The organism is Solimonas sp. SE-A11 (genome assembly GCF_030345715.1).
GTDB lineage: Bacteria > Pseudomonadota > Gammaproteobacteria > Nevskiales > Nevskiaceae > Solimonas_A.
In genome coordinates, this window is the sequence record NZ_JAUASX010000005.1 from 1 (window position 1) to 55,739 (window position 55,739).

Here is a 55,739-nt window from a genome sequence, read left to right on the forward strand (position 1 = left end):
CCGGCTTCCCGGTGTACGGCGCCATCAGGCGTGCCGCCTGACCGGGAATCGAGAATCGGGAATGGAGAATCGTAGAAGAAGGGGCGGGGAGTCTTTTGACGATTCCCGATTCCCGATTCCCGATTCCCGGGCTTAAGCCATGCAATGCCCCTTCTGCAAGGCGCCCGATACCCGCGTGATCGACTCGCGGCTGGCGGAGGACGGCACCCAGGTGCGCCGTCGCCGCCAGTGCGAGACCTGCGACGGTCGCTTCACGACCTTCGAGAAAGCGCAGTTGCAGATGCCCAGCATCGTCAAGCGCAGCGGTGATCCCGAACCTTACGTCGAGGACAAGCTGCGTCGCGGCATCGAAAGCGCCTGCTACAAGCGGCCCGTGACGGCCGAGCAGATGGACCATGCCGTGGAGACCGTGGAGCGCAAGCTGAGGGCTTCCACCGAGCGCGAAGTGCCTTCGCGCCTGCTCGGCGACTGGGTCATGGAAGAGCTGCGCGATCTGGATCACGTAGCCTATGTGCGCTTCGCGTCGATCTATCGCCGCTTCGAGGACGTCAACGCCTTCCGCGAAGAGATCGAGAAGCTGCAGAAGATGCCGACCGCCGAGCAGAGGCGCTCGCAGATGTCGCTGATCGAGGCGGAAGCCTCCGCCTCCGCCGCTGCCCGCCCGAAGAAGTGACCACGCTGGAACAGGCCGCGCAGTGGATGGCGCGCGCTCTGCGTCTCGCGGAGCGCGGCCGTTACGGCACCCATCCCAATCCCCGCGTCGGCTGCGTCATCGTCAAGGACGGTGCCGTGGTGGGCGAGGGCTGGCACCAGCGTGCGGGTGAGCCCCATGCCGAGGTCCATGCCCTGCGCGAGGCCGGCGAGGGTGCCCGTGGCGCCGAGGTTTTCGTCACCCTGGAACCCTGCAGCCACCATGGCCGCACGCCGCCCTGCGCCGATGCCCTCGTCCGGGCAGGGGTAGTGAAGGTCTGGGCGGCGATGCAGGATCCCAATCCGCTGGTCTCGGGCCAGGGCCTGGAGCGCCTGCATGCCGCCGGCATCGCCACCGAAAGCGGTTTGCTGGAGAAGGACGCGCAGCGGCTCAACCGCGGCTTCGTCTCGCGCATGACCCGTGGCCGGCCCTTCGTGGTGCTGAAGCTGGGGATGAGCCTCGACGGCCGCACCGCCATGGCCTCCGGCGAGTCGCAGTGGATCACCGGCTCTGAGGCGCGCGCGGACGTGCACCGCCTGCGTGCCGAGACCGGCGCCGTGATGGTCGGGCCGGGTACGGTGCTGGCGGACGATCCCCAGCTGACGGTGCGTGGTTTCGACACGCCTCGGCAGCCGGATCGAATTGTTCTTGATACGCGTGCCCAAGCCCCGGCCGGAGCCAGAGTCTGGGCCGAAGGCGCTCGGCGCCTGTGGCTGACCGCGGGCGCGGGCGCGGCCCCGGCCGGCGTCGAGCTCCTGGCCTGTGCCACGGACGCCAGCGGAGGCCTGGACCTGGCCGCCGCCCTGCAATTGCTGGGGCAGAAGCAGGTCAACGAGGTTCTGCTGGAATGCGGTCCGCGCCTGGCCGGCTCCTTCCTGCAAGCCGGGCTGGTCGACGAGGTGGTGGCCTACGTGGCGCCGAGCTTCCTGGGCCACGAGGCGCGGCCTTTCGCGACGCTGCCGGGCCTGGAAAAGCTTTCGCAGCGCCTGCAATGGCGTTTCGCCGGCGTGCGGCAGGTGGGCGCGGACCTGCGCCTGACGCTGCAGCCTGTTTAGGAGACTGGAAAATGTTCACCGGCATCATCGAGCATCTGGGCCGCATCAGCAGCGTCGAGACCGTGGGCGGTGACCGCCGCATGCGCTTCGAGGCGCCGGGCTACCTGAAGGGCAGTGGCCTGGGTGACAGCATCGCGGTCAACGGCGTCTGCCTGACCGCCACCGACTTCAGCGATGACCATTTCCACGCCGACCTGTCCGGCGAGACCTGCAACCTGACCACGGCCGGTGCTTGGAAGGCCGGCCAGACCGTGAACCTGGAGCGCGCGCTGACCCCGGCCAAGCCCCTGGGCGGGCACCTGGTCTCCGGACATGTAGACGGCATCGGCAAGCTGATCTCGCGCCATGAGGAGGCCCGCTCCTGGCGCATGCTGTTCGAGGCCCCGGCCGATCTGGCCCGCTACATCGCCCGCAAGGGCTCGATCTGCATCGACGGCATCAGCCTGACCGTGAACGAGGTCGAGGGCAGCCGGTTTGGGGTTAACATCATCCCCCACACGCTGGCCCATACCACCCTGGGCGGACTGGCGGCGGGCGACGCGGTCAATCTCGAAGTGGACCAGATCGCGCGCTACCTGGAGCGGCTGCTGGCCGCAAGGAACGAAGCATGAGCAACAAAGTAGCCAACATCGAGTCCGCGCGTCCGCGCGGGCTGGACTCCACGGAAGACATCATCGCCGACCTCAAGGCCGGCAAGATGGTGATCCTGATGGACGACGAGGACCGCGAGAACGAAGGCGACATCATCATGGCCGCCGAATGCGTGCGGCCGGAGGACATCAACTTCATGGCGCGCTACGGCCGCGGCCTGATCTGCCTGACGCTGTCGCAGGAGCGCTGCCGCCAGCTGCGCCTGCCGCAGATGGTCTCGCGCAACGAGGAAAGCCACAAGACGGCCTTCACCGTGTCGATCGAAGCAGCCAAGGGTGTCACCACCGGTATCTCCGCGCATGATCGCGCCGTCACCGTGCAGGCCGCGGTGAAGAAGGATGCGCGTCCCGAGGACCTGGTGCAGCCGGGCCACATCTTCCCGCTGATGGCGCAGCCCGGCGGTGTGCTGACCCGCGCGGGCCACACCGAGGCGGGCTGCGATCTGGCGCGCCTGGCGGGCTTCGAGCCGGCCGCGGTGATCGTCGAGATCCTCAACGAGGACGGCACCATGGCGCGCCGTCCGGACCTGGAAGTGTTCGCGCGGCAGCATGGCCTGAAGATCGGCACCATCGCCGACCTGATCCGTTACCGCCTGCACAACGAGCACACCATCGAGCGCGTCGCCGAGACTCACGTGACGACCGAGTTCGGTGACTTCCGCCTGGTGACCTACCAGGATTCGATCGACAACACCGTGCACCTGGCGATGGTCCGCGGCGACATCGACAACAGCAAGCCGACGCTGGTGCGCGTGCACATCCGCAACACCCTGCAGGATGTGCTGGGCGTGCAGCATGAGGACTTTGCCTGGCCGCTGCGCCTGGCGCTCAAGCGCGTGGCCGACGAGGGCAGCGGCGTGGTGGTGCTGCTGCGCAAGCCCGAGGCGCCGCGTGAGCTGGTGCAGCAGATCATCTCGCTGAACAAGGATGCATCCGAGGAGCATCACGACTCGCGTCCGATGCTGCGTACCTACGGTATCGGCGCGCAGATCCTGTTCGACCTGGGCGTACGCAAGATGCGCGTGCTGTCCTCGCATTACCGCATGCAGGCCATCTCCGGCTTCGGCCTCGAGGTGGTGGATTACGTGGTTCCCGAGAAGAAGTAGGAATGAAGAAGCTGAAGACCGGTTACGCGGCGCCGAAGAAGCCGGGCAAGAAGGAATTCGCCGGTGTGCGCATCGCGCTGCTGGAGACGCGCTGGAACACCGACATCGTCGCCGCCCTGGACAAGGGCGCGCGCGAGTGCTGCAGCGACTGGGGCGTGCAGGCTGCCAACGTCAAGGTCTACTACGCGCCGGGCGCCTATGAAATCCCGCTGGCGACGCAGGCCATCCTCGACAGCGGCGAAGCCGATGCGGTGGTCACCCTGGGTGCCGTGATCCGCGGCGATACGCCGCACTTCGACTTCGTCGCCGGTGAATGCGCCCGCGGCCTGATGGATGTGCAGCTCAAGACCGGCGGCCCGGTCGGCTTTGGCGTGCTCACGGTGAACACCGTCGAGCAGGCCTGGGAGCGCGCGGGCCCGGGTAAGACCAACAAGGGCTACGAGGCCGCTGCTGCGGCGCTCGAGATGCTGCGACTGGTCAGGAGCCTCGCGTGAACGAAGGTCAACCGCAATCCCGCCGCGGCCTCGCGCGCCGCCTCACCGTGCAGGCGCTGTACCAGTGGCTGCTCAACGAGACCTTCCCCGAGGTGCTGCTCCGGCAGTTCCGCGAGCAGGAAGAGGGCCTGGGTCGTGCCGACCCGGCCTATTTCGAGCTGCTGCTCAAGGGCGTGGTGGACAACGCGCCGGCGCTGACACTGGCGATCACGCCGCACCTGGATCGCCCGCTGAACCAGCTCGATCCGGTGGAGCACGCGATCCTGCTGGTCGGCGCCTACGAACTGCGCTTCTGCCCGGACGTGCCCTGGAAGGTCGCCGTCAACGAAGCCGTCAACCTCGCCAAGACCTTCGGTGCCGAGGAAGGCTTCAAGTTCGTCAACGGCGTGCTCGACAAGCTCGCGCGCGATTCCCGCAGCGCCGAGATGAGATGATCCGTGAGGAGATGGATGCCCGGTGGGCATCCATCCCGGTCACGGTTCCGCAGGCCTGAGGCGCGTTGTCCTTCCACGCCCGACAGTATCGCGCAAGCAGTGGGGGTATCTGGAGCCATGGACGAGTTCTCTCTGATCCGCCATCACTTCGCCCGGCTGACCCCCGCGTCCGATGACGTGATCCTGGGTATCGGCGATGACGGGGCGCTCCTGCAGCCCTCGTCCGGGATGCAGTTGGCCGTCACCTCCGACACTCTGGTCGCCGGGCGCCATTTCCCCGAATCTACCGCCCCGGCCGACATCGGCTGGAAGGCCCTGGCGGTCAATCTCTCCGACCTTGCCGCCATGGGCGCGGCGCCTCGCTGGTTCACCCTGGCGCTGACCCTGCCGACGGCCGACGCGGCCTGGCTGGAGGGTTTTGCCGCGGGTCTCCGCGATTTGGCCCTGTCCAGCGGCATCGCCCTGGTGGGCGGTGACACCGCGCGGGGGCCGCTCAGCATCACGATCACCGCCATGGGAGAGGTGCCGCCCGGCCAGGCCCTGCGCCGCGACGGCGCGCGCCCCGGCGACCGCATCTGCGTCACTGGTACGCTGGGCGACGCCGCGCTGGCCCTGCGCCTGCTGGAGCAGCCGGGACTGCCCTCAGTGCTGCGCCAGCGCCTGGACCGGCCGACGCCGCGCATTGCAGCGGGCTTGGCGCTCCGCGGCCTTGCCACGGCGGCCCTGGATATTTCCGACGGCCTGGCTGGCGATCTGGGGCATATCCTGGCCGCCAGCGGTGTCGGTGCCGAGATCGACCTCGAGGCACTGCCTGCCTCGGCGCATTTCAATGGACTGGCCCCTGCGGAGGGGCGCACGGAGCTGATGCTGCGCGGCGGGGATGACTACGAACTCTGCGTCTGCCTGCCGCCGGAGGCAGTCGAGGAGGCGCAGCAGCGGCTCGATGTGCCGCTGACCGAGATCGGGCGGATCACGGCGTTGCCGGGGTTGCGCAGCGTCGATACCGCGGGAAGCCTGCAGGCGCAAGAGGCCTGCGGCTACCGTCACTTCTGAGGGGCGTCCACCGGCGCTTGCGACTCGGCGGACGTGCCTTGTTGCGGCAGCCTCGTGGCCAGGCGGGCCTTGAAGCGCTCGATCAGCGCCGGACTTTGCCGGGCATGGAGTTGCGTGCAATCCAGGTAGCGCTTGAACAGGCCCTGCTGTGTCTGGTCTTCCCGGGATTCTGCTTCGATCCGCGCCCGCGCCGCATCGCGATACGGCTTGAACTGCTCCACGTTGCCGGTGCCCAGCAATTGCGAGCCGAGCAGAGACATGAGCAACGCCGATTCGCCGCTGGTGTCGGTTCCCCCGCCGGCCCGGTTCACCGCATTGATCAATTGCCCGCAGTAGACGTACTTCTCGCCGAGTTCGCGATCGGCTTCCGTGGGCGTGTGCTGGGCGAAGCAGGCGAGTGGCAGGACCAGGGCCGCGGACAGGCACAGGGCCTGGCGGATCTTCTTCTGGCGCGACATGGGATGTTTTGCTGGCCGGCGAGGCGGTGAGTCGATCAGTTCAGTACGTCGCGCGCTTGCACGAACTTCTGCATCCAATACTTCTGCGCCACCGGGGCGACGATGATCTGGCGCCCACTGGCGGGGGCATGCACGGCCTGGCCGTCGCCGAGGTAGACCGCCACGTGGTCGATCCTGCTGCCGGTGAAGCTGTAGAACAGCAGGTCGCCGGGCTCGGCGTCGTCCAGGTCGATCTTGTGGCCGATGTCGCTCTGCTCACGCGAACTGCGCGGCAGCTTCACGCCGGACTGGGCGAAGACGTATTGCACCAGGCCGCTGCAGTCGAAGCCATCGGGATTGTTGCCGCCATAGCGGTAGGGGCGGCCGATCTGGCCGAGTGCGTCGACCACGATGGTTTGGCGCAGACGCTCGACCTCTTCGCTGGAGCGGCCGCTGCCGCCGCCGAAGGACAGGCAGCCGGAGAGCAGCAGGCCCAGGCCCAGGACGAGGAGGGCGCGCATCAGGCGGGCGGCTGCGTCTTGACCATCGAGGGGCGGCGCGCAAATTCGCTGAACCAGCGGTCCAGTGCCTCGAATTCCTTGCGCCATTCCAGGTAGGGCATGCGGAAGTCCAGGTAAGCCAGGCCGACGCCGGCGGTGATCTCCACCACGCTGGGCTTCTCGTCCTTGAGCAGGGTATGGGCCTCGAGATTGAGCAGCTCCAGGCTGCGGCGGATCGCGGCCATCTGGCGATCGAGGAAGCTGTGGTAGACGATGCTCTCCGGGCGCCGCTTCTCCTGCATCGTGGCCACGGCGGCGTCGATCACACCCTGGGCGATGCGCTGGCGGCGGCGGGCGGTCCAGCGCTTGGTGCCGCGCGGCAGCGGTGCCAGGCCGTGGTACTTGGCGTCGAGGTACTCGATGATCAGGTCGGAGTCGGGCAGGGCTTCACCCTTGTCGGTGATCAGGGTCGGGATGCGCGACAGCGGGTTGGCCGCCAGCAGTTCCGGCGGCGGGCTATAAGGATCGGTCTCGATCTCCTCGACCTGTTCCGACAGGCGCAGTTCTTCGATCACGACGCGCACCTTGCGCGAGTAGGGCGAAGTCCTGGAGCAGTACAGCTTCATCATCGTTCTTGTCCCGTGCTGCGAGCCCGACCTGGAAACGAAGCGGCCGCAGGGATTGTAGCCCTGCGGCCGTCACCGCGCGTTCGACCTGTGGATCGGTCAGGCGTTCAGCTTGTCCAGGTAGCGTTCCGCGTCCAGGGCGGCCTGGCAGCCGGTGCCGGCCGAGGTCACGGCTTGGCGGTAGACGTGGTCCATCACGTCACCGGCGGCGAACACGCCCGGCACGCTGGTGGCCGTGGCGTTGCCCTGGCTGCCGGACTGCACCTTGATGTAGCCGTCGTGCATCTCCAGCTGGCCCTCGAAGATCGAGGTGTTCGGCTGGTGGCCGATGGCGATGAAAACGCCCTTGGCGGCGATGTCCTGCGTGCTGCCGTCCTTGACGTTGCGGATACGCGCGCCGGTTACGCCGCTGGCGTCGCCCAGCACTTCGTCCAGCGTGGAGTCCCAGACGATGGTGACCTTGCCTTCGTCGCGGCGCTTGAACAGCTTGTCGTGCAGGATCTTCTCGCCCTTGAACTTGTCGCGGCGGTGGACGATGGTCACGTGGTTGGCGATGTTGGCCAGGTACAGGGCCTCCTCGACAGCCGTGTTGCCGCCGCCGATCACGATCACGTCCTGGCCCTTGTAGAAGAAGCCGTCGCAGGTGGCGCAGGCCGAGACGCCTTTACCGCGGAACGCGGTCTCGCTGTCCAGGCCCAGGTACTTGGCACTGGCGCCGGTGGCGATGATCAGTGCGTCGCAACTGTATTCGCCCTGGTCGCCGGTCAGCTTGAAGGGCTTGCTACTGAAGTCCACGGCATGGATATGGTCGTAGACCATCTTGGTCTCGAAGCGCTCGGCATGCTGCTGCAGGCGCGCCATCAGGTCCGGACCCATCAGGCCATGGACGTCGCCGGGCCAGTTATCGACCTCGGTGGTGGTCATCAGCTGCCCGCCCACTTCCAGGCCCGTGATCATGGTCGGCTTCAGGTTGGCGCGCGCGGCATAGACCGCGGCGGTGTAGCCGGCGGGTCCGGAGCCGAGGATGATCAGGGGCAGGTGCTGGACGGTCATATCGTTTCCAAGGACGAACGGGGAGGGGAGACCCGGGGGAGGGGAGACCCTTCTGTGAACCCGCGATGCTAAGCATCGTGGGGCGACAGGTCAAAGCAATCGTCGTGATCGGGGCGATAGTCGGTCTGCATTGCCGGATTTCGCCCCATTTTTCATGACGCTTTTGTTAAATATGGGGAAACCAGTGAATATCAAGGGGTTTCTTAACCTTCCTGTAACATGTTGCCAATAGATTACGGGTGACGTGTAATCGAGCTAGGCAATGCAAGGCAAACTCATTCTTGTGGTAGAAGACGAGGCCGCCATCCGCGAAATGATCCGTTTCGCGCTGAGCCGGGCCGAATTCCGCGTGGCGGAGGCCGGTAGCGCCCAGGAGGCGCGCCTGCGGATCGCCGATGAACGCCCCGACCTGATCCTGATGGACTGGATGATGCCGGGCGTCACGGGCGTCGAACTCACTCGCGAGCTCAAGGCCCAGCCGACCTCCAAGGACATCCCGGTGATCATGGTCACCGCCCGTGCCGAGGAAGAGGACAAGATTCGCGGCCTCAACGTCGGCTGCGACGACTACGTCTCCAAGCCTTTCTCCTTCCCGGAACTGATTGCCCGTATCCAGGCGGTATTGCGCCGCTCGACGCCGGGCGGCGAAGAGGAGCGCCTGGCGGTCAACGGCCTGGAAGTGGACGCCGCCAGCCAGCGCGTCACCGCCAAGGGCCAGCCGGTGCGCCTGGGGCCCACCGAATACCGCCTGCTGCACTTCTTTGTCAGCCACCCCGAGCGTGTCTACACCCGCGAGCAGGTGCTGGACCGTGTGTGGGGCCAGAACGTCTATGTCGAAGAGCGCACCGTGGACGTGCACATCCGGCGCCTGCGCAAGGCCCTGGAACCCTTCGGCTTCGCCGACATGATCCAGACGGTGCGTGGTACCGGCTACCGCTTCTCCGAGAAGTTCTAGGGCCATGACCTCCGGACCGGAGGGTTCGCCCACCCCGGCCGCTGCGCCGCCTGTTGCCCCGCCGCCACCGCGACTGATGGGCCGCATCTGGCAGGTCGGCCGCTTCGAGCTGCTCAAGCTGGCGCTGCTGGCCCTGGTCGGCGCCGGCGTCGGACGCATCTTCGGCCGGCCGCTGGCCGGGACCTGCGTGGTCCTGTTCCTGCTGCTGCTATCCAACCTGCGTCACCTGGCGATCCTGCGGGTCTGGCTTGCTACTCCCAAGAGCGTGCAACTGCCGGATATCGGCGGCCTCTGGGGCGAGAACTACAACGCGCTGCTGGAGATGCAGCGCAAGAACCGCAAGAATAAGAAGAAGCTGACGCTGATGCTGGCGGAGTACCAGGCTTCAACGGCCGCGCTGCCGGATGCGGCCGTGGTCCTGGGCGAACGCGGCCAGATCGCCTGGTTCAACCAGGCGGCCAATACGCTGCTGGGCTTGCGGGCGCCGCAGGACACCGGACTGCGCATCACCTACCTGATCCGTCACCCGGCCTTCACCGAGTACTTCGTCAGCGGCGATTTCGACCGCGAGGTCGAGGCGCCGTCACCGGTGAATCGCGCCAAGCAGCTGTCGCTGAGGATCATTCCCTATGGCAGCAACCAGCTCCTGCTGATCGCCCGTGACGTGTCCGAACTGCGGCGCCTGGAGACGGCGCGCCGTGACTTCGTGGCCAATGCCTCGCACGAGCTGCGCACGCCGCTGACGGTGCTGCGCGGCTACCTGGAGATGATGGAACCCGAGGCTCAGCACAGCAACGCCCTCGGCCCCTGGCGCGGGCCGCTGCTCGAGATGCGCAACCAGGCCGCCCGCATGGAGTCGCTGGTCACCGACATGCTCAAGCTGGCACGCCTGGAGGCGGATTCGCTCAGCATGAAGGACACCCGCCTGGACGTGCCGCGCCTGATCCAGCGCCTGGTCGAGGACACCAAGACCCTGTCCCGTGGTGAACACCGTTTCGAGCTGCACATCGATCCGCGCGTGATGCTGATCGGTGGCGAAGCCGAGCTGGTCAGCATCGTCACCAACCTGCTGTCGAACGCGGTGCGCTATACCCCCGCCGGCGGCGTAATCGCGGTCCGCTGGGAGCCGGTGCCCGAGGGTGCACGCTTCAGCGTGGCGGACAGCGGCGTCGGCATTGCCCCGGAGGACATCCCGCGGCTGACCGAGCGTTTCTACCGCGTCGATGTCGCACGGTCCCGCGCCAGCGGTGGCACCGGCCTGGGCCTGTCCATCGTCAAGCATGCCCTGGAGCACTACGACAGCCGCCTGGAGATCCGCAGTGAGCTGGGCGTGGGCTCCACCTTCAGTTGCCGCTTCCCCCCGCACCGCGTCCACGTCGAGACAGCCGAGGCTGTCAGCCAGGGCTAGACGCTTGCACTGCTGCTGCATGGTGGGGCATGGCACGCATGCGTGCCGGCAGAACGCGGATGCCCCGGCGCCACGCTCCTTGTCTGTCCCCCGAAGCGCGGCTGAGTGCTGACCTGATCCAACGTAAATCCTGATGCCGGCCCTGCAGGCAGGGGGCGCTCTCGCCTCGACCCTTGTTGGCCCCCCCGGAAGAATCTTGTTCCTGCGCCTCAAGGCCGACCGGGAGCGGGCGCCACGGTCATTCCCTTGGCTGCGGGCATCGATCGACGGACAGTGGATGGGTGAGGGAAGAGGCTTCGCGGGTGGCCGCTGACGGGATGATTCGTGGCAGTAAGGATCGAGCGGATTCTGTCAGGCAAAAAGAAAAGGCGGCTGCGGGAAGAACCCGCAGCCGCCCTTCTCGAAGGATCGCGTCTTAGCCGAAACGACCGGTGATGTACTCCTCCGTCTTGGTCTGCTTCGGCTTGGTGAACAGCATGTCCGTGGCGCCGAACTCGATCAGCTCGCCCAGATACATGAAGGCCGTGAAGTCGGCGACGCGCGCCGCCTGCTGCATGTTGTGGGTGACGATCGCGATGCTGTAGTCCGCCTTCAGCTGATAGATCAGCTCTTCGATCTTGGCGGTGGAGATCGGGTCGAGCGCCGAAGTCGGCTCGTCGAGCAGGATCACCTTGGGGCGCACGGCGATGGTGCGGGCGATGCACAGGCGCTGCTGCTGGCCGCCGGACAGGCCCAGGCCGCTGGAGTTGATCTTGTTCTTGACCTCGTCCCACAGCGCGGTGCGCTTCAGCGCGTCTTCCACGCGGCCGTCCATTTCGGACTTGGGCACCTTCTCGTAGAGCCGGATGCCGAAGGCGATGTTGTCGTAGATCGACATCGGAAACGGCGTCGGCTTCTGGAACACCATGCCGATGCGGTAGCGCAGCAGGTTGAGATCGATTGTCGGGCTGAGGATGTTCTCGCCGTCGAGCAGGACCTCGCCCGTGGCGCGCTGGCCCGGGTAGAGGTCATACATGCGGTTGAGAATGCGCAGCAGGGTCGACTTGCCGCAGCCCGAGGGGCCGATGAAGGCCGTGGTCTGCTTCTCGTAGAGCGGCAGGCTGATGTTCTTCAGTGCAATCGACTGGCCGTAATAGAAGCACACGTCACGGATCGACACCTTCTCGGCATAGCCGGCATTGAGGGCGTCACGGGTTTCGTTCGGGCTGGCAACGGCGCTGCCGATTTGAATGCTGGGACGATTTTCCATTTCAGTATTCACAGGATGAGCTAGCTCTGTTGGCCGCGGGGAGAGGACAGCGAACGGGCGAGGATGTTGAGCGCAAGCACGGTGGTCGTGATGATCAGGGCACCGACCCAGGCCAGCTTCTGCCAGTCCTGGTACGGCGACATCGCGAACTGGAAGATCACCACGGGCAGGTTGGCCATCGGCTGGTTCATGTCCGTGCTCCAGAACTGGTTGTTCAGGGAGGTGAACAGCAGCGGCGCGGTTTCACCGCTGATGCGCGCGACAGCCAGCAGGGCGCCGGTTACCAGGCCGCTCAGGGCGGCGCGGTAGCAGACCTTGTTGATCACGCGCCAGCGTGAGGCGCCCAGCGAGCTGGCAGCCTCGCGCAGGGTATTGGGCACCAGCAGCAGCATGTCCTCGGTGGTACGGACCACGACCGGGATCACCAGGATCGCCAGGGCGACGCTGCCGGCCCAGGCCGAGAAGTGGCCCATGGGGCGAACCATCAGTTCGTAGACAAACAGGCCGATGACGATCGACGGTGCCGACAGCAGCACGTCGTTGATGAAACGAACGATCGTGGCCGTCTTGGTGCCGCGGCCGTACTCGGCCATGAAGGTGCCGGCCAGGATGCCGATCGGTGTACCGACGAGCGCTGCTACCAGCGTCTGGATCGCCGAGCCGTAGATGGCGTTGAGCAGGCCGCCCGATTCGCCCGGAGGTGGGGTCATGGCGGTGAAGGTCTCGAACGACAGACCGCCGATACCCTTGGACACCAGGGTGCCCAGGATCCACAGCAGCGCGACGAAGCCTGAGCCGGCCGCGATATAGGACAGGACCATCGCGATGGCATTGCGACGCTTGCGCCGCGCGTACAGCTTGGTGTCTTGGACGAAGGCATCCATTAGCGGTTCTCCTTCATCTGCAGGCGCAGCAGCATCAGGCGGGCGGCGGCCAGCACGATGAAGGTAATCATGAACAGGATCAGGCCCAGCGAAATCAGGGCCGAGGTATACATCTCGCCATCGGCCTCGGTGAACTCATTGGCGATGGTGGCCGAGATCGTGGTGCCCGGCGCGATCAGTGAGGTTGCGATGCGGTGGGCGTTGCCGATGACGAAGGTGACCGCCATGGTCTCGCCCAGGGCGCGGCCCAGGCCGAGCATGACGCCGCCGACAATGCCGGTGCGGGTGTAGGGAATGACGACCTTCCAGACCACCTCCCAGGTGGTCGCGCCCAGGCCGTAGGCGGACTCCTTGAGCATCGGCGGCACGGTCTCGAACACGTCGCGCGTCACGGACGTGATGTAGGGCAGAACCATGATGCTGAGGATCAGGGCGGCGGTCAGCACGCCGATACCATAGGGCGGGCCAGTGAAGAGGCTCTCCAGCCAGGGGATGCCTTCAGCGGCGCTGATCAGGGCCGGCTGAACATACTGCTGCAGCAGCGGTGCCAGCACGAAAAGGCCCCAGAGGCCGTAGATGATGCTGGGGATGCCGGCGAGCAGTTCGATGCCGGTACCCAGGGTGCGCTTGAGCGAGCGCGGGCAGAGCTCGGTCATGAAGATGGCAATGCCGATGCTGATCGGCACGCCGATGAACATGGCAATGACGGAGGTGACGATGGTGCCGTAGATCGGTGCGGCGGCGCCGAAGATTTCGGTGACCGGATTCCATTTTTCCGTCGTGAAGAAGCCGAAGCCGAACTTCTCGAAGGCCGGGATGGAGCCGTGGATCAGCACGCCGATGACACCGCCCAGCAGCAGCAGGACCAGCAGGGCGGCACTACGGGTCAGCCCATGCATCAGGCTGTCGATGAGGCTGTTTTTCCTCAGTACGGATGGTGCAACGGTGCCGCTTTGGGCCGCAAGTTCCACGGACTACCCCTGTTGGGCCGATTGGACGGAAGCATTTGGCATGAGCCGGATCGCCAGGACGTCGTTGCGGGGGCACCCCTTGCGGTGAGGCCGCAAGACCGGTTGCCAGTATACCGCTGCTTCGTTTCTGCGATTTGACACGGTGCGCATCTTTCAAGCCATTGAGAAAAATGACTTTATCTTGTTCAAGACGAAACGGAGGGGCCGATTACGACCCCTCCGTTTCACAACTACGGAAGGCAACAGGAACCGATTACGGCCAGAGCGGCTTGCCGGACTCGTCCTGGATGGTGGCCCAGGTCTGGTTGACCATCTTGATGACGCTTTCCGGCATCGGCACGTAGTCCAGCTCGTCAGCAGCCGGCCCGCCCTTCTTGTAGGCCCAGTCGAAGAACTTCAGGGCCTGCTTCAGGTCGGCGGCGCCCTTGCCCGGCTTCTGGTAGACCAGGATGAAGGTGGCGGCGGTGATCGGCCAGCTGTTGGCGCCCGGCTGGTTGGCGAGGATCAGGAAGTAGTTCTGAACCTTGGCCCAGTCGGCGTCGGCAGCGGCAGCCTGGAAGGTGGTGTTGTCCGGGGAGACAACCTTGCCGTCACGGTTGACCATCTTGGTGTAGGACATCTTGTTCTGCTTGGCGTAGGCGTACTCGACGTAGCCGATCGCGCCCTTGGTCTGGGCGACCATGTTGGCGACGCCTTCGTTGCCCTTGCCGCCGATGCCCACCGGCCAGGACAGGGAGGAGTCGGCACCCACGTCCACGCGCCACTGGTTGCTCACCTGCGACAGGTAGTAGGCGAAGTTGAAGGTGGTACCCGAGCCGTCGGAGCGGTGCACCACGGCGATGGCCTGGCTCGGCAGCTTGACGCCCGGGTTCAGCTTGGCGATCTCGGCGTCGTTCCACTTGGCGATCTTGCCCATGAAGATCTTGGCCATGGTCGGGCCGTCCAGCACCAGCTGGTTCGGCCCGATGCCGTCGACGTTGACGATCGCCACCACGGCGCCCATCACCATCGGGAACTGCAGCAGGCCGGCTTCCTTGAGCTCGTCCGGCTTCAGCGGCTTGTCGGTGGCGCCAAAGGTGACGGTCTTGGCCTTGATCTGCTTGATGCCGCCGCCGGAGCCGATCGACTGGTAGTTCAGGCCGATGCCTGTTTCCTTCTTGTACGCGTCCGCCCACTTGGCGTAGATCGGGTAGGGGAAGGTCGCGCCGGCGCCCGAGATATCGGCGGCGACGGCGTTGCTCGCCATAACCACGCCGGCGACGGCCAGCGCAGCTTTGGCGAAGGACTTGCGGAACAGGGTCATCAGGAAACTCCGGTCTGTTTTTGGACTTGAGGACGCGGAGAGTACTTGGCGAATCTTACAGTTTTGTTGCGACCAGCCCGTCGGAGGGGAGAAATCCTGCGGTTGGGGCCATTTGACCCCTGTAATCTGTTAATAGGCTAGGGGGGGAGGCTGTCACTGTCACATGTTATTCACAAAGCCGGGGCATATTGGCGCCCCCGCACCGTCCCGGCTGCGGCGTTGGTGCTTTCCCTCCCCCGACCGGACCGGCGATACATCGCATTGTCGGCTGCGGGTATAGTGCCCAGGCAACGGAGAATCTTAGCGATCATGGACAAGAATCCTCATCGGCAGCACATTTCGACCCAGTTCAACGTGGAACTGGAGGACGTGCGTCAGCGCGTGCTGGCCATGGGCGGAATGGTCGAGCAGCAGATCACGGAGGCCACCCAGGCGTTGATGAACGGTGATCGCGCGTTGGCCGAGCAGGTCGTCGCCAACGATGCCAAGGTCAACCAGATGGAGGTCTTCATCGACGAGGAGTGCTCCCGCATCCTCGCCCGCCGCCAGCCGACCGCCAGCGACCTGCGCCTGGTCTATGCGGTGATCAAGACCATCACGGACCTCGAGCGTATCGGCGACGAGGCCGAGAAGATCGCCCGCATGGCGATCGACCTGACCAACCACACCCGCACCAGCGAAGGCATGCTGGAAGTGCAGCACCTGTCGCGCCAGGTGGTCCAGGTGGTGCATGACGCCCTTGATGCCTTCGCACGGATCGATACCGAGATGGCCTTGAAGGTTGCCCACGCCGACCAGGCGGTGGACCGCGAGTACGAGGCCCTGATGCGTCAGTGCATCACCTTCATGATGGAGGATCCGCGCACGATCCGCCGCGTCATGGACATGATCTGGAGCATCCGCGCGCTGGAGCGTATCGGCGACCATGCCAAGAACATCGCCGAGTACGTGATCTACCTGGTCAAGGGCAAGGACGTGCGCCACGTCTCGCTCGAGGTCATGGAAAAGGAAGCCCGCGGCGCCTGATGGCCCCGGGAGGTCCGAGGAACAACGGGCCACGCAGCGATGCGTGGCCTTTTTTGCTTGCCCGTTGGCAAGCTGCGCGGGCTTGGATTGCCTGCAGAAAGCGAATATTAATTCGGAGTAACCACGATGTTTGCAGCCAGACGCCTGATGGTCCTGACCTTGATCCTGCTCTGCAGCGCCTGCGCGCAGCGACCCATCCAGCTTTACGACGGCAACCCCGCCGGGACCGCCACGATCAGCATGCCGGAGCAACTGGAGGTGGAGCAGCTGAACGGCAAGCCGGTACGGGGTGCCAAGGGCATGTTCACGCGTGGCGACAAGAACCTCGAGGTGGCGGCCCCGGGGCGTTACGAGCTGATGGTGTTCTACCGGGAGGTCCTCAATCCCCAGGGCGAACATGAAGTAGCGAAATCCGATCCAGAGCTGTTCGTGGTCGATGCCGTGCCCGGTCACCGCTACCGTCTCGATTATGAGCGCCCGCGCAATACAGCCGAGGCGCGCCAACTGGCAGCGGACTTCAAGGGGTGGATCGAGGACCAGAATACAGGTGTACGGACGGCCTCCACCGACAGCGGGCTGGCTTTCGACCGGAGCATCGGGGCAGCACTCCAGCCGGGCAGCAAGCTGATCAGTGCGTCGGAGCAACAGCCTGGTGCGAAGCAGATCATCGCCCCCCTGGCGATTCCGCCCGCGGCTGCATCGGCGACGGCCGTTTCGATACCGGCCCCAGCCCTGGTTCCTGCCGTGGTGCCGGCGCCGGCTGCCGGGTCGGCATCAGCTCCGGCCAAGCCTGCCGCCGATATCATGGAGCGGCTGCCGCTGCTGAAGGCCTGGTGGAAGCAAGCCAGCGTCGAGGAGCGCAAGCAGGCGCTACGCTGGGTTGGCGATGATGTCGAGCAGGGCGGCTCCGAGTACCTAGCCTCGTTCCAGGGGCTCTGGCGCCAGGCCCGTAGCGCCGAGCGCCGCGATTTCGTGAGCTGGGCGGGATCGCACTGAATTGGGGCATTCCCGGAACCGGCGTTCATGTGAAGGCACCTGTACGGTGCCTTTTTCATTTAAATGACACAAATCTTAAAAAAAAGCTTCACCACCGGTCCTCATACTCCGCGCCGTTAAACAACCAGTAGCCGACAGGTTCCTGGGGCAATAGCTCTCTTTGTGGGGGGTCGGGTTCCAAGTGGACCCGGACTGATCGAAGGGCGCGCGGGTTCCCAATTATTTTCGAGACAGGAGTGCTGTTGTGAAAAAGAATCTCATCGCTGTTGCCGTGGCTGCCATGACGGTCGTCCCGACGGTTTCTTTCGCTGCCGACACCAAGGTGTACGGCCGCTTCAACATCGGCCTTGACCGGGTCAAGGATGAAATCGGCCTCGGCGACGGCGGCCTGAACAACAACGCCACCGGCGCGGCTGCCGAAGGCGCTTGGCGCATTCGCGACATGGTCAACTCCTCGCGTCTGGGCTTCAAGGGCAAGGAAGATGTGGGTCTGGGCGATCTCGCCGTGATCTACCAGCTCGAGTACGGCATCGACCCGGATGGTTCCGAGGGCGCGGCTTTCTCCCAGCGCAACATCTTCGTCGGCCTGACCGGCGGCTTCGGTACCGTGAAGTTCGGCAAGTACGACACGCTGATCAAGGATGCCGGTGCCAAGGTCGACCAGTTCAATGACCAGTCGATCGGTGATATCACCTTCCTGATGGTCGGTGAGAACCGCGAGAACAACCTGATCTCGTACTCCTCGCCGAAGATCGCCGAGATGCTGACCCTGAACGCGGCCGTCCAGCTGGGTGAGCGCCGTGCAGCCACCGACAACGCTGCCGACTTCGACAAGGGCCTTGCCGACACCTTCTTCCTGTCCGCCGATTTCGAGTCGGGTATCTTCTTTGCCACGCTGGCCTACGCCGACAACGACGTCCAGACGCTGAAGATGGACAACCTGGCGGGTGTGACCGGTACGGACCAGTGGCGCCTCGCCGCCGGCGTGAAGATGCCGATGGGTCTTGAGTTGGGCGCGCTCTACCAGGTCGCTACTGGCATCTCGTCGGTTGCTGCCCCCACCGGTGACGACCGCGAAGAGACCAGCTACCTGGTTTCGGCTGCCTTTACTGTTGATGCCTTCAAGTTCAAGGGGCAGTACGGCAAGACCGATGCCGATGTCACCGACAACAGCCGTGACATGTTCGGCCTGGGCGTGGACTACAAGCTGAGCAAGGCGTTGACGACTCAGGTCTTCTACATGAACTACTCGCAGGATGCGGTGGCGAACATGGTGCCGGCCGGCAGCAGCGGCGACACGAGTTCCTATGGTCTGGCGATGATTTACAGCTTCTAATTTGTCCTGTACCGCTACAAGAAAAGCCCGGCGCGAGCCGGGCTTTTTTCTGGTGCGGACTTTCTTTCTCAGCCCCGGCGGCTGCGCACTGCTTCCGACAGCGTTTCTAGCACCCCGGCCGAGTCGTCCCAACCGATGCAGGCGTCGGTGATGCTCCTGCCGTATTCCAGGCCTTCCACCGGATCCTTGCCCGGCGTGAACTTCTGGGCGCCGGGCTGCAGATGGCTCTCCACCATCACCGCGAAGATGCGCCGCGAGCCTCCGGCCAGCTGACCGGCGATGTCCCGCGCCACGTCGATCTGGCGCTGGTGCTGCTTGGAGCTGTTGGCGTGGCTGCAATCCACCATCAGCGAACCTGGCAGCCCAGCCGCTTCCAGGGCCTTGCCGGCAGCCTCGACGCTGGCGGCGTCATAGTTCGGCGCGCTGCCACCGCCGCGCAGGATCAGGTGGCAGTCGCGGTTGCCCTCGGTGCGCACGATGGCGACATGGCCGTTCTTGTGCACCGACAGGAAGTGGTGGCCGCGCGCGGCCGCCTGGATGGCGTCGGTGGCGATGCGGATGTTGCCGTCGGTGCCATTCTTGAAGCCGATGGGCGCCGACAGGCCCGAAGCCAGCTCGCGATGGATCTGGCTTTCGGTGGTGCGCGCGCCGATGGCGCCCCAGGAGATCAGGTCGCCGATGTACTGCGGCGAGATCACGTCCAGGAACTCACTGCCGGCCGGCAGGCCCATGCGGTTGATGTCGATCAGCAGCTGGCGCGCGATGCGCAGGCCTTCGTCGATGCGGCAGCTTTCGTCCAGGTAGGGATCATTAATCAGGCCCTTCCAGCCCACCGTGGTGCGCGGCTTCTCGAAGTACACGCGCATGACGATCTCCAGCGTGTCCGCGTACTTCTCGCGCTCGGCCTTGAGGCGCCGTGCGTACTCCAGCGCGGAGGCCGGGTCATGGATCGAGCAGGGGCCCATGATCACCAGCAGGCGATCATCGCGGCCGGCCATGATGTCCTGGATGCGGCCGCGGGTCTGCTTGACCAGGGTCTCGACCGCCGTCCCCCGGATCGGGAAGAAGCGGATCAGGTGTTCGGGCGGGGGCAGCACGTTGATGTCCTTGATGCGTTCGTCGTCGGTATTGCTGGTCTTGTCCACGCTGGACGGCCAGCCGGCGCGGCCTGTTTCGATGTTGGTGCTCATGCTGGGTGCTCTGTGGAAAATCCTTCGGGAAACAAAAAACCGCCGGGGCTTTCGCGCCGGCGGTTGTCTGGGATGCGTTGTCTGAATCTGTTACGCGCGCGCCCTTCGTCCGCCGGAAGCCGGAGACCAGTAGCCAAAATAATAGGCGCGAGAGATCGACATGGGCCGGACTATAGCACGGGCTTCCGCGGCCCTAGAAGTAGTGATGACCGATGCCCCAGGCCACCGCCGAGATGAAGGCGGAGGCGGGGATCGTCAGCACCCAGGCCCAGACGATGCTGCCGGCCACGCCCCAGCGCACGGCCGAGACCTTGCGCGAGGAGCCTACGCCGACGATGGCGCCGGTGATGGTATGCGTGGTCGACACCGGGATGCCCAGGGCTGTGGCGAAGAACAGCGTCATGGCCCCGCCGGTTTCCGCGCAGAAGCCGCCCACCGGCTTGAGCTTGGTGATCTTCTGGCCCATGGTCTTGACGATGCGCCAGCCGCCGAACATGGTGCCCAGGGCAATGGTGATATAGCAGGAGAACACCACCCAGGTCGGTACCGGGTCGGCTGCGCTGGTCATGCCGGCGGCGATTAGCAGCATCCAGATGATGCCCGCGGTCTTCTGCGCGTCGTTGCCGCCGTGGCCCAGGCTGTAGAGCGCGGCGGACATCAGCTGCAGGCGCCGGAAGCGCCGGTCCACCCGGCGCGGGTTGCTGCGGAAACACAGCCAGGACACCGCCAGCATCAGCAGCGAGCCCAGCAGGAAGCCCAGCAGCGGCGCCACCACGATGAAGGCCACGATCTTGAACAGGCCCGCCTTCATCAGTGCGCCGGTGCCCACCTTGGCCACGCCGGCGCCGACCAGGCCGCCCACCAGGGCGTGCGAGGACGAGGAGGGCAGGCCGTACCACCAGGTGATCAGGTTCCAGGCGATGGCGCCGGTCAGGGCGCCGAAGATCACGTAGTGGTCAATGATCGAAGGGTCGATGGTGCCCTTGCCGATGGTGGCGGCGACCTTCAGCGGGAAGATGAAGTAGGCGATGAAATTGAAGCTGGCGGCCCACAGTACGGCCCACTGCGGCTTGAGCACGCCGGTGGAGACGACCGTGGCGATGGAGTTGGCCGCGTCGTGGAAGCCGTTCATGAAGTCGAACAGCAAGGCCATGATGACCAGCAGGATGACGATTTCGAGGGTCACTTGTCGGCCCTCAGTTGTTTTCGAGCACAATGCCTTCGATGATGTTGGCGACGTCCTGGCAGCGATCCGTCACCGATTCCAGCAGTTGGTAGATTTCCTTCATCTTGAACAGCTGGCGGGTGTCGGCTTCCTCGCGGAACAGCTTGGCCATGGCCGAGCGCATGACGTGGTCGGCATCGCTTTCCAGGCGGTCGATGATCTTGCACTGGTCCAGCATGGCCTGGGCATTCTTCATGTCCGGCAGCAACTTGACCGTCTCGCGCACCCGCTCGGTGCTTTCCAGGCAGATGGCGGCGAGGTGGCTGGCCTCCTCGGTGACATGGTCGATGTCGTAGAGGAACAGGCACTGGGAGACGTCTTCCATCAGGTCGAGGATGTCGTCCATCCGCGTGATCAGCTGGTGGATCTCGTCGCGGTCCAGCGGCGTGATGAAGGTCTGGTGCAGCAGGTGCATGGTTTCATGCGTGATCTTGTCTGCCGCATGCTCGATGCTCTCGATGTTGCGTTTGCGGATGCTCAGCTCGCCGATGTTGGCCATCAGGGCCTTCAGTTCCACGGCGCCGAGCACCAGCTGTTCGGCATGTTCGACGAAGTACTCGAAGAAACGGCCCTCTTTGGGCATCAGGCGTCCGAACATTTGCTGCTCCTGTAGTCCATAATCCGGGTGCCGGACTGCCCAGCCCCCGCGAGAGGGCGCGAAGGATAGGGGAGTCGGCAGCAGATTGTCACATTTCTGTAACAATCCGGGCGAATTCAGCCGCCGTTCAGCGCTGTTCAGCGTGTCTTGCCGTTTAATATCAAGCTCTTGGCCCCGGGCTGACGGAGCCTTACACTGCGCCGCCTATGGCCCCCCGCAAGCTCAAAGCCTTCATTCTCTCGTCGTTGCTGCTGGTCCTGAGCGTCGGCCTGGTCGCCTTCTCTGCCTATCTGCTGAGCCTGGACAAGCGCGTGCGCGATCTTTTCGCGGGCGCACGCTGGCAGCTGCCGGCACAGGTCTATGCCGCGCCGGCGGAGCTTTATCCGGGCCTCAACCTGGAAAAGGACACGCTGCGGCACGAACTGGCCCGCCTGGGCTATCGCGAGTCGGCGGAGCTGCAGGGGCCGGGCACCTACGCCGTGACCAAGGCCGCCCTGCAGGTGCAGACCCGCGCCTTCGACTTCTGGGATGGCCCGCAGCCCAGCCTGCAGCTGGGGATCAAGTGGAGCGAGGACGGCAACGTCGGCGAGGTCTACGACCTGGAGGCCGGGGCGCCGCGCGACATCGTGCGCCTGGACCCGATGCTGATCGGCAGCATCTACCCCAAGCAGGGCGAGGATCGCGTGCTGGTCAAGCTCTCCGAGGTGCCGGAGCTGATGACCAAGGGCCTGCTGGCGGTGGAGGACCAGGGTTTCCGTCATCACTTCGGCGTCAGCCCCAAGGGCATCCTGCGCGCCAGCATCGCCAACATGCGCGCCGGCCGAGTGGTGCAGGGCGGCAGCACCCTGACCCAGCAGCTGGTCAAGAACTTCTTCTTCGGCAGTGAGCAGACCTGGCAGCGCAAGATCAACGAAGCCTTCATGTCCGTGCTGCTGGAGGTCCACTACAGCAAGGACGAGATCCTCGAGGCCTACCTCAACGAGGTGCACCTGGGGCAGGACGGCAACCGCGCCGTACACGGCTTCGGCCTGGGCGCGCAGTTCTACTTCAACAAGCCCCTGGGCGAGCTGCAGCCGCACGAGGTGGCGCTGCTGGTAGGCCTGGTCAAGGGGCCGTCGTTCTACAACCCGCGCCGCAACCCCAAGCGCGCGCTGGAGCGCCGCAACCTGGTGCTCGATGTCTTCCGCGAGGAAGGCCTGATCACCGAGCCCGAGCATGCGGCGGCCATCAAGCTGCCGCTGGGCCTGGCCGGCGGCCGCAGCGGCGTGGAGCGTTATCCCGCCTTCGTCGAGCTGGTGAAGCGCCAGCTCGAGCAGCAGTACCGCCAGGAAGACCTGGTCAGCGAGGGGTTGCGCATCTTCACCACGCTGGAGCCGCGTGCCCAGGAGTCGCTGGAGCGGCGCATCTCGGCGGCCATGCCGCAGTTGGAGAAGGCCCGCAAGATGAAGGAGGACACGCTGGAAGCCGCCGGTGTGGTCACCAGCGTCGACGGTGGCGAAGTGCTGGCGCTGGTCGGCGGGCGCGACACCCGCTATGCCGGCTTCAACCGGGCCCTGGACTCGCGCCGTTCGATCGGCTCGCTGGCCAAGCCCTTCGTCTACCTCACGGCGTTGATGCACCCGGACCGCTTCAACGTCTACAGCATCCTGCCCGATGAGCCGATCACGCTGGAGCAGGCTGGGGCCAAGCCCTGGTCACCGATGAACTATGACCGCCAGCTGCACGGCCCGCAGCCGCTGGTCAACGCCCTGGCGCAGTCCTACAACCTGCCGACGGTCTACCTGGGCCTGCAGTTCGGCCCCAAGGCGACGCGCGATACCCTGGTAGCGGCGGGTTACAGCGGCAACGCCGCCCCGGTGCCCTCCATGTTCCTGGGCGCGGTCGAGATATCGCCGCTGGAAGTGGCGCAGATGTACGGCACGCTGGCGGCCGGCGGTTACCAGGCCTCGCTGTCCTCGATCCGCCAGGTCCAGACCCTGGACCGCAAGCCGCTGTCGCAGGCGCAGATAAAGCTGAAGCAGACCTTGCCGGAGGGGCCGGTCTACCTGCTCAACTGGACCATGCAGTCGGTGCTGACGCAGGGTACGGCCCGCTCGGCCTACAGCGTGCTGCCGGGCGACCGTGCCTATGCCGGCAAGACCGGCACCACCGACGACTACCGCGACAGCTGGTTCGCCGGCTTCGGCGCCGACCGCGTCGCCGTGATCTGGGTGGGCCGCGACGACAACAAGCCCACCGGCCTGTCCGGTGCCAACGGTGCGTTGCCGATCTGGTCGCAGGTGATGAAGGACCTCAACGCCCGCGGGCTGGACCCGGTGCCGCCGCCGGACGTCGAGGAACAGCTGGTGGACCCCGCCAGCGGCCTGAAGGCCGACGAGGGCTGCCCCGGTGCGCGCAGCGTGCCCTACATCCAGGGCCGCGCGCCCGAGCAGTACGCCCCCTGCGCCCATGCGGCGGAGTCGGCGCCCATGCAGTGGCTGCGCGATATTTTTGAGTAGACCGGCGCGGTAGAATGGAGCAGGTTGCCCCGTCGAGAGTCCCATGCCGCTGCGTGTCCTGCTGTTGAGCCTCACCGCCCTGGTGCTGAGCGCCTGCGCCACGCCGCCCGGCAAGCACGAGCGCAGCTACCCGCAGCAGCCGGGCAGCCGGCCGGGTACGCCGACCGCGCCGCCGCGCCCGGGCCTGCCGTCCGAGCCTGTGCCCGGCGTGCCGTCGCCGCTGCCTCCGGCCGCACCGGAGATGGTGCCGCAGGAACCTATCGTGGTGACCCCGCCGCCGCCCAGCGCGCCGCGCTCCGCCGAGGCCGTCAGCGGCCAGGCCGTGACCTCCCTGGTGCGCCAGGCGCGCTCGCAGCGTGCCGCCGGCCAGCCGCAGCAGGCGCAGGCCTCGCTGGAGCGTGCGCTGCGCATCGAGCCGCGCAACTACTTCGTCTGGTCCGCCATGGCGCAGGCCTACCTGGACCAGAAGAATTACGACCAGGCCGAGAGCGTGGCGCAGAAATCCAACAGCCTGGCGCGCGGCAACGTCTATGCCGAACTGGAGAACTGGAAGACCATCCGCGCGGCTCGTGCCGCACGGGGTGACGCCAGCGGTGCGCAGGCCGCGCAGGACCGCGTGGCGGCGCTGCAGGCCGCGGTCGCGGGCGCGGCGCCATAGGCTCCGCGCAACCGATGGACGATTCCGCCGCCGCGCTGCTGGGCGCGGACGGACCGCTGGCGGCCAGCATCCCGCAGTTCACGCCGCGCCTGCCGCAGCAGGAGATGGCGGATGCCGTGGAGCAGGCGCTGCGGCACGATGAAGCGTTGGTGGTGGAGGCCGGTACCGGCACCGGCAAGACCTACGCCTATCTCGTGCCGGCCCTCATGTCCGGCCGCCGCGTGGCGATCTCCACCGGTACCAAGACCCTGCAGGACCAGCTGTTCCACCGCGACCTGCCGCGTGTGCGCGATGCCCTGGGCATCCCCTCGCGCGTGGCGCTGCTCAAGGGCCGCGGCAACTATCTCTGCCTGTACCGCATGAAGCGCGCGCGCCTGGTGCCGGCGCTGAAGTTCCTCTATCTGCGCCTGCGGGAGGTGGAGGACTGGGCGCGGCGCACGCAGACCGGCGAGATCTCCGAGCTGGGCAGCCTGGAAGGGGAGGAGGTGCTGGTACGCCAGATCACCTCGACCGCCGACAACTGCCTGGGCAGCCGTTGCCCGGACTTCGACCAGTGCCACGTCGCCCGGGCGCGGCGCAATGCGCAGGCGGCCGACGTGGTGGTGATCAACCACCACCTGCTGTTCGCCGACTTCGTGCTCAAGGAGGAGGGCTTCGGCCAGATCCTGGCCGGCACCGACGCCGTGATCGTGGACGAGGCGCACCAGTTGCCGGAGCTCGCCGCGCAGTTCTTTGGCCAGCGCCTGTCCACGCGCCAGCTGCAGGACCTGGCCAAGGACACGCAGACCGAGGCCGACAACCTCGGCGACATGCCGCAGCTGCGCGAGGCCGCCGAGACGCTGGCCGCCGCCACCCTGCGCTTCGAGAATGCCTTTGCCGGCCCGCAGGGCAGGGTGACGCTGCAGGAGTTCCTGTCGCGCCCGATGACGCGCGATCTCTGCGCCACGGCCGGCGATGCCCTGCAGGCACTGTTCGAGGCGGTGAAGCCCTTCGAGGAGCGCAACGCCGAGCTCGCCGCCTGCGTGACGCGCGCGGACGATGCGCTGCGCCGCTACAGCCACATCATCTCCGGCGTCGATCCGGAGCAGGTCCGCTGGGCCGAGCCGGCCATGCGCGGTGGCAGCCTGCATGCCACGCCGATCCTGGTGGCCGACGGCTTCCGCCGCATGCTGGAGACGTACCCCGGCGCCTGGGTGCTGACCTCCGCGACCCTGGCCACCAGCGACGGCTTCGGCCACTTCACCCGCGAGCTGGGCCTGGACCAGGCGCGCACGCTGCAACTGGAAAGCCCCTTCGATTTCGAGAGCCAGGCGCGCCTGTACCTGCCGCGCGGCCTGCCCGAGCCCAACCATCCCGAGTATCCGGAGGCGGTGGTCAATGCCGTGCTGCCGGTGATCGACGCCAGCCGCGGCGGCGTGTTCGTGCTCTGCACCAGCCACCGCGCGCTCAAGCGCATCGCCGCCGGCCTGCGCACGCGCCTGCAGATGCAGATCTTCGTGCAGGGGGAAGACAGCCGCTCGGCGCTGCTCGACGCCTTCACGCAGGATGGCAACGCCGTGCTGGTAGGCACCAGCAGTTTCTGGGAAGGCGTGGACGTGAAAGGCCAGGCCCTGCGCGTGGTGGTCATCGACAAGCTGCCCTTTACCGCGCCGGGCGACCCCGTGTACGAGGCCAAGCTCGACGCCATCCGCCGTGGCGGCGGCAAGCCCTTCTTCGACCTGCAGTTGCCCGAGGCCATCGTCATGCTGCGGCAGGGCGCCGGCCGCCTGATTCGCGATGCAGAGGATCGGGGGCTGCTGATGCTCTGCGACCCGCGCCTGCGCAGCAAGGGCTATGGACGGCAGGTGCTGGAGAGCCTGCCGCGCATGCCGGTGCTGACCGATCTGGGTGAGGTGCGGGACTGGATGGAGGCCATCGCGTAGGAGCAGCCGTTGCCGCGATTGCCCATCCTTCAGGCAAACGTCGCTTGCGGCTGACAGCCGCTCCTACAATATCGCCATGAAGATTCTCGCCCTGGATACCGCCACCGAAGCCTGCTCCGTCGCCCTGTCCGTGGACGGGCGTATCGAGGAGCGTTTCGAGACCGCCGGCCGCAGCCACACCGAGCGCATGATGCCGATGGTGCAGGAGCTGATGGCCGGTGCCGGCCTGGCATTCTCACAGCTCGACGGCATCGCCTGCGGCATCGGGCCCGGCAGCTTTGCCGGGGTGCGCATCGGCGTCGGTTTCGTCAAGGGGTTGTCGCTGGCGCTGGACCGGCCGGTGGTCGGCGTGTCCTCGCTGCCGGCGATGGCGCTGCGCGCGATCCGTGGCGGCGCGACGCAGGTGCTGGCGGCGATCGACGCGCGCATGAACGAGGTCTATTGGGGCGCCTACGTGGCCGCGGGCGACGGGCGGCCGCGCGCCCTGCGCGAAGAGGGCGTCTGCGCTCCCGCCGAGGTGCCCGCCGTGCCCGCCGGGGACTGGACGGCGGCGGGCACCGGCTGGGGCGCCTACCCCGAGGTGTTGCCGGCGGCCTTTGGCGTGACGCCGTCCCGCGTGGTGGCCGACGCCCTGCCGCATGCCGAGGACATCCTGCGGCTGGCCCTGCCGCAGTTCCAGGCCGGGCAGGCCATCTCCGGCGACCTGCTGCTGCCGGTCTACCTGCGCAACAAAGTGGCCCTGACCCTGGTCGAGCAGGCGGCGCTGCGGGCCGGCCGGTAGCCGCAGGCGGCCGATTCAGGCAGAATTCGCGTCCCTCGCGCCGGACCCCGGCACGAAACCTGTCTATGGTGGCCCGTGCCGGCCCTCCGCGACGGCAAGCCGTGAACCCCGCCAGGCCCGGAAGGGAGCAACGGCAGCGGTGTCGCTGGGTGCCGGAGTCAGCTGGTACGGGCCGCCACCCTCTTGAAACTCCGCCAGGCTACTGCGCTGGGCATCTTGCGCGCTGCCGGTGCTCGCGATCCTCGCGTACTGATGTACGCTCCGCGTTTGTCTAAGCGGGCCTGACATTCAGTCAGCCCCGCCCTGTGCCAAACGCCTCCGTTCCGGCGGCACGCAACCTGCCGTCGCTCGCTACGCCTGACGAAGCTTCAAGTCCTTCATCCCGGGTGAATTTCCAGACTGGCCTGACCCGGTCCAATCCGCGACAATCGCGGTTCACCCATTTCTCCTGCCACCCATGAGCTATCTCGCGCTGGCCCGTAAGTACCGTCCGCGGAAATTCGAGGACGTGATGGGGCAGGGGCATGTCGTCAAGGCGCTGTCGCATGCGCTGGATGGTGACAAGCTGCACCCGGCGATCCTGCTGACCGGTACGCGCGGCGTCGGCAAGACCACGCTGGCGCGCATCATCGCCAAGTGCCTGAACTGCGATACCGGCGTCAGCGCCGATCCCTGCAATGTCTGCTCGGCCTGTCGTGAGGTGGACGAGGGCCGCTGCGTGGACCTGCTGGAGATCGACGCGGCCTCCAACACAGGCGTCGACGATGTGCGCCAGGTGATCGAGAACGCGCAGTACGCGCCGGCGCGCGGCCGCTACAAGGTCTACCTGATCGACGAAGTCCACATGCTGTCCAAGAGCGCCTTCAACGCGCTGCTGAAGACGCTGGAGGAGCCGCCGCCGCATGTGAAGTTCATCCTGGCGACCACCGACCCGCAAAAGCTGCTGGTGACGGTGCTGTCGCGCTGCCTGCAGTTCAACCTCAAGCGCCTGCCGGTGTCGGTGATCCGCGACCAGCTGGCCAAGGTGCTGGATGATGAAGCGGTGGCCTACGAGATCGCTGCGCTGACCGAAATCGCGCGTTCCGCCGATGGCTCGATGCGTGACGGGCTGTCGCTGGTGGACCAGGCCATTGCCTTCTCCGGCGGCCAGGGCCTGAAGCGCGAGGGCGTGGAGGAGATGCTCGGCACCACCGGCCGGCAGACCCTGTTCGAGATCCTGGCGGCCCTGGCCGGCGGCGATCCCGACGCGCTGCTGGCCTGCATCCAGCGGCTGGAGGAACAGGCGCCGGACTACGGCGCGCTGCTCAACGACCTGGCCGGCCACCTGCAGCGCATCGCCGTGCTGCAGCTGCTGCCCAATGCCCGCGCCGAGGACGACGATGCGGCCCTGGTGGAGCTGAAGGACCGCCTTGGCCGTGAGGACGTGCAGCTCTACTACCAGATCGCCGTGCTGGGCCGCCGCGACATGCCCTGGGCGCCGGATCCGCGCATGGGCTTCGAGATGACCTTGCTGCGCATGCTGGCCTTCCGCCCGGGCTCGGCCCCGGCGCAGAGCGCCGGCAGCACGCCGCAGGCCCGTAGCGCGCCGGCGGCTGCGGGCGGTGGACGGGCGGCTTCTGCTGCTCCCGCTGCTCCCACCGCGGCGCCGTCCATGGCGCCTGCCGCCGTTGCCGCGGCACCGGCCCGCTCGCCGCCGCCCTCGATCCTGCTGCGGCCGGATGCGGCCTGGGACGAGCGCGTGGAGGCCCTGGGGCTGGATGGCTTCACCAAGCCGCTGGCGCGCAACTGCGTCTGGAGCGGCCGCGAGGGCAGCACGGTCAGCCTGACGCTGGACTCGCGCCTCAAGCACTTGCTGCAGGAGAGCCGCCGCACGGCCATCGAGCAGGCGCTGTCGGCACAGTTGGGCGAGCCCATCCGACTGCAGATCGAGATCGCCACCGCGCCGGTGGCGGACACCCCGGTGGAGCTGGACAAGCAGCGCGCCACCGATCGCCAGCGCAATGCCGAGGCGGCGATCGACGCTGACCCGGTGGTGCGCGCATTCAAGGACATGTTCGGCGCCACCGTGCGCCCCGGCTCCGTGCAGCCGCTCGATTCTTAAACGAACTTCAGGAGATTCCCATGAAAGGCAACATCGGCCAGATGATGCGCCAGGCGCAGCAGATGCAGGAAAACCTCAAGCGCGCCCAGGACGAGATCGCCAAGATGGAGGTGACCGGTGAGTCCGGCGCCGGCATGGTCAAGGTCACGCTGACCGGCAAGTACCAGGCTCGCAAGGTCGAGATAAACCCGGCCGCGCTGCAGGAGGACAAGGAATTCCTCGAAGACCTGATCGCCGCGGCGATCAACGATGCCTCGCAGAAGGTGGAAGAGGTCAGCCGCCAGAAGATGGCCAAGGTTACCGCCGGCATGCAGCTGCCGCCGGGCATGAACCTCGGCTTCTAATTCCCGTCAGGCGCGAAAAGCCGTAGCGAGCGGTCCGAGATTGCAGGATCGGGCGGCGCAGCCGATTTATTCGTGCCTCAACGCCCGACGATGGCCTGCCAGGCAGTGAGCTTGTCGGCCGCCGGCCGGCTGGCATGTGCCGGGCTGGTGGAGGGCAGGCGTTGGTACTCGATGTGGGCGTCGGCGCCGGCCAGTAGCGGCTGCACGTAGCGCTGGTAGCTGCTCTGGGCCTTGCTGCCGTTGAAAAACACGCGCCAGATGCGCGGATGGCGGCGGTAGAACAGTGAGAAATCGTTGGCGACGATCGAATCCTCGACGATGCTGGAGTCCAGGCTGCCGGGCCGCTCGCAGCGTGCCAGCACGTCCCATAGGGCGATGCCGCTCTGGCGCAGGGCGGCCATGCGTTGCTCGTATGGCAGGTCAGCCCCGGCGCCCACCAGTTCGCCCATCAGCCACCAGAACTGGTTGCGGGGGTGGGCGTAGTACTGCTCGGCCTGCAGCGAGGCGGCACCCGGCATCGATCCCAGGATCAGGACCGTGGAACGCTCGTCGGACATCGGCGCGAAACTCTGCACGCTGGTCATGGCGATCATTGGGTGGACGCGAGGCGCGGTCGGGTTTTCGAGGCTTTGCAGCATCATGGTTCAGGCCCCCGTCGGGACGGTTTCGACGGTTTGCTTATAGCAGCCCGTACGCACCGCTCCCCATGGCGGAGGATGAGAGCCCAAGACCAGCCGTTCCAGCGGTCGTCCGGGCCAGGGCACGGCTATCCTGCCCCGGACCGGCTCGCCGCGAAATGGGAAATTTGACGGGTGTCAGGACTGCCGCGCGACGTCAGTCCTCGTGGTGGGTGATCGGCCCGTCCCTGAACAGCCGCTGCTTCAGCTCCTCGGCGAACTTGGCGTCCTTGCGCCGCAGCCATTCGAGCACCATGGCGGCATGCTCCTTCTCCTCGTCACGGTTGTGGACCAGGATTTGCTTCAGCTCGTCGTCCCTGCAGGCGTCGATGCGCTGGTTGTACCAGTCGACCGCCTCCAGTTCCTCCATCAGGGAGACGATGGCGCGGTGATAATCGCGGGTTGCCGCGGTCAGCTCGCCGACCGGCTCGTGGTAGCCCTCATTCGACATGGCTCAAGCCCTCCTTGGCTTGGGCGCTGTCAACGCCATGGACGTCACCGCGACGTCCATGGCGTTGACAGGCCCTGGTCACAGGGGGCCAGGCCCGCGGCCGCGGCTCATCCTGCCTCGGTGAGACAGGCGAAGAAGCAGGAAATTCGCAGGCCCGGCCCGTGCAGGGCGGGTCAGTGCAGGTTCAGGCCTGGTTCCGCTTGACCAGCGGTTCGTCCAGGTCCTTGCTGCGCAGGCGCTTCTGGATGCTGCGCAGGATGCCCGGGCCGTCAAGCCCGATCTGCGTCATCAGTTCCTCGCGGGTGCCGTGCTCGATGAAGTGATCGGGCAGGCCGAGGTTCAGCACTGGCACCAGTTGGTGGTGCTGGGCCAGCAGTTCATTGACGCCGCTACCGGCGCCGCCGACCCGGCTGTTGTCTTCCAGGGTCACCAGCAGGTCGTTCTCCTGGGCCAGCTGCAGCACCAGCTCGACATCCAAGGGCTTCACGAAACGCATGTCGGCGACCACGGCGTCGAGGATGTCGGCGGCCTCCAGGGCCGGCTGCACCATCGCGCCGAAGGCCAGGATCGCCACGCGTGGGCGGCGGCGGCCGATGGCCTCGCGCACGATGCGGCCCTTGCCCAGCGTCAGCGGGCGGGCTTCCTCGTCGATCTCCACGCCCAGGCCGTTGCCGCGGGGGTAGCGCACCGCGGACGGCTGGCTCAGCGACAGGCCGGTGGCCAGCATGCGCCGGCACTCGTTCTCGTCGGAAGGCGCCATCACCACCATGTTGGGGATGCAGCGCAGGTAGGACAGGTCGAAGGCGCCGTGATGGGTGGCACCGTCGGCGCCCACCAGGCCGCCGCGATCCACCGCGAAAACCACCGGCAGGTTCTGGATCGCCACGTCGTGGATCAGCTGGTCGTAGCCGCGCTGCAGGAACGTGGAGTAGATGGCGCAGACCGGCTTGAGGCCCTCGCAGGCCAGGCCGGCGGCCAGTGTCACGGCATGCTGCTCGGCGATGCCGGCGTCGAAGTAGCGCGCCGGGAAGCGCTTGGAGAATTCCACCAGGCCGGAGCCCTCGCGCATGGCCGGAGTGATGCCCACCACCTTGGGATCGCGCTCGGCGGCCTGGCAGAGCCAGTCGCCGAAAACCTGGGTGTAGGCGGGCTTGCCGCCGGGCTTCTTGGACGGGAAGGCACCGGTCACGGGGTCGAACTGGGTGACGCCGTGGTACTTGATGGGGTCGGCCTCGGCCGGGTCGAAGCCCTTGCCCTTGACCGTGAGCACGTGCAGCAGCTGCGGGCCCTTGGCGTCCTTCAGGCGTTCGAAGGCAGCCAGCAGGGCGTCCAGGTCATGGCCGTCGATGGGGCCGTGATAGGTGAAGCCCAGGGTCTCGAACAGCGCGCCGGGATTCTCCAGGTGCGCTTCGTTGTGTTCTTCGTCCGCCGTGAGGCGCGGGGGGGTGTTGAGCCCCAGCTTCTTCACCAGGCGCGCCGAGTGGTTGCGCAAAGCGCCGACGTTCTCGGAGATCGACATGTCGTTGTCGTTGTAGACCACGATCATGTCCAGGCCGATATGGCCGGCGTGGTTCATGGCCTCGAAGGCCATGCCGCCGGTCATGCCGCCGTCGCCAATGATGGCGACCGCGCGGCGCTTCTCGCCCTTGATGCGCGCCGCAGCGGCCATGCCGGCGGCGGCGGAGATCGAGGTGGAGGAGTGGCCTACCCCGAAGGTGTCGTACTCGCTTTCATCGCGATGGCAGAACGGCATCAGGCCGTTGAGGCGGCGGATGGTCTCCAGGCGCGCGCGGCGGCCGGTGAGCATCTTGTGGGGGTAGGCCTGGTGGCCCACGTCCCAGACCAGGCGGTCGCGCGGCGTCTCGAAGGCGTAGTGCAAGGCCAGTGTCAGTTCGACCGTGCCCAGGTTGGCGGCGAAATGGCCACCGATGCGCCCAAGGGTTTCAATGAGATAGCGCCGCATCTCCACTGCCAGGTGAGGCAGCTCGGAGAGCGGCAGGCGACGCAGCTCGGCCGGCGTGTTCACGCGGCCCAGCAAGGTATACCCGGGAATTTCGACCATGTCGGAATTATGAACCCTGTGTGCGCCGCATTGGTGCAATCGCGGTGCAATTATGCGTTTTATGTTGCATTGCAGCAAATCATTGGATTTCAGGCTAGCGCCCTGGACCGGCCCTGTGATTGGCCGACCGGCCCGTGACCCTCCGGCGCGCCGTCATGCCGGGGGCTGCCGGGTCAGCACCGCCACCGGCGGTGCCCAGCGCTCGCCGGGCTTGCGCTTCTGCGTCACCAGGGTCAGGCCGGAGGGCTTGAACACGTTGACGTTGTGCGAGACCGGCGCGGTCAGGATGTACTGCGCGCGGGTGGAGGCCAGGAAGGCACCAACCTTGTCGATGTTGAAGATGTCCAGGTGGGCGAAGGGCTCGTCGATGAACACGAAGCCTCCGGCGCTGCCTTCATCCATCATCAGGCCCACCAGCAGGATCATCGACTTCATCACCTGCTGGCCGCCGGAGGCCTCGCCATCGTTGAGGCCGATCAGGCCCTTCTGGTCGAAGTCGAAACGCACTTCCAGCCCGGCCTGGGCCAGCGACAGGTCGTCGTTGCGGATGTCCGGCTGCTGCATCTCGACCACGATGCCGGCGACCCCGCCGAGCTGCTGCACGTTCTGCGCGTAGCGCCGCAGCGTGGCGCGCAGCTTGTTGATGTAGGCGCCACGGGCGTCATCGGTGAGGCGGCGGGCGCGGTCCAGGTGTACGCCGCGATCCTGGATCGTGCGCTCCAGCAGGCTGTGATCGGTGTGCAGCTTGTCGCGTACCGCCACCACCTGCGCATCGCGCTCGAAGGTGCCCTCCGAGAGCTGGCGGTGCAGGCGCTCGACCTCGCGCTCGGCTTCGCCCACCGACCCGAACCTGGCACGGGCCTCGGCACGGGCGGTGCTGCTGCGCCACTGCGGACGGCGCCGCCAGTCCTGGCGCAGGCTGGCGATGCGCCGGGCCTGCTCCTCGCGGTCCTCGTGCAGGCGCTGCGCCAGCATCGGCACCTGCTGCCGCAACTGCCGCAGGCGTGCGTCGGCGGCGCGGCTGTCGGCATGCAGCTGGGCCAGTTGCTCGGCCAGGCCCTGTTCTTCCTCGCGCAGCGAGTTGAAGCGCTCCTGCTGCGCGGTGACGGCCTGGCGCTGTTCCTCCAGGCGTCCCTCCGCCGCGGCGAACTCTGCGGCGCGGTCGGACAGGTCCTGCGTGGCGCGCGAGCCGGACAGCAAGGCCTGGATCGCGCTGAGGCGCGCCGTCAACTCGGCCTCGCGCTCGGCGATGCGGTTCAGGCGTCGCTGCTGCTGCTCCAGCTGCTCGCGCGCCTGGTCCAGCGCGCGGGCGCCGAAGTGGAAGTCGTTGACGCCGATGTCGCGGGCGCCGCGGCGCTCGCCGTGGTAACCGGCCGGGGTGATCCAGGACTGGTTGCGGGCCAGGTCGGCGCCCTCGCGGGCGTCGGCCACGCGGCGGATGTCGTTGAGCAACTGGCCCAGCCAGCCCGGGATCGGCGCCAGGAAGCGCACGCATTCGGCCAGCGAGCCGGCGCGCGGCGCCGGCGCCGGCGCGCGCTCGGGCACCACGAAGTGGCGGTAGCGCAGCTTTTCGCCCAGCGACCAGGCGCGCGCGGCGTCGCCGGCCTGCGTCAGCAGGATCACGTGGCGGTAGGGCTTGAGCACGGCCTCCACGGCGGCATGCCAGGCCTCGTCGCGGATCTGCACGATCTCGCCCAGGGTCTGGTGGCCGATGCCGGCCTCGTCCAGGGCGCGGCGGAAGCGGGTGACGTCGTCCGGCGTCGGCGCGCGGCCGGACTGCAGGGCGCTGATGCGCGATTCCAATTCCGGCAGGGCGGCACGCAGCTCGCTGCGGTCCAGCTTCAAGCGGCCATGCTCTTCGCGCAGGGTCTCCTGCTCCTGGCTCAGCGCGGCGGCGTCGAAGCCTTCGTTCTGCTGCGCGGCCCGCTCTTCCAGGCGACGGCGCTCGCCCAGCAGGGCCTCGGTGCCGGCCAGCGCGCGGTTGGCGCGCTGCAGGGCCTGGCCGGCATCGGTGAGATGCGATTGCAGGCTGGTCTTGCGCTGCTCGGCGGCGTCGGCGCGCTGCTGCAGCTCTCCCACGCGGCCTTCGCCTGCGGCCAGTTCGTGGGCCTGCTGCGCATGTTCCTGGCGCAGGCCGGCCAGCTGGTTGCGGCTGCCCTTGATGGCGGCGTAGGTCTCGGCGATGCGCACGCGCGGCAGCCATTCGGCCTGCACGGCCTCGGCCTCGCGCGTCAGGTTCATCCACTGGCGGAAGGAGTTGACCTTGGCCTCCTGCTCCTGCAGGTGCAGGCCCAACTCGGCGCGGCGCGTCTCGGTTTCGTCCAGTTCCTTCTGCGCCAGCTTCTGGTCGTCCTGCGCGCGGGCGTAGTTGTCCAGCACCTCCTGGTCGCCGAAGACGTTGAACACCAGCGACAGCAGCTGGCGCGGGCTGTACTCGCAGAGCTTGTCGGTGTCGCCCTGTTCCAGCGCCAGCACGCGGCGGATGGCGCGCGTCAGGCCGGCGTGTTCCAGGTCGGATTCGTACTGGCGCAGGCCGACCCAGCGCACGTCGGGATTCTGCTCGGCCTGCTCGATGCTGACGTCGCCCGGGGCGATGCCGTACTGGCGCTCCCAGTCGCCGCCCTTCTTGCGGATGCGGCAGAGCAGGGTGACCAGCGGGTCCTTGATCGGGAAGAAGGCCTGCTGGCCCGAGGGCCGGCGCGGGTTCTGCACCACGGCGCGCAGCCAGGCATAGGGCTGGTCGGCACGGCGCACGTAGCGCTTGTAGTCACGGCCGCTGGCGCATTCGATGGCCAGCAGCGTGCGGAAGGCGTCGAGCAGCGTGGTCTTGCCGGAGCCGTTGGGGCCCACGACGGTGACGATGGCGCTCTCCAGCGGCAGGCTGAAGCGGCGCCAGTAGTCCCAGTGCAGGACTTCGATCTTTTCGAAGCGGAACATCAGGAGGCTTCCGGTGCGGGCGGGCTGGCCTGGGCCAGCAGGTCGGTCAGCGCGCCGTCGAGGATACGGCCGGCCATGCGGTTATAGTCGAGCACCACGTCGAGCAGCGGTCCTTCGACCAGCTCGCCCTTGCGCGTCTCCTCGACGAAGCCCAGGCGCTTGAGCGTGCCCAGGTTGGCCTGCAATTTGGTGCGACCGCCGAGGCGGTCGGCGAAGTCGGAGTACAGCGCGGCGGTGGCGATGCTGACCCCCACCGACGCGGCATCGGGAATGGGCTTCTCCTGGGCGAACATCTCGCTCTGGTCGGCCGGCTGTTCCTTCTGCTTGCGCTCGATCTGGCGCTGGCGCTTGGGCAGGATCAGCAGCGCCCACAGCACCACCAGCAGGGCGATGGCGTCGCGCGGCAGGCCGAGGTTGTTGGACAGCCAACTGCTCTCGCCGCCCATCACCGGCGATTCGAACTCGCGCTTCAGGCGCAGAGCGACGTGGTCGGCATAGGGGTTGTCGTGGAACTCCAGGCCGCATTCGGCGAGCCGGGCCTGCAGCAGTTCGTGGAAAGACGCGTCGGTGATGGCCCGGCGCACCAGCGCGTCGCTGCGCGGCAGCACCTGCTTGGCCGACAGCCGCGCGATCAGGATGGCGATGTCCTTGTCCATTCAGCTTTGTTCTTTCAGGTGGGTTCTACGCGGCCGGCGCTGATGCGCCCGACGCCGGCGCGGTTGACCGTGGTCAGCTCGCCTTCGGCGATCTGCCAGCGCCGCGGCAGGCGCGCGAGATCGGCGGTGGGGCCGGTCAGCGTCGCCGATTCGGGATCGCCGAGCAGCGACAGCAGGGAGTAGCGGTAGGAGGAGTGCTCGAAGTCGCGGTGCGGCACGCACTGCTCCACGTCCATCGCCTCGGGCAGTTCGCCCAGTTCGGCGAGCCACTCCAGCAGCTGCGGGGCCTGCTCCTCGTTGGGCAGATCGGGGGCCTCGGCGTTCTCCACTGCCGGCGGCAGCGGCGTGTCCAGGCGCTCGGGGCGGACCTTGTCGATCAGTTCATACTCGGCCACGTCCAGCAGCAGGTCGCCCAGCAGGAAGGCATGGCGCGGCAGCACGCTGACGGCCTCGTCGGCGAGCAGGCCCAGTTCGGCGACGCTGCGGCTGCGCAGCCAGGCGCTGAGGTCGGCGCTGGACAGGCCGCTGGTGCCCAGGTGGACGCGCTGGCTCTCCAGCTTGTTCAGCTCGCGCTGGAACACGCTGCTCATCGACAGCAGAGTGCTCTGCACGCGGGCGATGCGGTAGGCGACGTCCTGCACGTCGGGGTCGTCGAGGTATTCCTTGACGCTGTCGATCACGCCGATGCTCTTCTCGATCCACTCCCAGACGCGCTCCAGGCGGCCTTCGGCGGCGCGGATGCGGCGCTCGGAGCGCGACAGCACGGCCTGTTCCAGCTCGCCGTGCAGCTCATTGAGGCGCGACAGCAGGTGCTGCAGTACCTCGGCGTCGACCTTGCCGATGGCGCTGCCGGCGGCGATCTGGCCGGCGATGTAGCCCAGCTCCTCGCCCTGGTCGTCGAACTTGAGCAGCGTCGACAGGGCGGTGACCACCATGCGGCCCAGGGGGCTGAGCTGGTAGACGGCGAGTTCGCTTTCCCACTGCAGCAGCGAATTCTCGCGCAGGCGCTGCAGCACGTTCTCCAGCTTGGCGGGGTCCAGGTAGGCGAAGCGCTCGCGCAGCTCGTTGGGCTGCCAGTGCGGCTGGTCGCCACGGGCGGCGACCTCGCGCAGGATCAGCAGGCGGATCACCACGGCACTCTCGGTGCCGTGGAATACGGTCATCAGCGCCGCCAGCGCATCGCGGGACTGCAGCAGCGGCTGCAGGGCCGCGACGTCCGCCGCCTCGTAGCCGGGGCGGAAGAAGTCCTGCAGTCGGGTGTCGGCGGTGTTGTCCGCTGACCCGCCGTTCAACGGTCGCGCCCCTGGATGTGATTGGCCAGCCAAATCAGCGGCTCGGCCTGGGGGCCGAAGACGCCGACGGCGGCACGGGCCGTGTCGAACAGTTCCTGCGCGCGCTCGCGGGCGGCTGGCAGGCCCATGACGGCGGGGTAGGTGGATTTGTGGGCCGCCTCGTCCTTGCCGGCGGTCTTGCCCAGGGTGGCGGCATTGCCCTCAATGTCGAGGATGTCGTCCTGGATCTGGAAGGCCAGGCCGATGCACTTGCCGTAGCGGTCCAGGGCCTCCAGGTGGATGCTGTCCAGCGGCGACTTGGCGTAGCAGGCCATCAGCAGGCAGGCGCGGATCATGGCGCCGGTCTTGTGGATGTGCAGGGCTTCCAGCTCGGGCAGGCTCAGGCGCTTGCCCTCGGATTCCAGGTCCACGGCCTGGCCGCCGACCATGCCGCGGCTGCCGGCGGCGTCGCCCAGCACCTCGATCATCTTCAGGCGCTGCAGCGGGTCCAGGCCGGAGCCGTGGTCCTGCGCCAGCAGGAAGAAGGCCTGGGCCTGCAGACCGTCGCCGACCAGGACCGCGGTGGCCTCGTCGTAAGCCTTGTGCACGGTGGGGCGGCCGCGGCGCAGGTCGTCGTCGTCCATCGCCGGCAGGTCGTCGTGGACCAGGGAGTAGGCATGGATCAGTTCCACCGCGCAGGCCGGTGCATCCAGGGCGGCGGGCGGCAGGCCCAGGACCTCGCCGGCGGCATAGACCAGCAGGGGGCGCAGGCGCTTGCCGCCGTCGCTGGCGTAGCGCATGGCAGCGTGCAGGCGGGCAGGGTATTGGGTGTCCAGCGGCAACCAGCGGTCCAGGCTGAGCTGCAGGCGCTCCTGGTAGGCCGGGACCCGGGCCGCAAAGGAATCACCGTTCACGCGTCGGCGTCCGGGTCCGGCGCCAGCAGCTTGCGCACGCGCAGCTCGGCGCTGTCCAGCGAGCCGCGGCAGGACTTGCTCAGGCTCATGCCGCGCTCGAACAGCTGCAGGGATTCCTCCAGGCGCAGGTCGCCGCGCTCCATGCGCTGGACGATCTCCTCCAGCTCCCGCATCGCGTCCTCGAACTGGCTAACGGGATCGGCGGGGGTTTCGGGCTGCGGGGCAGGGGGCTTGGCCATGTACCTAAAGTATTGAGTTATCAGGCCGGTATTGTAGCGAGGTTGAATCCCCGGCAGGCATCCGTTAGCTTCCGCCGCTTCCCAGATTCCCTTCAGACATGGCTGCCAAAGAATACTCCGCAGAAGCCATCGAGGTCCTAGAGGGCCTCGACCCCGTGCGCAAGCGCCCGGGCATGTATACCGATACCACCCGCCCGAACCACCTGGCCCAGGAAGTCATCGACAATGCCGTCGACGAAGCCTTGGCCGGACACTGCCGCAGCATCGCGGTCACGGTCTACGAGGATGGCTCGCTGGAGGTGTCCGACGACGGTCGCGGCATGCCGGTGGGTGTCCACCCGGTACATAAGGTCACCGGCGTGGAACTGATCCTGACCAAGCTGCACTCCGGCGCCAAGTTTTCCAACCAGCAGTACCAGTTCTCGGGCGGTTTGCACGGCGTGGGTGTCAGCGTGGTCAACGCGCTCTCCAACAAACTGGAAGTGCGCGTCTGCCAGGGCGGCAAGGAATACGACATCGAGTTCAAGGATGGCGTGCTCAGCAAGCCGCTCAAGGAAGTCGGTGCCGTGGCCAAGAACCGCACCGGTACCGCCGTGCGCTTCTGGGCCGACCCCAAATACTTCGACAGCCCCAAGTTCTCCCTACCGCGCCTCAAGCAGGTGCTGCGCGCCAAGGCCGTGCTGTGCCCAAACCTCAAGGTCACGCTCGACGACCAGATCAACAAGGAAAAGCTGGTCTGGCAGTACGAGAACGGCCTGACGGATTACCTCAAGGACGCCCTGCAGGGTGCCGAGGCGTTGCCGGCGGAGCCCTTCGTCGGGCAGTTCAAGGCCGCCCGCGAAGAAGTCGAATGGGCGCTGGTCTGGCTCAACCAGGAAGGCAGCCGACTGGAGCCGGTGGCCGAGAGCTACGTCAACCTGATCCCCACCGCCCAGGGCGGCACGCACGTCAACGGCCTGCGCACCGGCCTGACCGAGGCGATGCGCGAGTTCTGCGAGTTCCGCAACCTGCTGCCGCGCGGCCTCAAGCTGACGCCGGAAGACGTCTGGCAGGGCTGCGCCTATGTACTCAGCGTGAAGATGCAGGACGCGCAGTTCGCCGGCCAGACCAAGGAACGCCTGTCCTCGCGCGAGACTGCGGCCTTCGTTTCCGGCGTGGTGCATGACTCCTTCAGCCTGTGGCTGAACCAGCATCCCGAGCAGGGCGAGCAGATCGCGCAGCTGGTCATCGCCAACGCCAATGCGCGCCTGAAGCTGTCCAAGCAGGTGGTGCGCAAGAAGATCACCAGCGGTCCGGCGCTGCCCGGGAAGCTGGCCGACTGCGTGCAGAGCGACCTGGGCCGCACCGAGCTGTTCCTGGTCGAAGGCGACTCCGCCGGCGGTTCCGCCAAGCAGGCGCGCGATCGCGACTTCCAGGCCATCATGCCGCTGCGCGGCAAGATCCTGAACACCTGGGAAGTGGACGCGAACGAAGCCCTGGGCTCCGACGAAATCCACAACATCAGCGTCGCCATCGGCGTGGACCCCGGTGCCACCGACATCAGCGGCCTGCGCTACGGCAAGGTCTGCGTGCTGGCCGACGCCGACTCCGACGGCCTGCACATCGCCACGCTGCTGTGCGCGCTGTTCCTCAAGCACTACCGCCCGCTGGTGGAAGCTGGCCACATCTTCATCGCCATGCCGCCGCTGTTCCGCATCGACGCGGGCAAGCAGGTGTTCTACGCGCTGGACGAGGCCGAGAAGCAGGGCGTGCTCGACCGCCTCAGTGCCGAGGGCAACCGCTCCAAGCTGCAGGTAACCCGCTTCAAGGGCCTGGGCGAGATGAACCCGCTGCAGCTGCGCGAGACCACGATGTCGCCCGACACGCGCCGCCTGGTGCAGCTGACGCTCGACGAAACGCCTGCCGACCAGATCCTCGACATGCTGCTGGCCAAGAAGCGCGCCGGCGACCGCAAGGACTGGCTGGAGCGCGAAGGCAACCGCGCCGAAGTTTGAAACCCATCGGCCCGCAAATGAACGCAAATGAACGCGAATAAAAAGCCGAACAAGAACCCTGTATCGCTGGGGTACTTGCATTCATTCACGTTTATTTGCGGACTGCATAATCTTCAAGTCTCATGACCAACATTATCGAAACCGAACGCCTGCCGCTGCGCGTCTTCGCGGAAAAGGCCTACCTCGATTACTCGATGTACGTGGTGCTCGACCGAGCGCTGCCGAACATCGCCGACGGCCTGAAGCCGGTGCAGCGCCGCATCATCTATGCGATGAGCGAGCTGGGCCTGTCGGCCGGCCAGAAGCACAAGAAGTCCGCCCGCACCGTGGGCGACGTCATCGGCAAGTTCCACCCTCACGGCGACTCCGCCTGCTACGAGGCGATGGTGACGATGGCGCAGCCCTTCAACTACCGCTACCCGCTGGTGGACGGACAGGGCAACTGGGGCTCGCCGGATGATCCCAAGTCCTTCGCCGCGATGCGTTACACCGAATCGCGCCTGACGCCCTACGCCGCCACGCTGCTGGGCGAGCTGGGGCAGGGCACCGTGGAATGGGCGCCGAACTTCGACGGCACCCTGGACGAGCCGCGCCTGCTGCCGGCGCGCCTGCCCAACATCATGGTCAACGGCACCACGGGCATCGCGGTGGGCATGGCCACGGATATTCCGCCGCACAACCTGCGCGAACTGGTGAAGGCCTGCCTGCACCTGCTCAAGCACCCCAACGCCCACATCGAGAAGCTCTGCGAGTTCGTGCCGGGCCCGGATTTCCCGACCTCCTGCGAGATCGTGTCCGAGCCGCATGACCTGATGAAGGTCTATCAGACCGGCAACGGCCAGATCCGTGCGCGCGGCCGCTGGGAGCGTGACGAGGACGGCAACATCATCGTCACCCATCTGCCCTACCAGGTCTCGCCGGCCAAGGTGCTGGAGCAGATCGCCGACCAGATGCGCGCCAAGAAGCTGCCGCTGGTGGAAGACCTGCGCGACGAGTCGGACCACGAGAACCCGACGCGCCTGGTGATCGTGCCGCGCTCCAATCGCGTGGACGCCGAGCAACTGATGGCGCACCTGTTCGCGACCACGGATCTCGAGCGCAGCTACCGCGTCAACCTCAACATGATCGGCCTGGACGGACGGCCGAAGGTCAAGAACCTCAAGGACATCCTGACCGAGTGGCTGGAGTACCGCTTTGCCACCGTGACGAAGCGCCTCAACCACCGCCTCAACAAGGTCAACGAGCGCCTGCACCTGCTCGAAGGCTTGCTGATCGCCTACCTCAACATCGATGAGGTGATCCACATCATCCGCACGGCGGACGATCCCAAGGCCAAGCTCATGCTGGCCTTCGGCTTGTCCGAAATCCAGGCGGACTACATCCTCGATCTCAAGCTGCGCCACCTGCAGAAGATCGAGGAGATCGCGATCCAGGGCGAGCAGAAGGAGCTGGCCGCCGAGCGCGCCAGGCTCGAGGAGCTGCTGGGCGACGACGAGAAGCTCAAGACCCTGATCGGCGAGGAACTGAAGGAAGACGCCAAGAAGTACGGCGACGAGCGCCGCTGCCCGATCAACGCCCGGCCGCCGGCCACCGCGCTTGAAGCCGCCGAGATCATCCCGGCCGAGCCGATCACTGTGGTGCTCTCCAAGGCTGGCTGGATCCGCGCCGGCAAGGGCCACGAGATCGACCCGGCCTCGCTCAGCTACAAGGCCGGCGACGAGTTCAGCCTGGCTGCGCAAGGCAAGACCAACCAGCTGCTGGTGCTGCTCGACCACAAGGGCCGCAGCTACACGCTGAACCCGCGCGAACTGCCCTCGGCGCGCTCGCAGGGCGAGCCGGTGACCACGCGCCTGGACCTGCAGGACGGCGGACGCATCCTCGGTCTGCTGATGGGTGACGGCAGCGAGAAGCTGGTGCTGGGCAGCGACGAGGGCTATGGCTTCATTGCCAAGCTCGGCGACCTGGAATCGCGCCTCAAGGCCGGCAAGGCCGTGGTCAACGTCAGCGACAAGGGCACCCTGATGCCGCCGACCCGTACCGCCGATCCGGCCAAGGACCGTTTCGCGCTGGCCACGGCGGAGGGCCGCCTGCTGGTGTTCCCGCTGTCGGAACTGCCGGAACTGGCCAAGGGCAAAGGCAACAAGCTGGTGGCGCTGAAGGGCGAGGATCGTATCCTGGCCAGCTGCGTGCTGCCGGCCGGTTCACCGCTGACGCTGGTCTGCGGCAAGCGCACGCTGACGCTCAAGCCTTCCGACCTGGAAAACTACGCCGGTGCCCGCGCCAGCCGCGGTGGCCACCTGCCGCGTGGGTTCCAGCGGGTGGATTCGATGCAGCCAGGATGAAGGTCTGCCGGCCGTCCCCCGCCGCAACGGTGGGGGACGGCCTGCGGATTCACAGAACCAGGCCTTGAATTTGCTGTCTCAAGGCCACAGAGAACTCCTAGCCACACTTACTGAAGCACGGGGAATATGAAACGCATCGGCTTGTTTTTGTTGACCAATATCGCGGTCATGCTAGTGCTGTCCGTCACGGCCAGCCTGCTCGGCGTCAACAAGTACCTCACCGCCAACGGACTCAATCTGGGCGCTCTGCTGGTGTTCTGCGCCCTGTTCGGCTTCGGCGGCTCCTTCATCTCGCTGGCCATGTCCAAGTGGGTCGCCAAGCGTTCCACCGGCGCCCAGGTGATCACGCAGCCGCGCAATTCGGCTGAAATGTGGCTGCTGCAGACGGTGGAGCGCCAGGCGCGTGCCGCCGGCATTGGCATGCCCGAGGTCGCCGTCTACGACGCGCCGGAGCCCAATGCCTTCGCCACCGGCATGAATCGCGACAACGCACTGGTTGCCGTCTCCACCGGCCTGCTGCGCAGCATGCAGCAGGACGAGGTCGAGGCCGTGCTGGGCCATGAGGTCAGCCACATCGCCAACGGCGACATGGTCACCCTGACCCTGATCCAGGGCGTAGTGAATACATTTGTCATGTTCCTGGCCCGCGTGGTCGGCTACGCCATCGACCGCGCCCTGGCCGGCAACCGCGAAAGCAGCGGCCCCGGCTTTGGCTACATGATCACGGTGTTCGTGCTGGAGATCATCTTCGGTTTCCTGGCCTCGATCATCGTCTGCTGGTTCAGCCGCCAGCGCGAGTTCCGCGCCGACGCCGGCGGTGCGCACCTGGCCGGCAAGCGCAAGATGGTGGCTGCCCTGCAGCGCCTGGGCGGTGCCCAGGGCCATTCCTCGCTGCCGGAACAGGTCACCGCTTTCGGCATCGTCGGCGGCGCCAAGAAGCTGTTCATGACGCACCCGCCGATCGAGGAGCGTATCGCCGCCCTACAGGCCGCTTGAGGAATACGAATAAATCTACTACGCGGCCCGATCTCGCATCTCCGGTGCTCGCCGTACTTGAGTACGGCTCCACGGCTCGCTGCAAGCTCGGGCGCTCGCCACGGTTTCTTCGCCGTCCTCGAAGAGGGCGCAAAACGCAAGAGATGAAAGAGGCGGCCCCGCGCCGCCTTTTTCTTTTGCTGCAGCCTTGACCTAGACCGAGCAGGACGACAGTCTGCGGGCATGGAACTGTCCGACCAGGAACTGCAGGCGGCACCGGTCTTCCTCATCAGCCTGGGCATCGGCCTCTTGATGGGGCTGGAGCGTGAGCGCAAGCCTGATGCGCGGGCAGGGCTGCGCACGTTCGGGCTCACGGGCCTGGCGGGCGCGCTGTCCGGCCTGCTCACGCAGGCCAGCGGATCGTCCTGGCTGATCCCCGCGATGCTGCTTGGCCTGGTGCTGATGATGGTGTTCTCGCCGCACCAGAAGGGCGACGAGAACGACCCCGCCACCACCACGACCATTGCGCTGCTGCTGTGCTACGGCCTGGGCCTGCTGGCATGGTTCGGCTATCCCCAACTGGCCGTGGCGCTAGCCCTGACCGCCACCTCGTTGCTGTATTTCAAGACGGAACTGCATGGGGTCATCAATCGCCTGACGCCGCAGGACCTGCGCTCCTTCCTGCAGTTCGCCATCGTCGCCTTCATCGTGCTGCCGGTGCTGCCGGATCGCGACTTCGGCCCCTATGGCGCCCTCAACCCCTATCGCATCTGGCTGATGGTGGTGCTGATCTCCGGGTTGGGCCTGGTGTCCTATGCCGTATTGCGCCTCGTAGGCCAGGAGAAGGGGACGCCGCTGCTCGGGATCCTCGGCGGGCTGGTCTCCAGCACGGCGACTACGCTGGCCTTCTCGCGTCACATGAAGTCGCAGCCGTCACTGCGGCCGGTAGCGTTGTTCGTGATCCTGCTGGCCAATCTCGTGGTGCTGCTGCGCCTGGCGATCATCGCGGTGGCGGTTGCTCCAAAGATCCTTCCGGCACTGCTGCCGGTGCTGGGGCTCGGTGCCTTGGCGGGGCTGGGGCTGGCCTGGCGCAATTGGCGCGCCTTGAGCGGCGACGAAGCGCCCGAACTGGAGATGAAGAACCCCAGCGAGATGCGTACGGCGCTGGCCTTCGCGGCGTTCTACGCCTTGGTGCTGCTATCCGTAGCCTGGCTCAACGACATCGCCGGCACCGGCGGCGTCTACCTGGCGGCGGCCCTGTCGGGCCTGACCGACGTGGATGCGATCAGCCTGTCCACCCTGAACCTGTTCGATCACGGCAGCATCGAGGCAGTCGCGGTGGTGCGTGTGATCGTGCTGGCCTACGTCGTGAACCTGGCTTTCAAGTTCGGCCTGGTCTGGAGCATTGCCGGGCGCCAGCCCGCGCAGCGGCTGGCCCCGTCCTTCGGTGCCGTACTCGGTGGGCTGCTCGCGGGGCTGCTGCTGTTCTAGTCGGGCTAGCGGACGTCTGCGGAGAGCAGGACCACTTCCGGCTCCTGCACGTGGAAGCCCTGGATGTAGTTGACGCCCATCTGCCACAGGCGCGCCATGACGTTGGCGTCCTCGACATGGGAGACGATGGTCTTCACGCCGGACTGGCGCGCCGTCTCCATCAGCGTCGTCATCTTCTTGTGCTGTTCCTTGTCGTGGAACTGGTGCGTGTAGGACGGGTGGAACTTCACGAACTGCGGCGGCACGTGCTCCAGCAGTTGGGCCGAGTTGGTGCCCACGCCGAAGTGCTCGATGGCGATATAGCCGCCGAGGTCGCGCAAGGCCTTGTGCAGCGTCTTGGCCTTGCGGATGTGGTTCTGCAGGGTCAGTTCCTGGAACTCGAACACCAGTTCCTCGGGCTTCAGCGGGCGCTGCTTGAGTTGCTCCTGCAACCAGACGATGTAGCTGTCGGCGTCCTTGAGGGTTTCCTCTGAGATCTTCACGAACAGGCTCGACGCCTCGGACGAGCTCTCGCGCTTGGCCAGCACCTTCAGCGCGCGTGCCACCACCCAGCGGTCGATGGAGCGCATCAGGCCGAACTTCTCGGCCACGCTGATGAACTCGGCGGCATGCAGTTCCTTGCCGCCGTCGTCGATCATGCGCACCAGCACGTCGAAGTGCTGGCGGGTGTCACCTTCCAGGCTGGCGATGGACTGGTAGGCCAGCTTGAGGCGGTTTTCCTCGATCGCGCGCTTGAGCTGCGAGGCCTTGCGCGCTTCCTCGCGTTCGCCCTGGGCGTTCTTGGCCGTGGGGCCGAGATTGACGAACTGGCGGCCGCTGCCGCGCACGGCCAGCTTGCGTGCCTCGCGCACGATCTCGCTGGCCACGATAGAAGCCTGCTCGTTGCCCGACAGCGGATAGGCGGCGATGCTCAGCGTCAGATGGGCCTCGTGGCCGGTGGTGTTGAACACCTGCTTGACCACTTCCTTCACCAGCATGTCGCCGAACTGCTCGAATTCGGCGGCGGTCGGGCGGTGGACCAGCGCCGCCAGCTCACCGGAGGAGAAGCGGAACACCTGGTCCTGCGGCGAAAGGCGCGCGTGCACCCATTCGTCGAGCAGCATGACGGCCTCTTCGGCGTCGTGCAGGCCGATGCGTTCCTCGAGGCCGGGAAAATCGTCCACCGCGATCAGCAAGGCAGCGCGCGGCATCTTCTGCTGGCTGATGCCGTTGATGGCAACGGCCAGGGCGTCGAAGAAGGCGAGGCGTCCTGAAGGGGCTTCGCCCGCGGCTACGGCTGGCGCGGCGGCGGCCTCCGCGCGGATCAGCATCTCGACGAAGTTCTCGCCGTCGACGTTACCGCGGGTCAGCTGGGCGGTGATGTGGACCTGGCCGCCATCCTGGCGCATCAGGCAGCACTCCAGCGGCTTGCCGTCGGCCTTGCCCTTGTTCAGGAGCTTCATGTGCTCCTTGACCTTGAGCTGATGATCCGGGCAGACCAGGTCCATCAGCGGCAGTTCCAGCAGTTCGTCCGGCTGGCCGTAGCCGAGCAAGGCGGCGAAGGCCGGATTGGTGTGCGACACGATGCCTTCCTGGATATGAACCACGGCATCGTTGGTGCCCGCCAGCAGTTGCTTGTGGCGGGACTCGAAATCGTCCAGGCGCGAGCGTACGGTGCGCAGGGCCCGCAGATGGCGGTGACTGGCGAACTCGCGCTGCAGCACGAACTCCAGGTGGCGCAGGTCGCGCAGGTCTTCGTAGGCGACCATGTCGCGGGCGCCGGCGGCGTGGGCCGCCAGCATCTCGTCGGCGCCAAAGCGCTGGCCCAGCAGCAGCACCGGCAGGTCCGGGCAGAGGCGGGCGGAGATGTCCACGGCTTCCTTCAGCGGCGCGCGGGGCAGGCCCTCGGCGCAAAGCATGATCTCGGGGGCACCGCGGCGCAGCACGTCTTCCAGTTCCTCGAGGTCGGCGACCCAGGCGCAACGCACCGGATGGCCGGCGTTGCGCAGATGGCTTTCGATGCGCTTGGCGACGTTCTCGGATTCGCTCACGACCAACACTACCGCGCTTTCTGCGGCCGTGAGCTGGGCGGTTTTCTGGCTGGGTGGGTTAGCTACCATGCGATCCATGTCTTTGAGGCCGCGCCGGCGTCTTCCCGCGCCAGTCGTGGCATTAGGTAACCGGGCACCAGGGCGACCAGTTCACTGGCCAGCCTTCGTGCGGCTTCGGTGTCTACCTCGAAATGTGCCGCGCCATGGACGCGGTCCACCACGTGCAGATAGTAGGGCAGTATCCCGCAGGCAAACAACTGCTCAGACAGCTTTCGAAGAACATCCGCTGAATCGTTGATTCCACGGAGCAAAACAGACTGGTTCAAAAGCGGAATCTGGAGTGCCCGCAGCGGCTGCAGCGCGCGCTCCACGGTGGCGTCCAGCTCCTGTGGGTGGTTCACGTGCAGCACGATTACCTTTTGCAGTCGACCGCGGCCCAGCCATTGCAATAGTCGTTCGTCGACCCGCTCCGGCAGTACGATGGGCTGGCGCGTATGGATGCGCAGGCGGCGCAGGTGCGGGATGTCCTCCAGAGCCTGGGCCAGGCTGGCCAGCTTGTCGTCCGACAGCGAGAGGGGGTCGCCGCCGGACAGGATCACTTCCTCGATGCTGGGGTCCTCTGCCAGGGTGCGCAGGGCTTCGCGCCACTGCTCGCGGGCCGCCAACTGGTCGGAGTAGGGAAAATGACGCCGGAAGCAGTAGCGGCAATGCACCGCGCAGGCCCCGGTGGCGATCAGCAGGGCACGGCCGTGGTACTTGTGGATCACGCCGCCGTCGCGGGCCTTCTTCAGGTCCCCCACGGCATCCAGGCCGAAGCCCGGCACCACGTCGGCCTCGGCCGGGCGGGGCCAGACCTGCAAGAACAGGGGGTCGTCGGGGTCACCCTTGCGCATCCGGGCGGCAAAGCCGCGCGGCACCCGCAGGGGGAAATCCCGCAGCCCGTCCAGGCCCAGGGAGGGCAGGGCCGGGTCGATCTGCAGGTAATCGAGCAGGTCCGCCGGGCGGGTGAAGGCCTCGCGCAGGGCGTGCTGCCACTGGGGTGCCTGCTGGCGGCTGTCGGGGCGGGGAGTTATCATTCGACGCCATTTTCACCCCCCGGTCACGGGGCGGCAACCAACCTTTCAATTTTTCTGGATCAGAGTCGAGCTCATGGCGACTGTCAGCACCAACGAAATGAAGTCCGGTACCAAGCTCCTCATCGATGGGGACCCGTACTCGGTCATCGACAACGAATACCGCAAGCCGGGCAAGGGCCAGGCCACCAACACCCTCAAGATCCGCAACCTCAAGACCGGCCGCGTGCTGGAAAAGACCTTGAAGTCGGGCGACACCATCGAGTCGGCCGACGTCGAAGACAAGGACATGCAGTACCTGTACAACGACGGCGAGTTCTGGACCTTCATGGATCCGAAGAGCTTCGAGCAGATCCAGGCCGGCAAGGCTGCGATGGCTGAGTCCGCCCAGTGGCTCAAGGGCGAGGAAACCGTGCGTATCACCCTGTGGAACGAGGTTCCGCTGCTGGTCTACGCGCCGAACACGGTGGAACTGACCGTGACCGAGACCGACCCCGGCCTGCGCGGCGACACCGCCACCGGCGGCACCAAGCCGGCCAAGCTGGAGACCGGAGCCATCGTCAAGGTGCCGCTCTTCATCACCGAGGGCGAGAAGATCAAGGTCGACACCCGTACCGGCGAGTACCTGAACCGCGCCGGCAAGTAAGCCGGCACCGTTCCCATGAAGCCGCCTTCGGGCGGCTTCATGCGTTCTGGAAGCCCCTCTCGATCCCATGACCGACTGGCAACCCTCCGCCGACCTGCCAACCCTGCGCGCCCGTGCGGCGTTGCTGTCGGCTTTGCGCGCGTTCTTCAATTCGCGCGGCGTGCTGGAGGTGGAGACCCCCTTGCTGTCGGCCCATGCCACGGTGGACCGGCATATCGAAAGCTTCCGCACCGAAGACGGCCGCTGGCTGCATACCTCGCCGGAATTCGCGATGAAGCGGCTGCTCTGCGCCGGCAGCGGGCCGATCTGGCAGGTCTGCCGCGTGTTCCGCCGCGAGGAGTCCGGGCGCCACCACAACCCCGAGTTCACCATGCTGGAGTGGTACCGGCCGGGCTTCGACCATCACGCGCTGATGCTGGAAGTGGCCGAACTGGTGACCGCCCTGGCGGCGGCGCTGGGTCGGCCCCTGGGTGGGTCGGTGGGCAAGCTGAGCTATCGCGAGGCCTTCCGCCGGCACCTGGATCTGGACCCCTTCACGGCGGACATCGCGGCCATCCGCGCGGCACTGGAGCGGGCCGGGCACGATGCCGGCGATCTCGGGGGGCAGGACCGCGACATCTGGCTGGACGTGGCCATGTCACTGGCGGTGGGCCCGCGGCTGGGCCTGGACGCGCCCTGCTTCCTGTATGATTTTCCGGCCTCGCAGGCGGCGCTGTCGCGCATCCGCCGCGACGATCCGCCGGTGGCGGAACGCTTCGAACTGTTCTGGCGCGGCACCGAACTGGCCAACGGCTTCCACGAGCTGGGCAATGCCGCAGAGCAGCGCCAGCGCTTCGAGGCCGATCAGGACTGGCGCCAGCAGCAGGGGCGGGAGCTGCCGCCCTACGATCGCAGGCTCATCGATGCCCTGGATGCGGGCCTGCCGGACTGCGCCGGCGTGGCGCTGGGCCTGGACCGGCTGCTGATGCTGGTGCTGGGCAAGGGCTCGCTGGCCGAGGTGCTGGCGTTCGACAGCGGCCGCGCCTGAGGCAGGCCGCAAGCCTGCGCCGGCCAGGCCAGGCTCAGGACTCGACCGGGAATAGGCCCTTTAGGTCGCGCCAGCCGCCGTCCACCGAGAACACCTGGGTGTAGCCCATCTTCTGCAGGTTGTCGGCCGCGATCACCGAGCGGTAGCCACTGCCGCAGTACAGGTACAGCGGCTCGCTGCGATCCGGGTGCTTGGTCTCGATGTCGCGCTCGATCACGCCCTTGCCCAGCCATTCCGCGCCTTCGACATGCCCGGCGGCGAACTCGCTCTCCTCGCGCACATCTATCAGACGGGCGGCGGGCTGCTTGGCGAGGATGCCCGGCATGTCCCTGGCATTGACCTCGCGCACCCGCGTGCGGGCGTCCTGGATCAGGGCGAGAAAGGCGGGGGAGTGTCCGGACATGGGCGAATCCTCATGAATTTCTGACGAATTTTGCGTGCTAGATTACGCGTCGAGGGCCTGCTAACGCTACCGTGATCGCTGCGATGCCCCCGTATTTGCCGCCAGGCACGACGGGAGGAGGGAGCTTGGTGGTTCCAAGTGACCGACGAGCAACACCGCATGGTGGCAAAGACGGGGGCACCCGGAGGGCGGGATCGTTTTGGCGCATGGCGTTGTCCCGCCCCGCTTATGTACATTCAGTACACCGCGCGTACCGGGACTTAGCCCTGCGCCAAAACGGTCTCCGTCGCAGCGATCACGGTAGCGTTAGCAGGCCCTTGAGCTTGGAGGAAAGCGTCTTGCGGAATAAGAACAGATGAACACCCCCGTCGTGCTGATCCACGGCATGTGGTGTACCGGAGGAGACTGGAAGCGGGTGCGGGAACTGCTGGAGCCGCGTGGCTACCGCTGCTACGCCCCGACCTTGCCGGCCCACGAGCCGACCGCTGACCAGCCGCTGCGCGTGGACAATCGCAGCCTGCGGGAATATCTGGATTACCTTGAGCAGTACATCCGCGAACAGGAGTTCCAGACGCCGCCGATCCTGATCGGCCATTCCATGGGTGGCTTGCTGGCGCAGCAGCTGGCGGCGCGCATCCCGGTCTTCGCCGTGGTGCTGTTGACCCCCGCGGCACCCTGGGGGCTCAACGCCGCGGGCTTGGCCAACCTGGCGCCGTTCAGCCGCGTGCTGGCCCGCTGGGGGTTCTGGCACCGGCCCTACAAATTCAGCCGCGAGGCGGCGGCGGCCTATGTCTACAACGGCCTGTCGCCGGAGCGACAGAAGATCTGCTACGAACGGATGGTGCATGAGTCCGGCCGGGTGGCGTATGAAATCGGCCTGTGGTGGGCGGACTGGGGAAAAACGACCTCGGTCGATGCGGATGCGGTGCGTTGTCCTGTATATGTGGTGAGTTGCGGTGCCGACCGGTTGACGCCGGCCTTCGCGGTCCGCAAGGTTGCGGGCCTGTATCCGCAGGCAACGCACCGTCATTACCCGGCGAGAGGGCACTGGGTGATCGACGACGATGAGACTGAGGAGATGATCCACGGCGTCTGTGGCTGGCTGCGTCCGCTGGAGCAGCGTGCCGCGCGCGGCCAGCAGGCCCCGCGTTGAGCGGTATTTTTCAAGGAACATCATGAAAAAGATTCTTTTGGCGGCGAGCGCCGCAATGCTCGCCGCGTCTGCCGTAGCGCAGACCGATCCGGTATCGCGGGCGATCGACGCCACCGTTCAGGCCGGCAAGGCCAGCGCTGCTTCGCAGGAGCGGGTCAACCAGTCCGACGACCAGACCCGCGCGATGCTGGAGCGCTACCGCGCCGCCACCTGGCAGGCGCAGCAGTTGCGCGTCTACGCCAACCAGATCGAGCCGCTGCTGGCGGCACAGGAAGCCGAGAAGCAGGGCCTGCAGCGCCAGCTGGCGGACCTGGACCGCGCCGGCGGCGACATGATGCCGCTGATGCTGCGCATGCTTGATTCACTGGAGAAGTTCATCGCGCTCGACCTGCCGTTCCTGCAGGACGAGCGCAAGGAGCGTATCGCCAACCTGCGCCGCATGATGACCGATAGCAGCACTGCCACGGCGGAGAAATTCCGCCGCGTGCTGGAGGCCTACCAGATCGAGGCCGACTACGGGCGCGGCCTGGGTGCCGAGCGCGGGCAGGTGGAGGAGCGCATGGTGGACATCCTGCGGGTGGGACGCAGCACGATGTTCGCGGTGGCGCTGGACGGCGCCGATGCCTGGGGCTGGAACGCCGGCACCGGCAAGTGGGAGCCGATCCCGCGCAAGTACGTCAAGGAACTGCGCCTGGCCATGAAGATGGCGCGCGAGACCGCCGCCCCTGACCTGTTGACGCTGCCGATGCCGGTGGCCGCCGCTGGAGCTGTCAAGTGAGCGCCCGCAATTTCCTTCTGGTTCTCGCCCTGCTGCCCGGCATGGCCCTGGCTCAGGCCCCGGCCAAGGGTATGGACGACCTGCTCAGCCGCATCCGCCAGGACAGCGCCGCCAGCGCCAAGCTCAACCAGGAGCGCGAGGCGCGCTTCCTGCGCGACCGTAACGCCCAGGCCGAGATGCTGCAGAAGGCCGAGGCGGAGTATGCCGCGGTCAAGGCCAAGTCCGACGCCGTGCGCGCGCGCTACGAGGCCAACCAGAAGCAGATCGCCGAGCTCAAGGAGCAGTTCAAGACGCGCGCGGGCGACTACACGCAGGTGGCCGCCGCCGTGCGCCAGGCCGCCGCGGATTTCCGCGCACATGCCGCCAACTCGGCGATCAGCGCGCAGTTTCCGGAGCGACTGGAATTCCTCGACACGCTGACCGCCGACAATGCCATGCCGGTGCAGGCGGACATCGAGAAGCTGTGGTTCACCCTGCAGCAGGAGATGACCGAGAACGGCCGCGCGGCGCGCTTCCAGGCCGAGGTGGTGGACACGGCCGGTACCGCCAGCAAGATGGAGGTGACGCGTGTCGGCGCCTTCACCAGCTTCCACGATGGTGAGTACCTGGTGCCGCAACCGGGCTCCAGCCAGCTGCTGCAGCTGGCGCGCCAGCCGGAGCGCAAGTTCCGCGCGATGGCCCGCGACTTTGCCGAGGCCGAGGTCCGCGCGCCGATACTGGTCGATCCCACCGGCGGCACGCTGCTGGCCCAGGAAGCACTGCGTCCCACGCTGATGGAGCGCATCCACATGGGCGGGGAGGTGGGCTACATCATCATCCTGGTTGGCGTGGTTGGCGCGGTGCTGGCGGTGTGGCAGCTGGTCTGGCTGTTGCGCACCGACCGTGCCGTGCGCCGCCAACTGGCCAATGTCTCGCAGCCCTCCGACGACAATCCGCTGGGCCGCGTGCTGGCTACCTTCAAGGGCAACCCGGCCACCGTCGCCGAGGATGCCGAGGTGATCGAACTGCGCCTGTCCGAGGCGGTGCTGCGCGAGGTGCCCAAGCTGGAGCGCTTCCAGGCCTTCCTGCGGCTGGCGGTGGCGGCCGGTCCGCTGCTGGGCCTGATCGGCACCGTGGTGGGCATGATCATCACCTTCCAGGTGATTACCGAGCAGGGTGCGGGCGACCCGCGCCTGATGGCCGAGGGCATCTCGCAGGCCATGATCGCCACCGTGCTGGGCCTGGGCATCGCCGTGCCGCTGCTGTTCATCAATAGCCTGCTGGCGGCGCGCTCGCGCGCCATCACCCAGATCCTCGACGAGCAGGCCACCGGCCTGCTGGCCGAGCGCCTGGAGCAGACGCGTGCTTGAGAACCTGCTGCACGGCCTCCTTCAACCGTTCGAGTCGGTCGACTCGTTCGTGGAGGCCGGTGGCTGGGTGCTGCCGTGGATTTTCATGTCGGGCCTGGTCATGTGGACGCTGATCGTGGAGCGCTGGTGGTACTTCCGCGTCGGCTTCCGACGCGAGCGCGAGGCCATGGCCCAGGCCTGGGACCGGCGGCCGGAGCACAAGTCCTGGCACGCGCGGCAGATCCGCCGCATGCTGATCGCGCGCGCCAACGCGCGCCTGGTCGGCAGCCAGCCCCTGATCCGCGTGATCGTGCCGCTGGCGCCGCTGCTGGGCCTGCTCGGCACTGTCACCGGCATGCTCGAGGTCTTCGATTCCATGTCCGCCCTGGGCTATGCAGACGCCCGCGCCATGTCCGACGGCGTTTCCCACGCCATGATCGCGACGCTGGCCGGCCTGGCGGTCAGCCTCAGCGGCATCTTCTTCATCGGACGCTTCCAGACGATCAGCCGGGTCGAGACCGAGCTGTTCGCCGACGCACTGAAATACTGAGGGAACGACATGCGTTTCAGCCGTCACAGCACTCCCACCGAAGAACACACCGGCATCGACCTGGCGCCGATGCTGGACTTCGTCCTCAACCTGCTGATTTTCTTCATCATCACCAACACCTTCGTGACGCAGGCCGGCATCCAGATCAACCGGCCCACGGCGCAGACCGCGGTGCGCGAGGAGCGCAACAACATCATCGTGGCGATCTCGCCACGCGGCGAGGTCTGGGTGGACAAGCAGCAGGTGGACATCCGCGCGCTGCGCGCCGTGATCGGCCGCATGCGTGCCGCCAACCCGCAGGCCGGTGTCATCATCCAGGCCGACAAGGACGCGCGCGCCGGGCTGATGGTGGAGGCCATGGACCAGGCGCGCCTGGCGGGCGTCAAGGATGTTTCCGTCGCGGCGCAGCCGATCCGCTGATCGCCCATGCGCCTGCTTGCCTCCCTGCTGCTGGGCCTGGTTATCGTGTTCGGCCTGTTCTGGCTGATGCAATGGATGATCCGGCCCTCCGAGCGCCACGCCGTGGAGGCCGTGACCGTGGTCGAGGCGGTGGAGATGGTCGAGGTGCAGCCCGAAGATACTTCACCGCAGGACCTGGAGGCGGCCGCCGACGAGCCGCCGCCACCGCCCGCGGCGCCGCCGTCGCTGGCGCGGCCCGACCTGCCGACGATGAGCTTCCCGGCCTCGGCACCGGTGGACGCGGGCCCGATCAAGATTCCGGCGATCAACACCTCCAGCCTGGGCCTGGGCGGCTCCAGCCTCAACGGCAGCGGCCTGTTCGGCGGCTTCGCCGGACGTGGCGGCGGCAGTGGTTCCGGCGGGGGCGGTGGCGGCATCGGCAAGGGCGAGGGCTTCAAGGGCAAGCCGCTGATCCCATTGTCCACGGCGCGTCCGCAGATGCCGGAATGGGCCTGCAAGCAGGGCATACGCGGCTGGGTGGAAGTGGTGTTCACGGTGATGCCCAACGGCCGCGTCAGCGAGGTCAAGCTGGTCGATGCCGATCCGCGCGGTGTGTTCGAGGTCGCGGCCATCGAGAGCGTCGGCAACTGGATCTACCAGTCCACCGGCAAGGCGCGCACGGTCAAGCAGCGCGTCGACATGCTGCCTGAAGACTGCATCTACAACTGGCAGCAATGAAAAAGCCGGGAATCGGGAATCGGGGATCGGGAATCGTGGGGCTGATGCTCCTGGCGCTCTC

At 66.8% G+C, this 55,739-nt stretch carries 53 protein-coding genes and 1 other RNA gene (1 of these 54 running past the window's edge); 32 read left to right on the top strand and 22 right to left on the bottom strand.

Annotation, left to right across the window (positions count from 1 at the left end; translation table 11 throughout):
- The first annotated feature begins 139 nt into the window (after positions 1-139).
- From nrdR to thiL, 7 genes are all read left to right on the top strand, one after another.
- Positions 140-673 carry a transcriptional regulator NrdR gene (nrdR, locus tag QT386_RS07585; RefSeq protein WP_289273148.1) on the top strand — a complete coding sequence of 178 codons (534 nt, stop codon included), beginning with the start codon at positions 140-142 and terminating at the stop codon, positions 671-673.
- The gene (gene ribD / locus QT386_RS07590; protein ID WP_289273149.1) at positions 670-1,746 is read left to right on the top strand and encodes a bifunctional diaminohydroxyphosphoribosylaminopyrimidine deaminase/5-amino-6-(5-phosphoribosylamino)uracil reductase RibD; all 1,077 of its coding nucleotides are present in this window, start codon (positions 670-672) and stop codon (positions 1,744-1,746) included. The genes nrdR and ribD overlap by 4 nt, the downstream gene beginning before the upstream one ends.
- Positions 1,747-1,757: 11 nt before the next feature.
- Positions 1,758-2,357, top strand: coding sequence for a riboflavin synthase (locus tag QT386_RS07595; protein ID WP_289273150.1), 600 nt, complete (start codon positions 1,758-1,760; stop codon positions 2,355-2,357).
- The gene (gene ribBA, locus QT386_RS07600) at positions 2,354-3,502 is read left to right on the top strand and encodes a bifunctional 3,4-dihydroxy-2-butanone-4-phosphate synthase/GTP cyclohydrolase II (RefSeq protein ID WP_289273151.1); all 1,149 of its coding nucleotides are present in this window, start codon (positions 2,354-2,356) and stop codon (positions 3,500-3,502) included. Before QT386_RS07595 ends, ribBA begins: the two co-directional genes overlap by 4 nt.
- Positions 3,503-3,504: 2 nt before the next feature.
- Positions 3,505-3,996, top strand: coding sequence for a 6,7-dimethyl-8-ribityllumazine synthase (ribH, locus tag QT386_RS07605; protein WP_289273152.1), 492 nt, complete (start codon positions 3,505-3,507; stop codon positions 3,994-3,996).
- Entirely contained in the window at positions 3,993-4,430 is a 438-nt protein-coding gene (nusB, locus tag QT386_RS07610; RefSeq protein ID WP_289273153.1) for a transcription antitermination factor NusB, read from the top strand. Before ribH ends, nusB begins: the two co-directional genes overlap by 4 nt.
- A 117-nt stretch (positions 4,431-4,547) precedes the next feature.
- Positions 4,548-5,483 carry a thiamine-phosphate kinase gene (thiL, locus tag QT386_RS07615; RefSeq protein WP_289273154.1) on the top strand — a complete coding sequence of 312 codons (936 nt, stop codon included), beginning with the start codon at positions 4,548-4,550 and terminating at the stop codon, positions 5,481-5,483.
- Here the strand turns inward: thiL and QT386_RS07620 are convergent.
- The 4 genes from QT386_RS07620 to trxB all read right to left on the bottom strand — a co-directional run bounded on the left by QT386_RS07620 (position 5,474) and on the right by trxB (position 8,099).
- On the bottom strand, positions 5,474-5,941 hold the full coding sequence (locus tag QT386_RS07620) for a hypothetical protein (RefSeq protein ID WP_289273155.1): 468 nt from the start codon (positions 5,939-5,941) through the stop codon (positions 5,474-5,476). The two genes, thiL and QT386_RS07620, sit on opposite strands and share 10 nt — an antisense overlap.
- Positions 5,942-5,976: 35 nt before the next feature.
- Complete coding sequence (locus QT386_RS07625) at positions 5,977-6,441, bottom strand: C40 family peptidase (protein WP_289273156.1); 465 nt, start codon at positions 6,439-6,441, stop codon at positions 5,977-5,979.
- Positions 6,441-7,049, bottom strand: coding sequence for a glutathione S-transferase family protein (locus QT386_RS07630; RefSeq protein ID WP_289273157.1), 609 nt, complete (start codon positions 7,047-7,049; stop codon positions 6,441-6,443). Before QT386_RS07630 ends, QT386_RS07625 begins: the two co-directional genes overlap by 1 nt.
- Positions 7,050-7,145: 96 nt before the next feature.
- A complete protein-coding gene (trxB, locus tag QT386_RS07635; RefSeq protein WP_289273158.1) occupies positions 7,146-8,099 on the bottom strand; it encodes a thioredoxin-disulfide reductase in 954 nt (317 codons plus the stop codon).
- Between the two features lie 262 nt (positions 8,100-8,361).
- On the opposite strand from trxB, the gene phoB reads away from it, so the two are divergent.
- Both phoB and phoR read left to right on the top strand, forming a co-directional pair.
- A complete protein-coding gene (gene phoB, locus QT386_RS07640; protein ID WP_207766118.1) occupies positions 8,362-9,054 on the top strand; it encodes a phosphate regulon transcriptional regulator PhoB in 693 nt (230 codons plus the stop codon).
- 4 nt (positions 9,055-9,058) lie between these two features.
- Positions 9,059-10,462, top strand: a complete 1,404-nt coding sequence (gene phoR, locus QT386_RS07645) for a phosphate regulon sensor histidine kinase PhoR (protein WP_289273159.1) — start codon at positions 9,059-9,061, stop codon at positions 10,460-10,462.
- Positions 10,463-10,877: 415 nt separating this feature from the next.
- On the opposite strand, the gene pstB is transcribed toward phoR, so the two are convergent.
- The 4 genes from pstB to pstS all read right to left on the bottom strand — a co-directional run bounded on the left by pstB (position 10,878) and on the right by pstS (position 14,869).
- Positions 10,878-11,711: a phosphate ABC transporter ATP-binding protein PstB gene (pstB, locus tag QT386_RS07650; protein ID WP_289273160.1), complete on the bottom strand. Its 834-nt coding sequence runs from the start codon at positions 11,709-11,711 to the stop codon at positions 10,878-10,880.
- Between the two features lie 20 nt (positions 11,712-11,731).
- The gene (pstA, locus tag QT386_RS07655) at positions 11,732-12,595 is read right to left on the bottom strand and encodes a phosphate ABC transporter permease PstA (RefSeq protein ID WP_289273161.1); all 864 of its coding nucleotides are present in this window, start codon (positions 12,593-12,595) and stop codon (positions 11,732-11,734) included.
- On the bottom strand, positions 12,595-13,494 hold the full coding sequence (gene pstC / locus QT386_RS07660; RefSeq protein WP_367401407.1) for a phosphate ABC transporter permease subunit PstC: 900 nt from the start codon (positions 13,492-13,494) through the stop codon (positions 12,595-12,597). The genes pstA and pstC overlap by 1 nt, the downstream gene beginning before the upstream one ends.
- A gap of 325 nt (positions 13,495-13,819) precedes the next feature.
- On the bottom strand, positions 13,820-14,869 hold the full coding sequence (gene pstS, locus QT386_RS07665) for a phosphate ABC transporter substrate-binding protein PstS (RefSeq protein ID WP_289273163.1): 1,050 nt from the start codon (positions 14,867-14,869) through the stop codon (positions 13,820-13,822).
- A gap of 309 nt (positions 14,870-15,178) precedes the next feature.
- Here pstS and phoU point away from each other — a divergent pair, with 309 nt between their 5' ends.
- From phoU to QT386_RS07680, 3 genes are all read left to right on the top strand, one after another.
- Complete coding sequence (phoU, locus tag QT386_RS07670) at positions 15,179-15,895, top strand: phosphate signaling complex protein PhoU (protein WP_289273164.1); 717 nt, start codon at positions 15,179-15,181, stop codon at positions 15,893-15,895.
- 126 nt (positions 15,896-16,021) lie between these two features.
- Positions 16,022-16,891, top strand: coding sequence for a DUF2057 family protein (locus QT386_RS07675; protein WP_289273165.1), 870 nt, complete (start codon positions 16,022-16,024; stop codon positions 16,889-16,891).
- A gap of 244 nt (positions 16,892-17,135) precedes the next feature.
- Positions 17,136-18,227 (top strand): porin, encoded by a 1,092-nt coding sequence (locus QT386_RS07680; protein ID WP_289273166.1) that lies wholly within the window; start codon positions 17,136-17,138, stop codon positions 18,225-18,227.
- A 68-nt stretch (positions 18,228-18,295) separates the two neighbouring features.
- On the opposite strand, the gene QT386_RS07685 is transcribed toward QT386_RS07680, so the two are convergent.
- The 3 genes from QT386_RS07685 to QT386_RS07695 all read right to left on the bottom strand — a co-directional run bounded on the left by QT386_RS07685 (position 18,296) and on the right by QT386_RS07695 (position 21,240).
- A complete protein-coding gene (locus tag QT386_RS07685; protein ID WP_289273167.1) occupies positions 18,296-19,417 on the bottom strand; it encodes a 3-deoxy-7-phosphoheptulonate synthase in 1,122 nt (373 codons plus the stop codon).
- 193 nt (positions 19,418-19,610) lie between these two features.
- On the bottom strand, positions 19,611-20,570 hold the full coding sequence (locus QT386_RS07690) for an inorganic phosphate transporter (RefSeq protein ID WP_301334221.1): 960 nt from the start codon (positions 20,568-20,570) through the stop codon (positions 19,611-19,613).
- 43 nt (positions 20,571-20,613) lie between these two features.
- Positions 20,614-21,240: a DUF47 domain-containing protein gene (locus QT386_RS07695; RefSeq protein ID WP_289273169.1), complete on the bottom strand. Its 627-nt coding sequence runs from the start codon at positions 21,238-21,240 to the stop codon at positions 20,614-20,616.
- 206 nt (positions 21,241-21,446) lie between these two features.
- Here QT386_RS07695 and mrcB point away from each other — a divergent pair, with 206 nt between their 5' ends.
- The 7 genes from mrcB (at position 21,447) to QT386_RS07730 (ending at position 29,544) form a co-directional block, all read left to right on the top strand.
- The gene (gene mrcB, locus QT386_RS07700; protein ID WP_289273170.1) at positions 21,447-23,738 is read left to right on the top strand and encodes a penicillin-binding protein 1B; all 2,292 of its coding nucleotides are present in this window, start codon (positions 21,447-21,449) and stop codon (positions 23,736-23,738) included.
- A gap of 43 nt (positions 23,739-23,781) precedes the next feature.
- On the top strand, positions 23,782-24,396 hold the full coding sequence (locus tag QT386_RS07705) for a tetratricopeptide repeat protein (RefSeq protein ID WP_289273171.1): 615 nt from the start codon (positions 23,782-23,784) through the stop codon (positions 24,394-24,396).
- Positions 24,397-24,410: 14 nt separating this feature from the next.
- Positions 24,411-26,318: an ATP-dependent DNA helicase gene (locus tag QT386_RS07710; protein WP_289273172.1), complete on the top strand. Its 1,908-nt coding sequence runs from the start codon at positions 24,411-24,413 to the stop codon at positions 26,316-26,318.
- Between the two features lie 76 nt (positions 26,319-26,394).
- A complete protein-coding gene (gene tsaB / locus QT386_RS07715) occupies positions 26,395-27,099 on the top strand; it encodes a tRNA (adenosine(37)-N6)-threonylcarbamoyltransferase complex dimerization subunit type 1 TsaB (protein WP_289273173.1) in 705 nt (234 codons plus the stop codon).
- A gap of 75 nt (positions 27,100-27,174) precedes the next feature.
- An RNA gene (ffs, locus tag QT386_RS07720) (signal recognition particle sRNA small type) lies at positions 27,175-27,271 on the top strand.
- Between the two features lie 285 nt (positions 27,272-27,556).
- Positions 27,557-29,200, top strand: coding sequence for a DNA polymerase III subunit gamma/tau (gene dnaX / locus QT386_RS07725; RefSeq protein WP_289273174.1), 1,644 nt, complete (start codon positions 27,557-27,559; stop codon positions 29,198-29,200).
- 14 nt (positions 29,201-29,214) lie between these two features.
- Positions 29,215-29,544, top strand: a complete 330-nt coding sequence (locus QT386_RS07730; protein ID WP_367401408.1) for a YbaB/EbfC family nucleoid-associated protein — start codon at positions 29,215-29,217, stop codon at positions 29,542-29,544.
- Positions 29,545-29,621: 77 nt separating this feature from the next.
- On the opposite strand, the gene QT386_RS07735 is transcribed toward QT386_RS07730, so the two are convergent.
- From QT386_RS07735 to xseB, 8 genes are all read right to left on the bottom strand, one after another.
- A complete protein-coding gene (locus tag QT386_RS07735; protein ID WP_289273176.1) occupies positions 29,622-30,185 on the bottom strand; it encodes a DNA-deoxyinosine glycosylase in 564 nt (187 codons plus the stop codon).
- 193 nt (positions 30,186-30,378) lie between these two features.
- The gene (locus tag QT386_RS07740) at positions 30,379-30,672 is read right to left on the bottom strand and encodes an encapsulin-associated ferritin-like protein (RefSeq protein WP_289273177.1); all 294 of its coding nucleotides are present in this window, start codon (positions 30,670-30,672) and stop codon (positions 30,379-30,381) included.
- A gap of 184 nt (positions 30,673-30,856) precedes the next feature.
- Positions 30,857-32,734: a 1-deoxy-D-xylulose-5-phosphate synthase gene (dxs, locus tag QT386_RS07745; protein ID WP_289273178.1), complete on the bottom strand. Its 1,878-nt coding sequence runs from the start codon at positions 32,732-32,734 to the stop codon at positions 30,857-30,859.
- A gap of 153 nt (positions 32,735-32,887) precedes the next feature.
- Positions 32,888-35,671 carry an ATP-binding protein gene (locus QT386_RS07750; protein WP_289273179.1) on the bottom strand — a complete coding sequence of 928 codons (2,784 nt, stop codon included), beginning with the start codon at positions 35,669-35,671 and terminating at the stop codon, positions 32,888-32,890.
- The gene (locus QT386_RS07755; RefSeq protein ID WP_289273180.1) at positions 35,671-36,327 is read right to left on the bottom strand and encodes a hypothetical protein; all 657 of its coding nucleotides are present in this window, start codon (positions 36,325-36,327) and stop codon (positions 35,671-35,673) included. The genes QT386_RS07750 and QT386_RS07755 overlap by 1 nt, the downstream gene beginning before the upstream one ends.
- Positions 36,328-36,341: 14 nt before the next feature.
- Complete coding sequence (locus tag QT386_RS07760) at positions 36,342-37,619, bottom strand: hypothetical protein (protein WP_289273181.1); 1,278 nt, start codon at positions 37,617-37,619, stop codon at positions 36,342-36,344.
- A complete protein-coding gene (locus QT386_RS07765) occupies positions 37,616-38,512 on the bottom strand; it encodes a farnesyl diphosphate synthase (protein WP_289273182.1) in 897 nt (298 codons plus the stop codon). The genes QT386_RS07760 and QT386_RS07765 overlap by 4 nt, the downstream gene beginning before the upstream one ends.
- A complete protein-coding gene (gene xseB, locus QT386_RS07770; RefSeq protein ID WP_289273183.1) occupies positions 38,509-38,751 on the bottom strand; it encodes an exodeoxyribonuclease VII small subunit in 243 nt (80 codons plus the stop codon). The genes QT386_RS07765 and xseB overlap by 4 nt, the downstream gene beginning before the upstream one ends.
- 98 nt (positions 38,752-38,849) lie before the next feature.
- On the opposite strand from xseB, the gene parE reads away from it, so the two are divergent.
- The 4 genes from parE (at position 38,850) to QT386_RS07790 (ending at position 45,553) form a co-directional block, all read left to right on the top strand.
- The gene (parE, locus tag QT386_RS07775; protein WP_289273184.1) at positions 38,850-40,745 is read left to right on the top strand and encodes a DNA topoisomerase IV subunit B; all 1,896 of its coding nucleotides are present in this window, start codon (positions 38,850-38,852) and stop codon (positions 40,743-40,745) included.
- Between the two features lie 122 nt (positions 40,746-40,867).
- A complete protein-coding gene (gene parC, locus QT386_RS07780; protein WP_289273185.1) occupies positions 40,868-43,087 on the top strand; it encodes a DNA topoisomerase IV subunit A in 2,220 nt (739 codons plus the stop codon).
- Between the two features lie 126 nt (positions 43,088-43,213).
- A complete protein-coding gene (gene htpX / locus QT386_RS07785; RefSeq protein ID WP_289273186.1) occupies positions 43,214-44,083 on the top strand; it encodes a protease HtpX in 870 nt (289 codons plus the stop codon).
- A gap of 222 nt (positions 44,084-44,305) precedes the next feature.
- Positions 44,306-45,553 (top strand): MgtC/SapB family protein, encoded by a 1,248-nt coding sequence (locus QT386_RS07790; RefSeq protein WP_289273187.1) that lies wholly within the window; start codon positions 44,306-44,308, stop codon positions 45,551-45,553.
- A 5-nt stretch (positions 45,554-45,558) separates the two neighbouring features.
- Here QT386_RS07790 and QT386_RS07795 read toward each other — a convergent pair whose 3' ends face one another.
- Both QT386_RS07795 and epmB read right to left on the bottom strand, forming a co-directional pair.
- Positions 45,559-47,583: an EAL domain-containing protein gene (locus QT386_RS07795; protein ID WP_289273188.1), complete on the bottom strand. Its 2,025-nt coding sequence runs from the start codon at positions 47,581-47,583 to the stop codon at positions 45,559-45,561.
- A gap of 62 nt (positions 47,584-47,645) precedes the next feature.
- Positions 47,646-48,659, bottom strand: a complete 1,014-nt coding sequence (gene epmB, locus QT386_RS07800) for an EF-P beta-lysylation protein EpmB (protein WP_289273189.1) — start codon at positions 48,657-48,659, stop codon at positions 47,646-47,648.
- Between the two features lie 73 nt (positions 48,660-48,732).
- On the opposite strand from epmB, the gene efp reads away from it, so the two are divergent.
- Positions 48,733-49,302 (top strand): elongation factor P, encoded by a 570-nt coding sequence (gene efp / locus QT386_RS07805; protein WP_289273190.1) that lies wholly within the window; start codon positions 48,733-48,735, stop codon positions 49,300-49,302.
- 67 nt (positions 49,303-49,369) lie between these two features.
- A complete protein-coding gene (gene epmA / locus QT386_RS07810; protein WP_289273191.1) occupies positions 49,370-50,329 on the top strand; it encodes an EF-P lysine aminoacylase EpmA in 960 nt (319 codons plus the stop codon).
- A 34-nt stretch (positions 50,330-50,363) separates the two neighbouring features.
- Here epmA and QT386_RS07815 read toward each other — a convergent pair whose 3' ends face one another.
- Entirely contained in the window at positions 50,364-50,732 is a 369-nt protein-coding gene (locus tag QT386_RS07815; RefSeq protein ID WP_289273192.1) for a rhodanese-like domain-containing protein, read from the bottom strand.
- Between the two features lie 355 nt (positions 50,733-51,087).
- Between QT386_RS07815 and QT386_RS07820 the strand changes: the two genes are divergently transcribed.
- The 7 genes in view from QT386_RS07820 to QT386_RS07850 are tightly spaced (at most 44 nt apart) and all read left to right on the top strand, a layout consistent with a single transcriptional unit that may run on beyond the window.
- On the top strand, positions 51,088-51,885 hold the full coding sequence (locus tag QT386_RS07820; RefSeq protein WP_289273193.1) for an alpha/beta hydrolase: 798 nt from the start codon (positions 51,088-51,090) through the stop codon (positions 51,883-51,885).
- A gap of 22 nt (positions 51,886-51,907) precedes the next feature.
- Complete coding sequence (locus QT386_RS07825) at positions 51,908-52,663, top strand: DUF3450 domain-containing protein (RefSeq protein ID WP_289273194.1); 756 nt, start codon at positions 51,908-51,910, stop codon at positions 52,661-52,663.
- A complete protein-coding gene (locus tag QT386_RS07830; RefSeq protein WP_289273195.1) occupies positions 52,660-54,012 on the top strand; it encodes a MotA/TolQ/ExbB proton channel family protein in 1,353 nt (450 codons plus the stop codon). Before QT386_RS07825 ends, QT386_RS07830 begins: the two co-directional genes overlap by 4 nt.
- Positions 54,005-54,541 (top strand): MotA/TolQ/ExbB proton channel family protein, encoded by a 537-nt coding sequence (locus QT386_RS07835; protein ID WP_289273196.1) that lies wholly within the window; start codon positions 54,005-54,007, stop codon positions 54,539-54,541. Before QT386_RS07830 ends, QT386_RS07835 begins: the two co-directional genes overlap by 8 nt.
- Positions 54,542-54,550: 9 nt before the next feature.
- The gene (locus QT386_RS07840; RefSeq protein ID WP_289273197.1) at positions 54,551-54,961 is read left to right on the top strand and encodes a biopolymer transporter ExbD; all 411 of its coding nucleotides are present in this window, start codon (positions 54,551-54,553) and stop codon (positions 54,959-54,961) included.
- A gap of 6 nt (positions 54,962-54,967) precedes the next feature.
- Positions 54,968-55,678, top strand: a complete 711-nt coding sequence (locus QT386_RS07845) for an energy transducer TonB (RefSeq protein ID WP_289273198.1) — start codon at positions 54,968-54,970, stop codon at positions 55,676-55,678.
- 44 nt (positions 55,679-55,722) lie between these two features.
- Positions 55,723-55,739: the 5' end (the start) of a DUF1329 domain-containing protein gene (locus tag QT386_RS07850; protein WP_289273319.1), read on the top strand. The gene runs 2,494 nt beyond the window's last position; 17 of the gene's 2,511 nt are visible here — the first part of the coding sequence; it begins with the start codon at positions 55,723-55,725; its stop codon lies beyond the right edge, outside the window.

What these genes read in the sequence shown, in the direction of transcription:
- nrdR (WP_289273148.1), top strand. Translation starts at nt 140, where the DNA reads ATGCAATGCCCCTTCTGCAAGGCGCCCGATACCCGCGTGATCGACTCG.
- QT386_RS07595 (WP_289273150.1), top strand. Translation starts at nt 1,758, where the DNA reads ATGTTCACCGGCATCATCGAGCATCTGGGCCGCATCAGCAGCGTCGAG.
- ribBA (WP_289273151.1), top strand. Translation starts at nt 2,354, where the DNA reads ATGAGCAACAAAGTAGCCAACATCGAGTCCGCGCGTCCGCGCGGGCTG.
- ribH (WP_289273152.1), top strand. Translation starts at nt 3,505, where the DNA reads ATGAAGAAGCTGAAGACCGGTTACGCGGCGCCGAAGAAGCCGGGCAAG.
- thiL (WP_289273154.1), top strand. Translation starts at nt 4,548, where the DNA reads ATGGACGAGTTCTCTCTGATCCGCCATCACTTCGCCCGGCTGACCCCC.
- QT386_RS07620 (WP_289273155.1), bottom strand. Translation starts at nt 5,941, where the DNA reads ATGTCGCGCCAGAAGAAGATCCGCCAGGCCCTGTGCCTGTCCGCGGCC.
- QT386_RS07625 (WP_289273156.1), bottom strand. Translation starts at nt 6,441, where the DNA reads ATGCGCGCCCTCCTCGTCCTGGGCCTGGGCCTGCTGCTCTCCGGCTGC.
- QT386_RS07630 (WP_289273157.1), bottom strand. Translation starts at nt 7,049, where the DNA reads ATGATGAAGCTGTACTGCTCCAGGACTTCGCCCTACTCGCGCAAGGTG.
- trxB (WP_289273158.1), bottom strand. Translation starts at nt 8,099, where the DNA reads ATGACCGTCCAGCACCTGCCCCTGATCATCCTCGGCTCCGGACCCGCC.
- phoB (WP_207766118.1), top strand. Translation starts at nt 8,362, where the DNA reads ATGCAAGGCAAACTCATTCTTGTGGTAGAAGACGAGGCCGCCATCCGC.
- phoR (WP_289273159.1), top strand. Translation starts at nt 9,059, where the DNA reads ATGACCTCCGGACCGGAGGGTTCGCCCACCCCGGCCGCTGCGCCGCCT.
- pstB (WP_289273160.1), bottom strand. Translation starts at nt 11,711, where the DNA reads ATGGAAAATCGTCCCAGCATTCAAATCGGCAGCGCCGTTGCCAGCCCG.
- pstA (WP_289273161.1), bottom strand. Translation starts at nt 12,595, where the DNA reads ATGGATGCCTTCGTCCAAGACACCAAGCTGTACGCGCGGCGCAAGCGT.
- pstC (WP_367401407.1), bottom strand. Translation starts at nt 13,494, where the DNA reads ATGCATGGGCTGACCCGTAGTGCCGCCCTGCTGGTCCTGCTGCTGCTG.
- pstS (WP_289273163.1), bottom strand. Translation starts at nt 14,869, where the DNA reads ATGACCCTGTTCCGCAAGTCCTTCGCCAAAGCTGCGCTGGCCGTCGCC.
- phoU (WP_289273164.1), top strand. Translation starts at nt 15,179, where the DNA reads ATGGACAAGAATCCTCATCGGCAGCACATTTCGACCCAGTTCAACGTG.
- QT386_RS07675 (WP_289273165.1), top strand. Translation starts at nt 16,022, where the DNA reads ATGTTTGCAGCCAGACGCCTGATGGTCCTGACCTTGATCCTGCTCTGC.
- QT386_RS07685 (WP_289273167.1), bottom strand. Translation starts at nt 19,417, where the DNA reads ATGAGCACCAACATCGAAACAGGCCGCGCCGGCTGGCCGTCCAGCGTG.
- QT386_RS07690 (WP_301334221.1), bottom strand. Translation starts at nt 20,570, where the DNA reads ATGGCCTTGCTGTTCGACTTCATGAACGGCTTCCACGACGCGGCCAAC.
- QT386_RS07695 (WP_289273169.1), bottom strand. Translation starts at nt 21,240, where the DNA reads ATGTTCGGACGCCTGATGCCCAAAGAGGGCCGTTTCTTCGAGTACTTC.
- mrcB (WP_289273170.1), top strand. Translation starts at nt 21,447, where the DNA reads ATGGCCCCCCGCAAGCTCAAAGCCTTCATTCTCTCGTCGTTGCTGCTG.
- QT386_RS07705 (WP_289273171.1), top strand. Translation starts at nt 23,782, where the DNA reads ATGCCGCTGCGTGTCCTGCTGTTGAGCCTCACCGCCCTGGTGCTGAGC.
- QT386_RS07710 (WP_289273172.1), top strand. Translation starts at nt 24,411, where the DNA reads ATGGACGATTCCGCCGCCGCGCTGCTGGGCGCGGACGGACCGCTGGCG.
- tsaB (WP_289273173.1), top strand. Translation starts at nt 26,395, where the DNA reads ATGAAGATTCTCGCCCTGGATACCGCCACCGAAGCCTGCTCCGTCGCC.
- dnaX (WP_289273174.1), top strand. Translation starts at nt 27,557, where the DNA reads ATGAGCTATCTCGCGCTGGCCCGTAAGTACCGTCCGCGGAAATTCGAG.
- QT386_RS07735 (WP_289273176.1), bottom strand. Translation starts at nt 30,185, where the DNA reads ATGATGCTGCAAAGCCTCGAAAACCCGACCGCGCCTCGCGTCCACCCA.
- QT386_RS07740 (WP_289273177.1), bottom strand. Translation starts at nt 30,672, where the DNA reads ATGTCGAATGAGGGCTACCACGAGCCGGTCGGCGAGCTGACCGCGGCA.
- dxs (WP_289273178.1), bottom strand. Translation starts at nt 32,734, where the DNA reads ATGGTCGAAATTCCCGGGTATACCTTGCTGGGCCGCGTGAACACGCCG.
- QT386_RS07750 (WP_289273179.1), bottom strand. Translation starts at nt 35,671, where the DNA reads ATGTTCCGCTTCGAAAAGATCGAAGTCCTGCACTGGGACTACTGGCGC.
- QT386_RS07755 (WP_289273180.1), bottom strand. Translation starts at nt 36,327, where the DNA reads ATGGACAAGGACATCGCCATCCTGATCGCGCGGCTGTCGGCCAAGCAG.
- xseB (WP_289273183.1), bottom strand. Translation starts at nt 38,751, where the DNA reads ATGGCCAAGCCCCCTGCCCCGCAGCCCGAAACCCCCGCCGATCCCGTT.
- parE (WP_289273184.1), top strand. Translation starts at nt 38,850, where the DNA reads ATGGCTGCCAAAGAATACTCCGCAGAAGCCATCGAGGTCCTAGAGGGC.
- parC (WP_289273185.1), top strand. Translation starts at nt 40,868, where the DNA reads ATGACCAACATTATCGAAACCGAACGCCTGCCGCTGCGCGTCTTCGCG.
- htpX (WP_289273186.1), top strand. Translation starts at nt 43,214, where the DNA reads ATGAAACGCATCGGCTTGTTTTTGTTGACCAATATCGCGGTCATGCTA.
- QT386_RS07790 (WP_289273187.1), top strand. Translation starts at nt 44,306, where the DNA reads ATGGAACTGTCCGACCAGGAACTGCAGGCGGCACCGGTCTTCCTCATC.
- epmB (WP_289273189.1), bottom strand. Translation starts at nt 48,659, where the DNA reads ATGATAACTCCCCGCCCCGACAGCCGCCAGCAGGCACCCCAGTGGCAG.
- efp (WP_289273190.1), top strand. Translation starts at nt 48,733, where the DNA reads ATGGCGACTGTCAGCACCAACGAAATGAAGTCCGGTACCAAGCTCCTC.
- epmA (WP_289273191.1), top strand. Translation starts at nt 49,370, where the DNA reads ATGACCGACTGGCAACCCTCCGCCGACCTGCCAACCCTGCGCGCCCGT.
- QT386_RS07815 (WP_289273192.1), bottom strand. Translation starts at nt 50,732, where the DNA reads ATGTCCGGACACTCCCCCGCCTTTCTCGCCCTGATCCAGGACGCCCGC.
- QT386_RS07820 (WP_289273193.1), top strand. Translation starts at nt 51,088, where the DNA reads ATGAACACCCCCGTCGTGCTGATCCACGGCATGTGGTGTACCGGAGGA.
- QT386_RS07825 (WP_289273194.1), top strand. Translation starts at nt 51,908, where the DNA reads ATGAAAAAGATTCTTTTGGCGGCGAGCGCCGCAATGCTCGCCGCGTCT.
- QT386_RS07840 (WP_289273197.1), top strand. Translation starts at nt 54,551, where the DNA reads ATGCGTTTCAGCCGTCACAGCACTCCCACCGAAGAACACACCGGCATC.
- QT386_RS07845 (WP_289273198.1), top strand. Translation starts at nt 54,968, where the DNA reads ATGCGCCTGCTTGCCTCCCTGCTGCTGGGCCTGGTTATCGTGTTCGGC.